40 protein-coding genes and 1 pseudogene are annotated in these 42,436 nt (G+C 38.7%); 14 read left to right on the top strand and 27 right to left on the bottom strand.

The annotated features are described in order from the left end of the window. The first annotated feature begins 433 nt into the window (after positions 1–433). From HT701_RS05150 to HT701_RS05130, 5 genes are all read left to right on the top strand, one after another. Positions 434–1,705 (top strand): extracellular solute-binding protein, encoded by a 1,272-nt coding sequence (locus tag HT701_RS05150; protein WP_172931279.1) that lies wholly within the window; start codon positions 434–436, stop codon positions 1,703–1,705. Positions 1,706–1,816: 111 nt separating this feature from the next. Continuing rightward, on the top strand, positions 1,817–3,109 hold the full coding sequence (locus tag HT701_RS05145) for a sugar ABC transporter permease (RefSeq protein ID WP_172931278.1): 1,293 nt from the start codon (positions 1,817–1,819) through the stop codon (positions 3,107–3,109). A 1-nt stretch (position 3,110) separates the two neighbouring features. Beyond that, complete coding sequence (locus HT701_RS05140; protein ID WP_001065638.1) at positions 3,111–3,953, top strand: sugar ABC transporter permease; 843 nt, start codon at positions 3,111–3,113, stop codon at positions 3,951–3,953. A gap of 261 nt (positions 3,954–4,214) precedes the next feature. Then, positions 4,215–5,015, top strand: coding sequence for a DUF1189 domain-containing protein (locus HT701_RS05135; RefSeq protein WP_000938251.1), 801 nt, complete (start codon positions 4,215–4,217; stop codon positions 5,013–5,015). Positions 5,016–5,024: 9 nt separating this feature from the next. Further along, a complete protein-coding gene (locus HT701_RS05130) occupies positions 5,025–6,011 on the top strand; it encodes a LacI family DNA-binding transcriptional regulator (RefSeq protein WP_001145442.1) in 987 nt (328 codons plus the stop codon). 29 nt (positions 6,012–6,040) lie between these two features. On the opposite strand, the gene HT701_RS05125 is transcribed toward HT701_RS05130, so the two are convergent. The 14 genes from HT701_RS05125 to rgg all read right to left on the bottom strand — a co-directional run bounded on the left by HT701_RS05125 (position 6,041) and on the right by rgg (position 16,746). Further along, positions 6,041–6,982 (bottom strand): YitT family protein, encoded by a 942-nt coding sequence (locus HT701_RS05125; RefSeq protein ID WP_000806293.1) that lies wholly within the window; start codon positions 6,980–6,982, stop codon positions 6,041–6,043. Beyond that, a complete protein-coding gene (gene aspS, locus HT701_RS05120; protein ID WP_000830878.1) occupies positions 6,960–8,723 on the bottom strand; it encodes an aspartate--tRNA ligase in 1,764 nt (587 codons plus the stop codon). Before aspS ends, HT701_RS05125 begins: the two co-directional genes overlap by 23 nt. Before the next feature lie 154 nt (positions 8,724–8,877). Next, positions 8,878–9,108: a hypothetical protein gene (locus HT701_RS05115; protein WP_119919430.1), complete on the bottom strand. Its 231-nt coding sequence runs from the start codon at positions 9,106–9,108 to the stop codon at positions 8,878–8,880. A gap of 17 nt (positions 9,109–9,125) precedes the next feature. Beyond that, positions 9,126–9,767 carry a type II CAAX endopeptidase family protein gene (locus HT701_RS05110; RefSeq protein ID WP_119919429.1) on the bottom strand — a complete coding sequence of 214 codons (642 nt, stop codon included), beginning with the start codon at positions 9,765–9,767 and terminating at the stop codon, positions 9,126–9,128. Positions 9,768–9,776: 9 nt separating this feature from the next. Then, a complete protein-coding gene (locus HT701_RS05105; protein WP_119919428.1) occupies positions 9,777–10,475 on the bottom strand; it encodes an ABC transporter permease in 699 nt (232 codons plus the stop codon). Then, positions 10,468–11,292, bottom strand: coding sequence for an ABC transporter ATP-binding protein (locus tag HT701_RS05100; protein ID WP_119919427.1), 825 nt, complete (start codon positions 11,290–11,292; stop codon positions 10,468–10,470). The genes HT701_RS05105 and HT701_RS05100 overlap by 8 nt, the downstream gene beginning before the upstream one ends. Positions 11,293–11,302: 10 nt before the next feature. Continuing rightward, complete coding sequence (locus HT701_RS05095) at positions 11,303–12,043, bottom strand: DUF3169 family protein (protein ID WP_119919426.1); 741 nt, start codon at positions 12,041–12,043, stop codon at positions 11,303–11,305. Positions 12,044–12,054: 11 nt separating this feature from the next. After that, on the bottom strand, positions 12,055–12,243 hold the full coding sequence (locus HT701_RS05090; protein ID WP_119919425.1) for a hypothetical protein: 189 nt from the start codon (positions 12,241–12,243) through the stop codon (positions 12,055–12,057). Then, positions 12,230–12,418: a hypothetical protein gene (locus HT701_RS05085; RefSeq protein WP_119919424.1), complete on the bottom strand. Its 189-nt coding sequence runs from the start codon at positions 12,416–12,418 to the stop codon at positions 12,230–12,232. Before HT701_RS05085 ends, HT701_RS05090 begins: the two co-directional genes overlap by 14 nt. Beyond that, positions 12,418–12,624, bottom strand: coding sequence for a helix-turn-helix transcriptional regulator (locus HT701_RS05080; RefSeq protein ID WP_001176227.1), 207 nt, complete (start codon positions 12,622–12,624; stop codon positions 12,418–12,420). The genes HT701_RS05085 and HT701_RS05080 overlap by 1 nt, the downstream gene beginning before the upstream one ends. A gap of 9 nt (positions 12,625–12,633) precedes the next feature. Beyond that, on the bottom strand, positions 12,634–12,948 hold the full coding sequence (locus tag HT701_RS05075; protein ID WP_172931277.1) for a hypothetical protein: 315 nt from the start codon (positions 12,946–12,948) through the stop codon (positions 12,634–12,636). A gap of 144 nt (positions 12,949–13,092) precedes the next feature. Next, positions 13,093–14,373, bottom strand: coding sequence for a histidine--tRNA ligase (gene hisS, locus HT701_RS05070; RefSeq protein WP_172931276.1), 1,281 nt, complete (start codon positions 14,371–14,373; stop codon positions 13,093–13,095). Positions 14,374–14,449: 76 nt separating this feature from the next. Next, entirely contained in the window at positions 14,450–15,697 is a 1,248-nt protein-coding gene (locus HT701_RS05065; protein WP_172931275.1) for a transporter, read from the bottom strand. Positions 15,698–15,894: 197 nt separating this feature from the next. Beyond that, complete coding sequence (gene rgg, locus HT701_RS05060) at positions 15,895–16,746, bottom strand: quorum-sensing system transcriptional regulator Rgg (protein ID WP_172931274.1); 852 nt, start codon at positions 16,744–16,746, stop codon at positions 15,895–15,897. Between the two features lie 123 nt (positions 16,747–16,869). Between rgg and HT701_RS05055 the strand changes: the two genes are divergently transcribed. Next, positions 16,870–17,211 carry a metal-sulfur cluster assembly factor gene (locus HT701_RS05055; protein ID WP_001206380.1) on the top strand — a complete coding sequence of 114 codons (342 nt, stop codon included), beginning with the start codon at positions 16,870–16,872 and terminating at the stop codon, positions 17,209–17,211. 169 nt (positions 17,212–17,380) lie between these two features. Here the strand turns inward: HT701_RS05055 and ilvD are convergent, their stop codons facing one another. The 6 genes from ilvD to HT701_RS05025 form a co-directional block, all read right to left on the bottom strand. Continuing rightward, complete coding sequence (gene ilvD, locus HT701_RS05050) at positions 17,381–19,084, bottom strand: dihydroxy-acid dehydratase (RefSeq protein WP_000137354.1); 1,704 nt, start codon at positions 19,082–19,084, stop codon at positions 17,381–17,383. 232 nt (positions 19,085–19,316) lie between these two features. Next, complete coding sequence (locus HT701_RS05045) at positions 19,317–20,249, bottom strand: transketolase family protein (RefSeq protein WP_023935387.1); 933 nt, start codon at positions 20,247–20,249, stop codon at positions 19,317–19,319. Beyond that, positions 20,246–21,103 carry a transketolase gene (locus HT701_RS05040; RefSeq protein ID WP_084357989.1) on the bottom strand — a complete coding sequence of 286 codons (858 nt, stop codon included), beginning with the start codon at positions 21,101–21,103 and terminating at the stop codon, positions 20,246–20,248. The genes HT701_RS05045 and HT701_RS05040 overlap by 4 nt, the downstream gene beginning before the upstream one ends. A 3-nt stretch (positions 21,104–21,106) precedes the next feature. Next, a complete protein-coding gene (locus tag HT701_RS05035; RefSeq protein ID WP_000975300.1) occupies positions 21,107–22,453 on the bottom strand; it encodes a PTS ascorbate transporter subunit IIC in 1,347 nt (448 codons plus the stop codon). 12 nt (positions 22,454–22,465) lie between these two features. Then, a complete protein-coding gene (locus HT701_RS05030) occupies positions 22,466–22,750 on the bottom strand; it encodes a PTS sugar transporter subunit IIB (RefSeq protein WP_000912476.1) in 285 nt (94 codons plus the stop codon). A gap of 3 nt (positions 22,751–22,753) precedes the next feature. After that, on the bottom strand, positions 22,754–24,784 hold the full coding sequence (locus tag HT701_RS05025; RefSeq protein WP_050209628.1) for a BglG family transcription antiterminator: 2,031 nt from the start codon (positions 24,782–24,784) through the stop codon (positions 22,754–22,756). Between the two features lie 190 nt (positions 24,785–24,974). On the opposite strand from HT701_RS05025, the gene HT701_RS05020 reads away from it, so the two are divergent. From HT701_RS05020 to HT701_RS05000, 5 genes are all read left to right on the top strand, one after another. After that, the gene (locus HT701_RS05020) at positions 24,975–25,115 is read left to right on the top strand and encodes a hypothetical protein (RefSeq protein ID WP_165852382.1); all 141 of its coding nucleotides are present in this window, start codon (positions 24,975–24,977) and stop codon (positions 25,113–25,115) included. Between the two features lie 6 nt (positions 25,116–25,121). Further along, positions 25,122–25,316 (top strand): PTS ascorbate transporter subunit IIC, encoded by a 195-nt coding sequence (locus HT701_RS05015; protein ID WP_119919559.1) that lies wholly within the window; start codon positions 25,122–25,124, stop codon positions 25,314–25,316. Positions 25,317–25,467: 151 nt separating this feature from the next. Further along, complete coding sequence (gene rpmF / locus HT701_RS05010) at positions 25,468–25,650, top strand: 50S ribosomal protein L32 (RefSeq protein ID WP_000290417.1); 183 nt, start codon at positions 25,468–25,470, stop codon at positions 25,648–25,650. Positions 25,651–25,665: 15 nt separating this feature from the next. Continuing rightward, positions 25,666–25,815 (top strand): 50S ribosomal protein L33, encoded by a 150-nt coding sequence (gene rpmG / locus HT701_RS05005; protein ID WP_001265622.1) that lies wholly within the window; start codon positions 25,666–25,668, stop codon positions 25,813–25,815. A 521-nt stretch (positions 25,816–26,336) separates the two neighbouring features. After that, positions 26,337–27,458 carry a Fic family protein gene (locus HT701_RS05000; RefSeq protein WP_001066336.1) on the top strand — a complete coding sequence of 374 codons (1,122 nt, stop codon included), beginning with the start codon at positions 26,337–26,339 and terminating at the stop codon, positions 27,456–27,458. A gap of 345 nt (positions 27,459–27,803) precedes the next feature. On the opposite strand, the gene HT701_RS04995 is transcribed toward HT701_RS05000, so the two are convergent. The 3 genes from HT701_RS04995 to HT701_RS04985 all read right to left on the bottom strand — a co-directional run bounded on the left by HT701_RS04995 (position 27,804) and on the right by HT701_RS04985 (position 31,929). Continuing rightward, the gene (locus tag HT701_RS04995) at positions 27,804–29,405 is read right to left on the bottom strand and encodes a type I restriction-modification system subunit M (RefSeq protein ID WP_172931273.1); all 1,602 of its coding nucleotides are present in this window, start codon (positions 29,403–29,405) and stop codon (positions 27,804–27,806) included. A gap of 284 nt (positions 29,406–29,689) precedes the next feature. Then, positions 29,690–30,877 carry a restriction endonuclease subunit S gene (locus HT701_RS04990; protein ID WP_023935414.1) on the bottom strand — a complete coding sequence of 396 codons (1,188 nt, stop codon included), beginning with the start codon at positions 30,875–30,877 and terminating at the stop codon, positions 29,690–29,692. Further along, positions 30,874–31,929, bottom strand: coding sequence for an AbiH family protein (locus HT701_RS04985; protein ID WP_172931272.1), 1,056 nt, complete (start codon positions 31,927–31,929; stop codon positions 30,874–30,876). The genes HT701_RS04990 and HT701_RS04985 overlap by 4 nt, the downstream gene beginning before the upstream one ends. A gap of 260 nt (positions 31,930–32,189) precedes the next feature. Here HT701_RS04985 and HT701_RS04980 point away from each other — a divergent pair, with 260 nt between their 5' ends. After that, positions 32,190–33,431 (top strand): Fic family protein, encoded by a 1,242-nt coding sequence (locus HT701_RS04980; protein WP_023939106.1) that lies wholly within the window; start codon positions 32,190–32,192, stop codon positions 33,429–33,431. A 118-nt stretch (positions 33,432–33,549) separates the two neighbouring features. Here the strand turns inward: HT701_RS04980 and HT701_RS04975 are convergent, their stop codons facing one another. After that, complete coding sequence (locus HT701_RS04975; RefSeq protein ID WP_240152362.1) at positions 33,550–36,918, bottom strand: type I restriction endonuclease subunit R; 3,369 nt, start codon at positions 36,916–36,918, stop codon at positions 33,550–33,552. Between the two features lie 403 nt (positions 36,919–37,321). Between HT701_RS04975 and HT701_RS04970 the strand changes: the two genes are divergently transcribed. Both HT701_RS04970 and HT701_RS04965 read left to right on the top strand, forming a co-directional pair. Continuing rightward, positions 37,322–37,870: an ImmA/IrrE family metallo-endopeptidase gene (locus HT701_RS04970; protein ID WP_000335401.1), complete on the top strand. Its 549-nt coding sequence runs from the start codon at positions 37,322–37,324 to the stop codon at positions 37,868–37,870. A 10-nt stretch (positions 37,871–37,880) separates the two neighbouring features. Continuing rightward, positions 37,881–39,158 carry an FRG domain-containing protein gene (locus HT701_RS04965; protein ID WP_023941419.1) on the top strand — a complete coding sequence of 426 codons (1,278 nt, stop codon included), beginning with the start codon at positions 37,881–37,883 and terminating at the stop codon, positions 39,156–39,158. A gap of 115 nt (positions 39,159–39,273) precedes the next feature. Here HT701_RS04965 and HT701_RS04960 read toward each other — a convergent pair whose 3' ends face one another. The 3 genes and pseudogenes from HT701_RS04960 to HT701_RS04950 form a co-directional block, all read right to left on the bottom strand. Next, positions 39,274–40,521: a toxic anion resistance protein gene (locus tag HT701_RS04960; RefSeq protein WP_023933400.1), complete on the bottom strand. Its 1,248-nt coding sequence runs from the start codon at positions 40,519–40,521 to the stop codon at positions 39,274–39,276. A gap of 21 nt (positions 40,522–40,542) precedes the next feature. After that, positions 40,543–41,349 carry a hypothetical protein gene (locus HT701_RS04955; RefSeq protein ID WP_172931271.1) on the bottom strand — a complete coding sequence of 269 codons (807 nt, stop codon included), beginning with the start codon at positions 41,347–41,349 and terminating at the stop codon, positions 40,543–40,545. Between the two features lie 661 nt (positions 41,350–42,010). Beyond that, positions 42,011–42,424, bottom strand: a pseudogene (locus HT701_RS04950) (IS3 family transposase); the annotation flags it as partial. Positions 42,425–42,436 lie beyond the last annotated feature (12 nt).

The raw sequence follows: 42,436 nt of genomic DNA, 5'->3' as shown, positions 1-42,436 counted from the left end.
GGCAAGGCGACGTTGACGCGGTTTGAATTTGATTTTCGAAGAGTATTAAAACTATCTAATCCTAAAGTTTAACTCTCATGGGACAGTCTACAAAGTGCAAATCCTCCTCTAGAAAACTTGAATTTAGATGCAAGGGGCACAAAGGTCCATAGAAAATAGATAGGAATTAGAAACAGGGAGGTAGCCCCTCCTGATTTCCTTCTTTAGATAGATTACATCTATTTTTTATTAAAAATACTGTATTCTTATCTATTTCACACTTTTCTTCTATTAAAAAGCAAAATCATGCTATCAAATCAAGCTTAAAAATTTTTTAAAATTTTTGTCAAAAACACTTGCAACCGTTTTCTATTTGTGCTATACTAAGGTCATAAAGGAAAACGTTTGCGTTTCCTTATCAATAAAACTTGTTATTCTTTAGGAGGAATACACTATGTCATCTAAATTCATGAAGAGCGCTGCGGTGCTTGGAACTGCTACACTTGCTAGCTTGCTCTTGGTAGCTTGCGGAAGCAAAACTGCTGATAAGCCTGCTGAGTCTGGTTCATCTGAAGCGAAAGAAATCACTCTTTACGTTGAGGACCAATACAAAGCTTATGCTGAAACAGTTGCTAAAACTTATAAAGAGCAATCAGGCACAACAGTTAACATCAAATCTGGTGACCAACTTGGTGGGCTTGACAAACTTTCTCTTGACAACCAATCTGGTCAAGCTGCTGACGTTATGATGGCTCCATACGACCGTGTGGGTAGCCTTGGTTCTGACGGACAACTTTCAGAAGTGAAATTGAGCGATGGTGCTAAAACAGAAGATACAACTAAATCTCTTGTAACCGCTGCTGACGGTAAAGTTTACGGTGCTCCTGCCGTTATCGAGTCACTTGTTATGTACTACAACAAAGACTTGGTAAAAGACGCTCCCAAAACATTTGCTGACTTGGAAAACCTTGCTAAAGATAGCAAATATGCCTTCGCTGGAGAAGATGGAAAAACTTCTGCCTTCCTAGCTGACTGGACAAACTTCTACTATGCATACGGACTTCTTGCTGGTAACGGCGCTTACGTATTCGGACAAAACGGTAAAGACCCTAAAGACATCGGTCTTGCAAACGACGGTTCTATCGCAGGTATCAACTACGCTAAATCTTGGTACGAAAAATGGCCTAAAGGTATGCAAGATGGTACAGCTGCTGGAAACCTAATCCAAACTCAATTCCAAGAAGGTAAAACAGCTGCTATCATTGATGGGCCTTGGAAAGCTCAAGCCCTCAAAGATGCTAAAGTAAACTACGGTGTTGCGACTATCCCAACTCTTCCAAATGGAAAAGAATATGCTGCATTCGGTGGTGGTAAAGCTTGGATCATTCCTTCAAGTACTAAGAACCTTGAAGGCGCACAGAAATTTGTAGACTTCCTTGTTTCAACTGAACAACAAAAAGCTTTCTACGATGCAACTAACGAAATCCCAGCTAATACTGAAGCTCGTTCATACGCTGAAGGTAAAAACGATGAGTTGACAACAGCTGTTATCAAACAATTCAAGAACGCTCAACCAATTCCAAACATCTCTCAAATGTCTGCAGTTTGGGAACCAGCTGCTAACATGCTCTTTGATACTGTAAGTGGTCAAAAAGATGCTAAAACAGCTGCTAACGACGCTGTAACATTGATCAAAGAAACAATCAAACAAAAATTTGGTGAATAAAAAATTTGTTCAAGGGGGGTGGAATTCAAATCCCCCTTTGAATTTATCAATAGAGACACAAATAATTTAGCTTTCTTATAAAAAAAGTAGTATCCTATGAAAGGAGTTATTATGGAAAAGCAACAACCTAGTAAAGCAGCCCTGCTGTCTATCATTCCTGGGTTAGGACAGATTTACAATAAACAAAAAGCCAAAGGTTTTATCTTCCTTGGTGTAACCATCGTATTTGTCCTTTATTTCCTAGCACTTGCAGCACCTGAATTGAGCAATCTCATCACTCTTGGTGACAATCCCGGTCGTGATAATTCCCTCTTTATGCTGATTCGTGGTGCCTTCCATTTAATCTTTGTAGTCGTTTATGTACTCTTTTATTTCTCAAATATCAAAGATGCATATACGATTGCAAAACGCATTAACAATGGAATTCCAGTTCCACGTACCCTCAAAGACATGATCAAAGGGATTTATGAAAATGGTTTCCCTTATCTCTTGATTATTCCATCTTATGTTGCCATGACCTTCGCGATTATCTTCCCAGTTATCGTAACCTTGATGATCGCCTTTACCAACTATGACTTCCAACACTTACCACCAAACAAATTGTTGGACTGGGTTGGTTTGACAAACTTTAGTAATATCTGGAGTTTGAGTACCTTCCGTTCTGCCTTTGGTTCTGTTCTTTCTTGGACCATCATCTGGGCTTTGGCAGCCTCAACTTTACAGATTGTGATTGGTATCTTCACAGCTATCATTGCTAACCAACCATTTATCAAAGGAAAACGTATCTTTGGTGTTATTTTCCTTCTTCCTTGGGCTGTCCCAGCCTTCATCACTATCTTGACATTCTCAAACATGTTTAACGATAGTGTCGGAGCTATCAACACCCAAGTATTGCCAATCTTGGCTAAATTCCTTCCTTTCCTTGATGGCGCTCTTATTCCCTGGAAAACAGACCCAACTTGGACTAAGATTGCCTTGATTATGATGCAAGGTTGGCTTGGATTCCCATACATCTACGTTCTGACCTTGGGTATCTTGCAATCTATTCCTAACGACCTTTACGAAGCAGCTTATATTGACGGTGCCAATGCTTGGCAAAAATTCCGCAACATCACTTTCCCAATGATCTTAGCTGTTGCGGCACCTACTTTGATTAGCCAATACACCTTCAACTTTAACAACTTCTCTATCATGTACCTCTTCAACGCTGGAGGACCTGGTAGTGTCGGTGGTGGAGCTGGTTCAACCGATATCTTGATTTCATGGATTTACCGTTTGACAACAGGTACATCTCCTCAATACTCAATGGCGGCAGCTGTCACCTTGATTATCTCTATCATTGTCATCTCAATCTCTATGATCGCATTCAAGAAACTACACGCATTTGATATGGAGGACGTCTAAGATGAATAACTCAATTAAACTCAAACGTAGACTGACTCAAAGCCTTACATACCTTTACCTGATTGGTCTATCAATTGTCATTATCTATCCACTTTTGATTACCATTATGTCAGCCTTCAAGACTGGTAACGTAGTAGCCTTTAAACTAGACAGCAACGTCGACTTTAGTTTTGCTAACTTCCAAGGCCTCTTCACTGAAACCTTGTACGGTACTTGGTACCTCAACACCTTGATCATTGCCTTGATTACCATGGCTGTTCAAACAAGTATCATCGTACTTGCTGGTTATGCCTACAGCCGTTACAACTTCTTGGCTCGTAAACAAAGTTTGGTCTTCTTCTTGATCATCCAAATGGTGCCAACTATGGCCGCTTTGACAGCCTTCTTCGTTATGGCGCTTATGTTGAACGCCCTTAACCACAGCTGGTTCCTCATCTTCCTCTACGTTGGTGGTGGTATCCCGATGAATACTTGGCTCATGAAAGGCTACTTCGATACAGTGCCAATGTCTTTAGACGAATCTGCAAAACTAGACGGTGCAGGACACTTCCGCCGCTTCTGGCAAATTGTTCTTCCACTTGTTCGCCCAATGGTTGCCGTACAAGCTCTCTGGGCCTTCATGGGACCTTTCGGGGACTACATCCTCTCTAGTTTCTTGCTTCGTGAGAAAGAATACTTTACTGTTGCCGTGGGTCTCCAAACCTTCGTTAACAATGCGAAAAACATGAAGATTGCCTACTTCTCAGCAGGTGCTATCCTCATCGCCCTTCCAATCTGTATTCTCTTCTTCTTCCTACAAAAGAACTTTGTTTCAGGACTTACAAGTGGTGGCGACAAGGGATAATTTATCCCCGCCACCCTTTTTCATTTTATACTCTTCGAAAATCTCTTCAAACCACGTCAGCTTCCATCTGCAACCTCAAAACACTGTTTTGAGCAACCTGCGACTAGCTTCCTAGTTTGTACTTTGATTTTCATTGACTATTAGCGATTGTCACTGTAAGTAATGTCCTTACAACAAGCAATTTTTCTCCTAGACTTGAAATAAAGCGAATTTAACTATATAATAATACTCATATAGAAAACACCTTTTAGAAAGATACCTATGCTTCCATATCCATTTTCTTATTTTTCAAGTATTTGGGGATTTCGTAAGCCCCTGTCCAAACGTTTCGGGCTCAACTGGTTTCAACTACTCTTTACCAGTATCTTCCTTATCAGCTTGTCTATGGTACCCATTGCCATCCAAAACAGCTCCCAGGAGACTTATCCGCTAGAAACCTTTATCGATAATGTCTATGAACCATTGACAGATGAGGTTGTCCAGGATCTCTCTGAACATGCTAGAATTGTTGATGGTAAGCTAACTTATACAGGAACTGCCAATCAAACGCCTTCTCTTGTGATTAGCCCCAGTCAAAGCAAGGAATTACCTAAGGACTTGCAACTGCATTTCGACACAAAAGAACTGGTCATCAGCAAGGAAAGTAAAGAGTTGACACGCATCTATTACCGAGCTATTCAGACTGAGAGTTTCAAAAGCAAAGACAGCTTGACCCAAGCAATTTCTAAAGACTGGTACCAGCAGAATCGTGTCTATATCAGTCTCTTCCTAGTTCTCGGTGCGAGCTTCCTCTTTGGTTTGAATTTCTTTATCGTCTCTCTAGGGGCGAGTCTTCTCCTTTATATCACTAAGAAATCCCGACTCTTTTCATTTAGAACCTTTAAAGAGTGCTATCATTTTATCTTGAACTGTTTAGGATTGCCGACTCTGATTACGCTTATTTTGGGATTATTTGGCCAAAATATGTCAACCCTGATTACTGTACAAAACATTCTTTTTGTTCTGTATCTGGTCACTATCTTTTATAAAACACATTTCCGTGATCCAGATTACCATAAATAGGAGATTTTTATGCCCGTTACGATTAAAGACGTGGCCAAGGCTGCTGGTGTTTCACCTTCAACCGTAACCCGTGTTATTCAAAATAAATCAACCATTAGCGACGAAACAAAAAAACGCGTTCGCAAGGCTATGAAGGAGCTCAATTACCATCCCAACCTCAATGCTCGCAGCTTGGTAAGTAGCTATACTCAGGTGATTGGTTTGGTTCTTCCTGATGACTCAGACGCCTTCTACCAGAATCCTTTCTTTCCATCGGTTCTACGTGGCATCTCTCAAGTCGCATCTGAAAACCACTATGCCATTCAGATAGCAACAGGGAAAGATGAGAAGGAGCGCCTCAACGCTATTTCACAAATGGTCTACGGCAAGCGTGTAGATGGGCTAATCTTTCTCTATGCCCAAGAAGAAGACCCTCTCGTAAAACTCGTAGCAGAAGAACAGTTCCCCTTCCTTATCTTAGGTAAATCTCTATCTCCTTTCATCCCACTTGTAGACAACGACAATGTTCAAGCTGGTTTTGATGCAACCGAATATTTCATCAAAAAAGGCTGCAATCGTATTGCTTTTATCGGAGGAAGCAAAAAGCTCTTCGTGACCAAAGACCGTTTAACAGGCTATGAACAGGCGCTTAAGCATTACAAACTTACCACTGACAACAATCGCATCTACTTTGCCGACGAGTTTCTGGAAGAAAAGGGCTATAAATTTAGCAAGCGATTATTCAAGCACGATCCACAAATTGATGCTATCATCACAACCGATAGCCTCCTAGCTGAAGGTGTTTGTAACTATATTGCCAAACACCAGCTGGATGTCCCTGTTCTCAGCTTTGACTCGGTTAATCCCAAGCTCAACTTGGCAGCCTATGTCGATATCAATAGCCTAGAACTTGGTCAAACATCATTTGAAACGATTCTTCAGATTATCAACGATGCTAAAAGCAATAAACAAATTTGTTACCGCCAGTTGATTGCCCATAAAATTATAGAAAAATAAAAACCAGCTCACGCTGGTTTTTTTGGTCACTAATTATCTATCTCAACAAACCTTCCTAGAATATGAACATTTTCCGAGACAGAGACAAAGGCGCTTGGATCCACTTGTGTCATAATCTGTTTAAATTCATTAAACTCTGCACGTGTAATGACAGTGATTAGAACTGCCTTTCTCTCGTGATTATAGGTTCCTTCTGCATCGTGGATCATGGTTGCTCCGCGGTGCAATTTTTTATGGATTTTCTCAATTACTTTATCTGGATGATTGGTCACAATCATAGCCTGCATGCGTTTTTGCTTGGTAAAAACAGCGTCTGTTACACGGCTAGAGACAAAGATGGTAATCATAGAGTAGAGAGCGTATTTCCAACCAAAGGTCAAACCTGCTATCAGCATGATGGTCCCATTTACCAAGAGAGAAATACTACCGACATTCTTACCTGTTTTCTTGCGAATAGTCAGGCTGACGATATCCGTCCCACCACTGGAGATATTGTTTCGAAGAGCAAAACCAATCCCCAAACCCATAACAACACCCCCAAAAAGGGCATTGATAATGGGATCCTCCGTCAAGGTTGCCACAGGGACAAACTGGATAAAGAAGGAACTCATAGACACCGTGATAAAGGTAAAGACAGTAAACTTATGGCCAATCTGATACCAAGCTAAGACCATCAAAGGGAAGTTAATGGCGTAGAAGGTTAGCGAAATCGGAATATGAAAACCAAACCAGTGATTACTCAAGGCAGAGATAATCTGTGCCATACCTGTCGCACCACTCGAATACACATGCCCTGGTTGAAAAAAGAAATTAACTGCTACTGCTGATAAAAAACCATAGACCAGAGAGGCCGAAATCTTCTCATCATACTTTTCTCGAGAGATACTTTGTAAGACACGTAAAATTTTTATCTGATAAGCAAAGCGGCGCAGATAATAGCGCCACCGCTTAATTCGTTTTGCTTGTTTCATCTTCTTCTACTTGTAAGCTGAGTTCCTCTAGTTGTTTGAGTGCTACTGTTGATGGAGCTTGTGTCATTGGGTCACTTGCCTTGTTGTTCTTAGGAAAGGCAATGACTTCACGGATATTTTCTTCTCCTGCTAAGAGCATGACAAAGCGGTCAAGCCCGATAGCCAAGCCACCGTGTGGTGGGAAACCATAGTCCATGGCTTCAAGAAGGAAGCCAAACTGGTCATTTGCTTCTTCGGCTGAGAAACCAAGAGCCTTGAACATGCGTTCTTGAAGGTCTTTTTGGTTGATACGAAGACTACCACCACCAAGTTCGTAACCGTTCAAGACGATATCGTAAGCAATGGCACGAACCTTAGCCAAATCACCTTCTAATTCGTGAGCTGTTTCTTCCTGTGGAAGAGTAAACGGATGGTGGGCACTCATGTAACGGTCTTCTTCTTCAGACCATTCAAACATTGGCCAGTCAACCACCCAAAGGAAGTTGAATTTATCATTATCAATCAAGCCAAGCTCTTTGGCAATACGTCCACGAAGGGCACCAAGAGTTGCATTCGCCACTTCAAGCGTATCTGCCACAAAGAGAACCAAATCCTTATCCTCAAGCGCAAGCGCTGCTGTCAATTCTGCTTGGATGCCAGTCAAGAACTTGGCAACTGGTCCATTTAATTCTCCATCAACAACCTTAACCCAAGCAAGACCTTTGGCACCGTACTGTTTGGCTACTTCCGTCATCTTGTCGATGTCTTTACGTGAATAGTCGTCCGCAGCTCCTTTGACCACAATGGCTTTTACAGCAGGTGCTTCTGAAAAGACTTTAAAATCAACACCCTTGACCACTTCTGTCAAGTCCTGAAGCAACATGTCAAAACGGGTATCTGGCTTGTCAGAACCGTAAAGAGCCATCGCATCATCGTATTTCATACGAGGGAATGGTAGCGTTACTTCGATGCCTTTTGTTTCTTTCATCACGCGCGCAATCAAGCCTTCTGTAATATCTTGGATTTCTTGCTCCGTAAGGAAAGACGTTTCCAAGTCGACCTGAGTGAACTCAGGCTGGCGGTCTCCACGCAAGTCCTCATCACGGAAACATTTAACGATTTGGTAATAACGGTCAAAACCAGCATTCATCAAGAGCTGTTTCGTGATTTGTGGACTTTGAGGAAGGGCGTAAAAATGCCCTTTATTGACGCGAGACGGTACCAAATAGTCACGCGCCCCTTCTGGTGTTGACTTAGAAAGGAATGGTGTTTCCACGTCGATAAACTCCAACTCATCCAAGTAGTTGCGGATAGAGTGGGTCACCTTAGCACGAAGTTTAAGATTTTCCAACATCTCTGGACGACGAAGGTCAAGGTAACGGTAACGCAAACGTGTATCGTCATTTGCCTCAATGCCATCCTTAATCTCAAATGGTGTTGTCTTAGCTGTGTTAAGCACAATAAGAGCTGTCACGTTTAACTCAACTGCACCAGTTGGCAACTTATCATTGGCTTGCTCACGCGCAGCGACCTGTCCAGTCACCTCGATAACAAATTCGCTACGAAGGCTTTCAGCTGTTGCCATAACCTCTGCAGATACTTTTTCAGGGTTGATAACCAACTGCATGATTCCTTCACGGTCACGAAGGTCGATAAAGATCAAACCACCGAGGTCACGACGACGGCCAACCCATCCTTTCAAGGTTATTTCTTGTCCGATGTGTTCCTCACGAACACGACCAGCATACATACTACGTTTCATGTTTTCTCTCCTCTTTTATTCTGTTACTATTTTACCATAAAAGCGCAGGCTCTTCATGAAAATCAGCAGAAAAGTTTGCCAGTCTTAAAAAATCAGGTAAAGTCCCTAAAAATTAGCGCCCATACAAAAATCCGATGAAGTTCATCGGACTCTTTTATTTTGAATTTTTGCCTGCTTTACGCTTTTCAGCCATTTCGGCTGCCTTTCGAGGCAAGACAATTTCCGTTGTGTAAGCTGTCCCAAAGCGCAAGACACCTGCAATAGGGGCAAAGACAACTGCCAGATAGTTGTAGAAGAAATCGCCCTTAAAGGCATAAGCTAGCGCTCCAATGATGAAAAATAGAACAACTGCTTGAATCACTGCTAATAAAATTACTCGTTTCATGTGACCTCCTGACTCTATTATAGCATGAGAATCATCAAAAAGCCGACTAAATTATTCAAAGCGTGGAGAGAAATACTGTAGACCAGACCTTTTCTGCTAATATAAGCCAAGCCCAAGCTAAAACCAAGGCTAAAATAGACAAAAAATTGTTGCACATCACCTGGGAAATGAATCAAGGCAAACAAAACACTCGATACCAGAAGAAAAATCAGAGTTTGTTTACTATTGTCCTGCTTAGGAAAGAGGTAGCGTGCTAACATCCCTCTAAAGATAAGTTCTTCCGTCAAAGGAGCAAAAATAACGACCGCAAAGAATGAGAAAAGTGGTTGAGACAAGGTCAAGTCTATCGCTATTTGCTGATTTACTGAAGGATCATTTGGCAAGAAGAATTGAACGACCAGAGATAAGAACCAAACCAAGGCAGGAAGCCAAATAAATCGGTTGAAGCCACTCTTCTCAATACGAACAGGACCTTTCTGATACCATTTGTAAATGCCGTACACATAAACTCCAGCCAATGCCACATAGAGCAAGGTCACAGCATAGGGTGAACCGCCTAAGGCAAGCGACGTAGTCGCGAGCCCCTGAATGAAGCCATAGATGAATAAAAAGGATAGAAAGGCTAGAAGAAACCAGCCAAGGTTTTTAAGTAATTTCATATAAATCTCCTATCTTGCTTTATAGCTATTTTTCAATACAAAGAGGTTTGCTATTCCTAACACAAGTACCCAGGCAAGTAACATACCAATATTAGAAAAAGATATTTCCCCACCTTTTTTATTTAAAAGATTTACAATTGGACCAACAAAAGAGTAATCCAACACTTTCTGAGCCGTATCATTTTGAAGAGCAATCATAGGTAAAAAAGAGACAATTAACATAGGGAAGATACTATAAACTTGCGCTTTAGATTGAGTATCTGATACCGCACCGATTAGAAGGTTGAGAAAAATAACACTAATAGTTGCTAAGACCAAATAGATAACGTAGGCAAATAAATAACCAGATACATCTACTTTGAGATAGATGGGAAGTACAATCATAGCAAGTAACATTATAAGAATAGGGAGAACAAGCATACTGAAAGTATATTCTGTTGCTGTCACACCACTTAGGATGAGTGATTTAAGATTTCGTTTTTCCTTATCTTCTGCCATCATAATCGATACCATATAACCACTTCCCATGCTCAAGACCATCGTCAAGCTAGCAGATAGTAAAAATAGGCTCAATTGTCCATTCTTATTTAAAAATTCATTATATAAAACAGCAATACCAAAAGGCATCAATAAAGTCGCCAACAAAGTTGAATTGCTGATAAGAACTTGTAATCTTAACCATAGTAGGGCATTTAATTTTCTAAACATCTAACTTTTCTCCTGTCAATCTGATAAAGATTTCTTCTAGAGTTGGCTCACAAGAGTGAACCACCATCAAATCTGTCGTGTCTAAATGTGGTAATTCTTCAAATGGAACTATCTGTTCTCGTCCATCATTATAAACCACACGTACTTTCTTATCCACATGGTACTTCTGGATAATGTCTTGCGGACTTCCATACTCTATTAAGTTCCCCTTATTCAAAAGAGATAAGCGATCACAAAGCAGAGTTGCCTCATTCATATCATGCGTGGTCAGAAAGATAGTTGTCCCCGCCTGCTTTAATTCTTGAAGTAGGGTATGAATCATCTTAGATGTTGTAGGATCTAAGCCACTGGTTGGCTCATCTAGAAAGAGAATCTTAGGAGCATTCAGAAGAGCACGAGCCAAGAACATTCGTTGTTTCATTCCTGTAGATAGTTTTTCTGCGATAATATCTTTAGCATCTGCCAATCCAACCTGTTGGAGCACCTGATTTACTCTATCTGACTTGAGACCATATAACTTAGCATAGATGAGAAGATTTTTGTAAAGACTCATCTTTTCATAAAAACCACTTCCATCACTAACAATACCAATTTGTTCCAAATCATTTGAGGTTAAATCTTGAGAATTCTTGACTAACAAAACTGTTTTACCGTGATCTGCAGCCAACTGACCTGTCAAGACGTTGATCATGGTTGTTTTACCTGAGCCAGAAGGGCCAAGAAAACCAAAGATTTCGCCCTCCTTAATCTCAAAAGAAATCTGATGAAGAGCTTTTTTGCTCCCAAAACTTTTGCTTACATTTTCAACACAAATCATAGAAACTCCTTTATTTGAAATAACGTTTCACCATAGGTAACTGCATCACATTGATATAAATATGGATAGCTCCGACAAGCAAAAAGGCTAGTAACTGAATCTCTCCTGTCAAGAAAGAAATGATAAAAAGAAAAATATATAAGACTGGTAAGACATACTGATTTAATTGGAATAAAATTCGAAAACTCTGTTCCAAATTAGCCTGACGCTCCCCTTCATCATAAGAATTTACATACTCTAAGACATCCTTTGGTGTTGAGAAAAATGCCAAATCAAACTGACGAACAATCGCAATGGTCTTAAAAAGATATTTTTGAACACTGAAAATCAGCACTAATGCCAAAAAAGAAAGAGATAAGGTTAGATGGCTTCCATTTAGTACAATTGCTTCACTACCTGAGATGAAAAGAGCCAATAAAATCGCTACACTTGCAATATTAAAAGCAATGGTTCCAAACTCGAGATTCCGATACATTTGCACATAATAGGTTTCATTCAGATCATCATCCATTTCCTCTTGATACAAGGAATGAAATTTTCTGCTTTTCTTTAAGAAATTGAAAGTCAAAAGAATGCTAATGAAACCTAACACTAAACAAATAGCTGATATCCATGGTATCAAGGGTTTTACATCTAACATAATTCCGTGGGATTCGGCAACAGCCTTAAACATCCCTACAAAACTGCCCAAGAAAAATCCCAAGACAACAACCATTAAAAACAACAATCCACGTTTCTTTTTCTTTTCCATATTCATTCTCCTTATTCACTTGCTAGATTTTTGGATTTCTTTTCAATCCAGTCAACGACTGGGATGAGGGCAAAATAGACCCAGATAAATTGGTCGCTGTAATAGAGATCAAACCATCCTAGATTTGTTCCAATTAGTAGACACACGCTGACTAATAGAGCTATGGCAACTACATAATAGATCACTTTATACTTGTTCATCATTGTTCTCCTTTTTCTTCAACCGATTGAAAATGGACAAGAGGGCTAAATTAAGCCAAAACAAATACTTACTTTCAACAAAATAGAACCACCCCAGTAATGTTCCAATCATAACGAAAGCATTCACAATGAGGGCAAGAACACTCATGTAATAAATCACTTTATACTTGTTCATCACTCGTCCTCCTCCAAGCGAAATACTGATTCGACTGTTTCGTTGAAAATCTGAGATATTTTCAGGGCAATGATAATGGACGGGGTGTATTCGTCCCGTTCTAGTAGGCTAATGGTCTGTCTGGAAACCCCAGCTAGCTTGGCTAGGTCGGTTTGATTGAGGCCATCGCGAGCACGAAGCTCTTTTAGACGATTTTTTAGTTGCATGTTACACACCTACTCTCCGTCAAATTCAACGGTTTGGATATCCTCAATACGTTGTAGTTTGAATTTTTCTTTTCCCGTATTATCTACACGTCGTAGCTTTACCCATTCCTCATCAACATCCACAACTTCCCAAAAATTTGTTCCAAATAGTTCTCCAATGATTGTTGGTTTCTTTCCAATCATTTCTTGCAATAATCTTGACATTTCTATATTTCCTTTCTCTTTTCTTTCGATTACCTTTAACCTCTTCTCTATCCGCTTGATTTTCTTAGATTGACTCATATAAATCAAGACGAGAAAAGGAAACAAAATCCATACCCACATGTGGCTCCCTCCTATTTCTTAACTTGCTTATATTGTAACACATCTTTTTCTTTTTGACAAGCATATTTGTCAAAAAGTTTATGATTTTTGTCATTTTGCAAAAGAAAAAGGTCAGGGGTAAAGTCCTGACCAGTTTTTCTACTATTAAAAGCCTAATTTTTCAAAGATTTCTGAGAAGTTTTGGCTGATTGTCTCAAGTGACACTTGCACTTCTTCTCGGGTTTGGTTGTTCTTGACCGTCACTTGTCCGCTTTCGACTTCACTCTCTCCTAGGGTGATAAGGGTCTTAGCCACAAAGACATCGGCTGACTTGAACTGAGCTTTTAGTTTACGATTGAGGTAATCACGCTCTGCTTTGAAACCTTGTTGGCGAAGAGCTTGTACCAACTCCAAGGCCTTGATATTTGCCCCTTCGCCCAAGACTGCTATATAGACATCTAGGGCGTTTTCGATAGGGAGGGCCACACCTTGCTTTTCAAGAATGAGAAGCAGACGCTCTACACCAAGTCCAAAACCAAAGCCAGCAGTTTCAGGGCCTCCAAAGTAAGAAACCAAACCATCGTAACGACCACCCGCACAGACTGTCAGGTCATTGCCCTCAATCTCTGTGATAAACTCGAAAATGGTGTGGTTGTAGTAGTCCAGACCACGCACCATATTGGTATCGATGATGTAGTCTACACCAAGATTCTCCAACATCTGACGCACAGCATCAAAGTGGGCTTGGCTTTCTTCATCAAGGAAGTCCAAGATAGACGGTGCATTCTCTACTGCTACCTTGTCTTCTTTTTCCTTAGAGTCCAAGACACGGAGAGGATTTTCCTCCAAACGACGTTGGCTATCCTTAGACAAGGTCTCCTTGAGCGGTGTCAAATAGTCAATCAAGGCTTGACGGTAGGACGCACGGCTCTCAGGATTTCCAAGAGTGTTAAGATGTAATTTGACACCTTGGATACCGATTTCTTTCAAGAAGTGGGCTGCCATCGCAATCGTTTCCACATCGGTAGCTGGATTGCTAGAGCCAAAACACTCAACACCAATCTGATGGAACTGGCGCAAACGCCCTGCCTGTGGACGCTCATAGCGGAACATAGGGCCCATGTAGTAGAACTTACTTGGCTTTTGCACTTCTGGGGCAAAGAGTTTATTTTCCACATAGGAACGGACAACGGGCGCTGTTCCTTCTGGACGGAGGGTAATATGGCGGTCACCCTTGTCATAGAAATCGTACATTTCCTTAGTTACGATATCCGTTGTATCTCCGACAGAGCGACTGATAACCTCGTAATGCTCAAAAATAGGCGTGCGCACTTCTGCATAGTTATAGCGCTTGAAAATCTCACGGGCAAAGCCCTCAACGTACTGCCACTTGGCAGACTCAGCAGGTAAAATATCCTGCGTTCCTTTTGGTTTTTGTAATTTCATAGGGAATCCTCTTTAAACTTAATAGTCTTATTTTACCATAAATAGAGTGATTAAAACAGTGAGAAAAAATTAGGATTCAAATATCATTTTTGAGATTAAGCCCTGTCAAAAAAATAGCTATCAAGGAAAGACCAACAAATAGCATCCAAGTCAACTGTATATTCCATACGGCTACAAGTGAAAAACAGGCTGTTCCCACAGGTATGGATAAGGTAAACAATAAACCTAAAAAATTACTGGTACGAGCTAAAACCTCTGGAGCTAGATTTTTCATGAGCATGGCACTAATCTTTGGTTGAACTTTACCAGACACATACAGAGTTAAAAAGAGAAATAGCAAACCAAGCACGACTTGATTGAATACGTTAGCCAGAGCAATTAGAGTGAGTCCTACGGTCGCCCACATCATCAATCTAGGCAGGGACTGCTTCCCAAAATAATCATTGCCCGTAAGGCTACTGATGATGACTGCTAACAAAGCACAGAATTGACTGATAAATAATGCCTCTGTGTAAGAAAAGTCCAAAAGAGAATGACTCAAAAAGAAGATATTATAAATTCCACCCAAAGCGCCACCCAAGGCATTGATAAGCAAGACAGCACAGAGCATAAAACCAAAGTTTTTCTGTCCACCTTTAAGAAAAACGAGACGTAAATTCCGATAAATCGTTAGGAACTGGTCTTTGATAGAAAGCTTCTCATTTTTTAGTGATTCACCATCAGGAGATGAAATTGACAGGCTCAATTTGCTTTTTCCTAAAAAGAGGATGACGGCTGATACGAGGAAGAAACAGGCATTGATTCCCGCAACGAGGGAAAAATTGTTAACCGATAGTCCTAAGAGCCAGACTCCAAAAGCTTGACCACCAATAGCTGAAATATAGGTGATGAACTGTGAAAAAGAATAAGCCTCCATCAAATCATTTTCAGCTACTTTTTCCTTAATAAGAGGCATGCGCAGGCCACCTGCAAAATCACTGATGACATCACTAATGACATTGATTAAACACAGGCTAGAAAATGCAAAGAGACTAGATTGCTGAACAACTAGGGCTGCTAGAAAAAATAAAACCGCCTGAAACAAACCGCTATAGACCATCCATTTGACCTTGTCTCTCGTGTAATCTGCCCGAATCCCTACAAAAACTGTAAAGAGAGTCGGAAGAATCATGACAATATTCGCCATAGCAACAGCAAAAGAGGCTTGTGGCAAAGTCGATGCATAGACGATAAAGACCAGGTTGAAAATCGAAGCACCAAAAGCATTGAAGAAGCGTGACAAAGTCAAGAGTCGATAAGCTTGATTTCTAAACAATAATTTCATAGATAATCTCCCTTCTTGTTCAAAGTTTTATGTGAAGTATGACTATAGTATAGCACTTAGAAATTTTAGAGGAAAAACTTTGAATATATGCAACACACAAAATAAGCAAAAAAACGATAGAACTTTCTCGATGACCTGAGAGCAGTCAAAAGTTCTATCGCTTAAAATTTCAAATCATTCTCTTAGTTTGCAGATATTCAATAATCGGTCGTTTTTCTATAGTATTCGGCAGATTTATTACAGCCAAGCATCTCAAAAATACGGACAGCATCTTCCATCTTTTTCTGACCTTCCTTGACTCTGCCTTGCTTGCTATCAAGGAGACCTTCCGCCCATAAATAGACAATTCGGAAATAGGTTTCATTTTCCTTGTAGAAATGCTCTTCTATGACACGTTTAAAATAAGAGGCATTGGTAAATTCTTCACACTCAATACTAGCTAAAAAGCCATTCAATAGTATAGTATGAAAAAGGTTTCGATTGCCAGACATTTCCATTAGAAAATCAGATTTACGTACCATTTCTCGTACATATCTAGTGAAAAGAGAAACAGATAGAAATGCTGAACTGACTGAAAATAAATTGAGTTCATAGATTCCCCAGATTTCGGTAGAAAACAAATAGTCATGAAGGACTTTCCCTTCCTCTGCCGTTAACTCTACCCTTTCATCCATACTCTTCATATAGGACTTAATCATAATGGCATTTAGAACATGTTTCTGTTTGTTTTGAGAATGGGCATGCTTTTGATACTCCTTGCGATACAAGTCCTCAAGCGGAGCTATATTCTTTGGATCCAAGACATCTATGATTTCTTTTCTCAACTCAGAATCTGTATCATACTGAAAACCTCTCGCCAGAAAGAGGATTTCCTCCACACTGGCAGATATGTTTTCTAGGGCAAATAAAAACTTTTCCACCGAAAGCTCACTCTGACCAGTTTCAAAGCGAGATAACATAGACGGCGAAAATTGTCCCCCAGTTGCTTGTCTCAGCGAGATATTTCTTGACTCTCGTAATTGTCTAAAGACTTTTCCAATCTGCTCCATAGGCTTCCCCTTGATTCAGTATTTTCTTCATTTTATCATATTTTTCAGAAAATTCATCAAAAACTTGCCAAATTGTCAGAATTATGAGAAAATAGAGGATATTTATCACGTGGAGGGACTGTAATGAGAGAGGATATCAAAATCAATGACCGTGCTTTGGCCTTGCAAGACCAAATTATCGAAAAACTAGAGAAGGTTTTTGATACAGATGTGGAATTGGATGTTTACAATCTAGGACTGATTTATGAAATCAATCTGGACGAAACGGGTCTCTGTAAGATTGTCATGACCTTCACCGACACTGCCTGCGATTGTGCCGAAAGCCTGCCTATCGAAATCGTCGCAGGTCTGAAACAAATCGAGGGTATCGAAGATGTCAAGGTTGAAGTTACCTGGTCGCCTGCTTGGAAAATCACACGAATCAGTCGCTACGGCCGTATTGCCCTTGGACTGCCACCTCGTTAAGCAGGCAAATCACTTTTGAAGATGAAAAAGAGCAAGCCGAAGTTGGCTTGCTTTTTGATACTCAATGAAAATCAAAGAGCAAACTAGGAAACTAGCCGCAGGTTGCTCAANNATACCTACGGCAAGGCGACATTGACGTGGTTTGAAGAGATTTTCGAAGAGTATGAGTTTATTTTTTACCTGACTTGTCCATATTCCAGAAGTCTGTCACAGCTCCGCGTGAAGCAGATGATACGATATGGGCATATTTACCGAGGACACCACGACTGTAAAGCGGTGGCAAGGTTGTTTCTGCCTTGCGTTTTTCAAGTTCTTCTTCAGATACGGCCATGGAAATTTCTTTAGTATCTTGATCAACCGTAACGATATCGCCTGTACGAAGGTAGGCAATCGGGCCACCATCCTGAGCTTCAGGAGCGATATGTCCAACAACCAGACCATAAGTACCACCAGAGAAACGGCCGTCTGTCAAGAGGGCAACCTTGTCTCCTTGACCTTTACCAACGATCATTGAAGAAAGGGACAGCATCTCAGGCATACCAGGACCACCCTTAGGTCCAACGAAACGAACAACGACTACATCGCCATCAACGATTTCATCTGTCAAAACAGCCTGAATGGCATCTTCTTCTGAGTCAAAGACCTTAGCTGGCCCAACGTGACGACGCACTTTAACACCTGATACCTTGGCAACTGCACCGTCAGGAGCAAGGTTTCCGTTCAAGATGATAAGCGGACCGTCCGCACGTTTTGGATTTTCAAGTGGCATGATAACTTTTTGACCTGGTGTGAGGTCTGCAAAGTCAGCCAAGTTCTCAGCAACTGTCTTACCAGTACATGTGATGCGATCTCCATGAAGGAATCCATTTGCCAACAAGTACTTCATAACCGCAGGGACACCACCGACTTCGTAGAGGTCTTGGAAGACATACTGACCAGATGGTTTCAAGTCGGCCAAGTGAGGCACACGCTCTTGGATCGTATTGAAGTCCTCAAGTGACAAGTCAACATTGGCAGCATGGGCAATGGCAAGCAAGTGAAGAGTGGCGTTTGTAGAACCACCGAGAGCCATCGTCACAGTGATGGCATCTTCAAAGGCTTCACGAGTCAAGATATCTGATGGTTTGAGACCAAGCTCCAACATCTTAACAACAGCACGTCCTGCTGCTTCGATATCTTCTTTCTTATCAGCTGATTCAGCTGGGTGAGATGAAGAACCTGGCAAACTCATACCCAAAACTTCGATAGCAGTCGCCATGGTATTAGCAGTATACATACCACCACAGCCACCAGGGCCAGGGCAGGCATTACATTCAAGACGTTTCACGTCCTCAGCTGTCATGTCACCGTGGTTCCATTTTCCGATACCTTCAAAGACAGAAACCAAGTCAATGTCTTTGCCATCAAGATTTCCCGGTGCAATCGTTCCACCATAGGCAAAGACTGCAGGGATATCCATATTGGCAATGGCAATCATAGATCCAGGCATGTTCTTGTCACAGCCACCGATAGCGACGAAGGCATCCACGTTGTGACCACTCATAGCCGCCTCGATGGAGTCCGCGATGATGTCACGAGATGTTAGAGAGAAACGCATACCAGGCGTTCCCATAGCAATCCCGTCTGCTACGGTAATAGTTCCAAACTGTACAGGCCAAGCGCCTGCAGATTTGACACCTTCTTTAGCCAGTTTCCCGAAATCATGCAAGTGAATGTTACATGGTGTATTTTCCGCCCAAGTCGAAATCACTCCCACAATCGGTGTTTCAAAGTCCTTATCTGTCATACCAGTCGCACGAAGCATAGCACGGTTAGGTGATTTCACCATACTGTCATAAATGCTACTGCGGTGACGTTTATCTAATTCAGTCATTTGTTCCCTCCCATTTCAGTTTTTACTATTATAGCACATTTTAAAGGCAATGAACAGAAGAAAATTCTTGAATTTTCAGAAAATTCTATATACATATGAAATATTTAAAACTAAAAACAACAAAGCGGATTAGGGCACTTTCTGATGACCAGAATATGCTTTTTAATCCGCTTTCTTTAAATAACGTACTGTAATTGTTACAAAAATTCTTTCAGAACAGTGTATTTAACATCTATCTTGCATTATAAAACTCTAGAACTTTCTCTTTTATATTCGATTCACTCAAACCATACTCATTAAGAAGATAATCCACTTTCCCTACTTGACCGAATCTTTCTTGAACACCCATCCGATGAATTTTTGTTATTCCATCATCAGAGAATAATTCACATAAAGCACTGCCAATTCCACCTATCTGATTGTGGTTTTCTACAGTAAATATAGTTTTTCCACTTAACATTGTTTTTATCTGTTCTGGTATCGGTTTGATTCTAAATAAATCTATCACACCTACTGAATAACCTAATTTAGACAGTTCATCTGCAACTCGAATACTTGGAGCAACCATTATGCCAGAAGCAACTATTACAAGATTTTCCCCGTGTCTTAACTCAATGTAGCCTTTAGAAAAATCTTCTCCACCTTGATAGACAGCCTCTGGAGCTTTTCTAATTGTTCGAATATATTTTAGTCCTTTTAATTCTAATGTCTGGTTCAAGATTTCACGAAATTGGATATCATCAGTTGCTTCGAAAATGATCGATTTAGGAATTAAACGTAACAATCCAATTTCTTCAAATGGCATATGTGTCCCACCATTCATTTCCGCAGTTACTCCTGCATCTGATCCAATAACAGTGGCATCCAATTGTGCGTATCCAAGAGAAATAAATAATTGATCAAATACTCTTCGTGAAGCAAAAGGGCCAAATGTATGAAGATAAGGTCTAAACCCCTGAATAGACAAGCCTGCTGCAAGGCCGACCATTTCTGCTTCCATAATCCCAACATTCACATAACGGTCTCCAAAGTCCTTTTCAAGATTATGAGTAGCCATCGAACTTGACAAATCGGCTTCTAAGACTACTATATCAGAATCACTTTGATTAGCCTCTAAAAGGAAGTCTCTATATACATGCCGTAATTCTTTCGTACTTCTCATCATTCTGTTTCCTCCAATTCCTGACTTAATCTTTCTACAACTGAAGTTAACATTTGTTTCTCCTCTACAGTAGGGCGAAGATGATGATTGGATTTCATTTCTTCCAGCTCTTGAACCCCTTGACCTTTAATAGTATCTAATACAATGCACTTAGGTGATGAATTATTTGACTGTTTTAATTGGACAATCCCTTCATAAATTTCTCTAATATCTGAACCCTTGACCCTAATGGATTCAAATCCAAATGCTGAAAATTTTTCTACGAAGTCACCTGGATTACAAATATCCTTTGTAAAACCATCTAATTGTTTTTTGTTATCATCAACAAATACAATTAAGTTGGATAACTGTTGATGAGAAGCAAACTGTATAGCCTCCCAACATTGTCCCTCATTTAACTCACCATCTCCAACAATAGCATAGGTATAAAAGGGACTTTTTCTTATTCTCTGACCATATGCAAGTCCGGTTGCAACACTAATTCCCTGTCCTAAAGAGCCAGTTGTCATATCTATGCCCGGCGTTAGATTTCTATCAGGATGAGACGGTAATTTGGTTCCATTTGTATTTAAAGAATATAAGAATTCTTTGTCAAAGAAACCATTCAAATAGAGTGTACTGTATAGAGCTGGTCCTCCGTGACCTTTTGATAATATGAAATAATCTCTATCTCGTGCTGCAAATATTTCTGGAGTCATTGGCATTATTTCACCATAAAGCACTGCTAGAACTTCTACGATAGACAGACTTCCTCCGTAATGTCCGAATCCAAGATGATTCAAGGTTTCAAGAGTATTTAATCGGATGTTAGTCGCAAATTTTCTTAACTCATCTTCTCTATTTTCACTTAAAATCATCCCTTATTCCTCCTTTACAGATGGCTTTTTAATAAAGGATACTCCAAACATAACTGCTAAAATAAGAACAAGACCAATCACAATGCCTGCTTGTGAACCAAATTGATTTAACATTCCTAAAATAATTCCTGATAGACCAAAATCTGCATCTGAGAAAGTTGATCCTTGGAAACCAAGTCCTCCCAAAACTGGCATTAAAAAGACTGGAAGAAAACTGATTAAAATACCTTGTAAAAATGCTCCAATAGTGGCTCCACGAACACCACCAGATGCATTCCCAATAACACCTGCAGTCGCTCCACAGAAGAAATGAGGCACAACGCCTGGTAATATAACAACCGTTCCTGAAGCAATCATAATTGCCATACTTACTAAACCACCAACAAAACTAGAGATAAATCCAATTAGAACTGCATTGGGTGCATAAGTATAAACAATCGGACAATCCAAAGCAGGTTTTGAATTAGGTACAAGACGCTCTGAAATACCTTTAAAGGCTGGAACAATTTCGCCCAAAATAAGGCGAACACCTGCTAAAATAACAAATACCCCTGCTGCAAATTGACCTGCTAATTGTAAAGCATAAACTAGACCACTTGTACCACTACTGATTTCTTTTTCTATATATTCTGACCCTGCAAAGATAGCTACAATAATGTAAATAACTGCCATAGATAAAGTGATACTAACAGTACTATCACGTAAAAAAGCTAAACTCTTTGGAAATTTAATGTCCTCTGTTGATTTTGATTTGTCACCGATAAGGCTACCAGTAAAACCACTCAACCAATATCCCAAAGAACTGAAATGACCTAAAGCCACCTTGTCATTTCCAGTTAATTGAACCATATATTTTTGCACAAATGCTGGGGAAATACTCATAATAATACCGAGTGCTAATCCTCCTAGTAAGATGAGAGGCAAGCTAGTAAAGCCAGCAACTGATAAAATGACCGCAATCATACATGCCATATATAGAGTGTGGTGCCCTGTTAAAAAAATATATTTAAATCGAGTAAAACGAGCGATTAAGATATTGAATACCATGCCTGCAAACATAATCATTGCAGTAGCTGAGCCATATGTTGTTAAAGCTACAGCTACAATTGCTTCATTATTCGGCACAACGCCAGATAAATGAAAAGCATGCTCAAACATGGTACCAAATGGATTTAAAGAATTTTGTACAATTCCTGCACCACCAGATACAACTAAGAAACCAACAAAGGTCTTAATTCCACCTTTAATAATATCTGGTAATTTCTTCTTCTGAAGAACTAATCCTAAGATTGCAATTAAAGCTACTAAAATAGCTGGTGTACTAACAATATCCAATATGAACTTCATCATGACGCTAGCCTCCTATATAAGTCCTTTTTCTTCACAAAGTTTAGTAATTAATTCTCGTAGTTCATCCATATCAATAATACTATTTAAGATACGAACATCTCCAAGATGACTAGCTGAATCAGCTAGATCACGACCAACAATCCAAATATCAGCTGCATTTGGATCTGCTCCACCTAAATCATAATGTTCAACTTCTACATCCGAAACATTCAAATCACTCAATACAGATTCAATATTCATCTGTACCATAAAACTTGAACCTAATCCTGAACCACAAGCTGTACCAATTTTTAACATTATCTAATCCTCCTGTTTAATTATCATTTTAATGTCATCATAGTTTTTTGATGATATTAAAGTTTGAACATGATTTTTATCTCTTAAAATTGTTGTTAAATGTGACAAAGCCTTTAAATGACTCTCATTATCAATGGCTGCAATACAAATCAACAATCTTACCTCTTGTTCTGGATTATCCAATAAATAAATCGGTTCTTCCAAAACTAACATTGACATTCCTATTTCATTCACACCTTCATCTGGCCGAGCGTGAGGAATTGCTACTCCCTTCCCTAAATTAATAAAAGGCCCAAACTCTTCTACTTTTTGAATCATTGCCTCAGGGTAGTTCTCAGTTATCTTATCTTGATCCAAAAGCGGTTTAGCTGCTAAACGAATCGCCTCCTTCCATCCTAATTTTTGCGAACTAACCTGATAGGTTTCTTTGGTAATGAGTTGTTCTAGCACTGGTACAATTTCCTTTCTATCATTTTTTTGGTAAAGATAATTCTTTAACGCCAATCTTAATTCCAATTCTTGTGTAATAATTCCATATCTTTTGACAATATTCAGGATTTGTTCAATCTCAAAATCCCCATACTCTAAATTCGGAAAATCTTTTAACACTAGTTCTACTAGTTGTATTGCTTGCTCTTCAGTCATCATAACCGAAACTAGATAATTTGGCTTTTCTGTCTCCACCTTTATGGTAGAAAAAACCATATCATAGTCACTACTAGCTTTCACCTGTAAATCATCAATCTTTGAGGTTCCTATAAACTCAATTTGAGGAAATAATGCTAATAGATTCTCTTTTAACATCAATGAAGAACTAACACCATTAGGACAAATGATTGCTGCTTTATAGCATTTTTGAGGCAAAGTATCTGCTTTCTTTAAATAACCTCCGAAATGGATAACAAAATATGCTGTTTCACTATCAGGTATGGGATTGTCAATAGCGTCCATCAAGGGCATCAAAGAATCTTTGACTAATTCAAATAAATCAGGATAATGTTCTTTAACATGCAATACATATTCATTTGAACTAGGTAGGCCGAACTTTAATCTATAGTAAGCCGGTATAAGGTGGCGGCGAAGATTTTCTCTCAATCCTTCCCTTTGTTTAAAATGTAACAAAGAAATATCTTCCATTCTACTTATAATAGCCTCTGTTAATTGATTAAAGTAAACCGGAGCAACATCTACTTCACCTTCAAAGCAACTTGATAATAAAACGGTGATATAGCGATAATCATCCTCAGAAAACACCGTATCTATAATTCCCAAATCAACCACTGTATCCAATAAAATAGTCGTTATATCTTGAATAACAGGAGATACTAATGTCTCTGAAAGACATACTCTTTCAACATCCCTTTGATACCTACACAGAATGAATACTAAACCGAAAAGGTAAACTTTTAATTGATTAACAATAGGTACTAGCTGTAGCTTCTCATAATAATCTTTAACTACCTGATTTATCAAATCATAAGTTAATGAATACCCCCAACTGGATAAAACATAATCCAAACCCCAAATCCCTATGGAGGATTCCAGCAACTCACTAACCATTTGAAAAGCTAAGCGGTGCTTATTCCACTCTGAACCGTGTAAAGTATAACCTTTTGCTCTACTGTACCCTAGCTCCAAATCATTATCTAACATAATCTTTCTTAATGATTGAATATCAGATAAGGTTGTATTCTTACTTACTTTCAAAAAGTCTTGGTAATGATTATTCGATATAAAATCTAATCGGCAAAAAGTGTAAAGATAGATTAAAGCTAAGCGAGTCGACTTTGGTAAAACCAATTCATCCGACTTAATAATATCTGTCAAAGACTGCTTCGTACGATTTGATAAACTATAGCGACCTTGTTTTTTATCCAGCACTATCCCTTTATTAGCTAGATAAGGCACTAAATAATCTATTCCTTCTTTGACTTCCTTTATAGGTAAGCTCACCTTAACAGATAACTCATATAATGATAGCTCACAATGATCCATCAAAGTCATCAAAATAACTAGTGCTCTATAATCAAACATTTCTCTTCCTTTCTAACTACAATTATAGTGTAAAAGTTATAAGAATAAAAGAGTATTTGAGCACAATATAATCTCACCTTTTAAAAGAAATTATTGGGCTGAAAGTTTTTAGTAATTATTTTTCTACTTTTTCTTGAATTTATAAATTAAAGCGATATCATTTAGATAACAATTAATAGGAATGGTTGAAATGGCACTAGAACGGCTCAATGAAGGGGAATTGGTAGAGCTTGACAAAGAGCGAAAAGCTGCCATGGTTTCAAATCTCCTTGTCATTCTTTGTGGCAATCATGATGCACAACCAATTGTCAACACAGGAAGTCTTTACTAAAGATGGCTGAAGCTAAAAAAACAGATCCCCCTTCGACTCTCAACAAAGTTATACGCTGCACTCGCATCATGGGCAGAAGATGACTTTCGTTCAGTCAATGGGCAAATCGAATATCTCCTCACAGAATGTGTCAAACAACGGAAGAAAGACGGAAAATACGTCTCAGAAACTATTGATGAACCATTTGAGATTGATATTTAACACCTTCTCCTGTCTGCTAGGTCTGACAGGAGAATTTTTTCATCTTTTTTTGTCAAGTAACTTTACTTTACAAAAAAAATGTGTTATCCTAGTATGGTTGATGAAAATCAGTAGATTGAATCGAATATAAATACCTAAAGGAGAAATCAAAATGGCAGTACCTGCACGTCGCACTTCAAAAGCGAAGAAAAACAAACGTCGTACACACTACAAAGTAACAGCTCCATCTGTAAACTTTGACGAAACTACTGGAGATTACTCACGTTCTCACCGTGTATCACTTAAAGGATACTACAAAGGACGTAAAATCGCTAAAGCTGCATCAGCTGAATAATAGAAGGGAGATACCATGCGCGTAAATATTACACTTGAACACAAAGAATCTGGTGAACGCTTGTACCTTACTTCTAAAAACAAACGTAACACTCCAGACCGTCTTCAATTGAAGAAATACTCACCAAAACTTCGCAAACACGTTGTGTTTACAGAAGTTAAGTAAGCATTCAATACGAATCAATACAGAAGAAAAACGCTTAATCAGCGTTTTTTCTTTTTGTTAATTTCACTATATTGCAAGGGAAATCATTCGAATGACTACATTATTGATAATATTTGTTAAGCCATCAAAAGTAATTAACATTTCATAGCGAGTAATCCTATTTAAACTCATCTCACTATCTATTTTTTCTTATCTATGTGCTATAATGAAATAAAACAAACATTTACATTCCGTTTTTAGCATCTCATTAAAATTGTTCAACATTAATCCTTTCAATCTATACTTAATGAAGATACACACTTTTAATCAAACTTAAACTCTAAAAATATTTACATTACTATTTTAAAAAATATCATAAAATCAAAGATTTAAATTGACAATCCAGTTTACTTTTTTACTTGATTTTCATATACTTGTCAATATACCTTAGAAATATAATTCAAGTACAGGTTATAGTCACTCACTACATTGACTTTCTATAATAAAAATATTGAGAAAAAATTTTAATAGGAATTATAAACATGAATAATACATTTAAAAACATACCTAAACCCTATTTACCAGAAAAACTTCCATTTGACTATACTTCAATATATACAGATCCACAAATAATTAGATTAGTTTCTAAAGCAGGTATAGCTATTGGAACCTATGAAGGATTTTTAGCATCTATTATCAATCCAATGCTACTAATTTCACCATTGCTCAGCCAAGAAGCCGTCCTTTCCTCAAAACTTGAAGGTACTCATGCAACTCTAGAAGACCTACTAAATTACGAAGCAGGTAATAAGGTTGATATAGAACGTGATGAACTACATGAAATTATTAATTATCGAAAAGCACTTTTTTATGCTCTCGAAAATATTACTACAATTAATGACAATAACTCTAGAGGGTTACCATTATCTAATAGAATAATAAAAGAGATGCATAAAATTCTATTGGATAACGTTAGAGGAAGCAGCAAGAATCCAGGAAATTTTAAAAGAACTCAAAATTACATTGGAAGTAGAGCAACTATCTCTTACACACCAGTTCCGCCAGAACAAACTACGGAGTATATGTCCAATTTAGAACAATATATGCATCATGATGATTTAGACTTATTAGTTCAATCAGCTATTGTACATGCTCAATTTGAAATGATTCATCCATTCGAAGATGGTAATGGTCGAATAGGAAGATTGTTAATCCCACTGTTTCTTTACTACCAAGAATTGCTATCTTATCCTACATTTTATATGAGTTCATATTTTGAAAGTGATCGATCACTATATATCTCTCATTTATCAAACATCTCTAAAAATAATAACTGGAAAGATTGGTTTAAATACTATTTGGAAGGAGTAATTTTCTCAGCAGAAGAGAGTACAAAAAAGGCACAGGATATCTTAAACCTTTATAATAAGATGAAAGAAGAAATAATACCAAAATTGAATTCTGTCTCTGGTATTCAACTTCTTGATTTCATTTTCTCTTCTCCAATTTTTAAAGCAAAACAAGTCAGCAAACACCTCAGTATCTCTGAACGTACTGTATATACATTATTAAATAAATTAATTGATGAAGAATTTCTTTCAACAGACTCTGCTCAAAGAAATCGTACTTACTTTTGTCCACACCTGCTAAGAATAGTTCAATAATTTTATATTGAAGCTCATCTTCGTTTTGCTTCACTTCTACTTTCTTTCGTGAAGTAAAAATGGGATTTACTTCATTAAAAAAAGATTAGGTGAAGCAAATCCCGTTTTTACTTCACGAAAATAATACACACTTTACTTATTTTGTTTTAGAAAAATAACATCACTTCTCAAAAAGTTAGTCATTATCTTTATGTTAAGGATTAAATTCTGTATTTGATAGGACTGAATCCTTTTAGTTTAGTTCTAATTCGATTTTTACTTAAATAATCAATAACAAAAATGACAATAGATTTTCTACTGTCATTTTATTTTTCTAAATTTTTAGCAGAGTATTCTCACAAGTCTCTAAATCTCTTTCAACTTTTCGAGATAGGCGGTTAATTCTGCTTGGGCTTCTGGTGTTGTGCCTACTAGCTGGCTGCGCATGTGTGCGAGTCTAGCTTCTACCTCTCCAATCTCTCTATCAATCTCTGCGAGCTGGTCGGCGAGGTCGGTTAGGGGAACAACGGGTTCTTCCTCAAAGGTATCGACATAGCGTGGAATGTTGAGGTTATAGTCATTTTCGACAATTTCTTCAAAGCTGGCTAGATGAGCAAACTTCTCGACATTCCCGCGTTTTTGATAGGTCTCCAAAATCTTGGCAATATGGTCTTCGGTCATATTGTTTTGATTTTTCCCTTTTTCAAACTCTTTTGAGGCATCGATAAAGAAGACATCCTTATTGGTGCGATTCTTTTTAAGGATGATAATAGTTGTCGGAATAGAGGTATTGTAGAAGATATTTGCTGGCAAGCCGATAACTGTATCAATAGCGCCTTCTTCTAGCAGGTGTTGGCGAATCTTTTGCTCGGCTGCTCCTCGGAAGAGGACTCCGTGGGGAAGGACAATGGCCATGACCCCATTATGCTTGAGGTGGTAAAAGCCGTGAAGAAGGAAGGCAAAATCTGCTTTTGACTTAGGTGCAAGAACTCCATAACTTGAAAAGCGAGGATCTTGCAGGAAGCCACTATCTGCTGACCACTTCAGTGAATAGGGTGGGTTCATCAAAACCCCATCAAAGTCTGTTGGCTCGGTAGTCGGCCAATCTTCATCTAGGGTATCGTGGTTACTGAGGTGATAGTTCTCAATCGCGACCCCATGAAGCATCATATTCATGCGAGCAAGGTTGAAGGTCGAAGTAATCAACTCCTGACCGTAGTAAGAAATCGTCGAAGCTTCCTTACTATAGCGCTTGGCATTGAGCAAGAGAGATCCAGAACCCATGGTCGGGTCGTAAACCGACATGCCCTTTTGATGCTCCCGCCCTGCAAAGACAATCTGAGTCATGAGGTGAGAGACTGCTTGAGGTGTATAGAACTCACCAGCTTTTTTCCCAGAATCACTGGCAAACTGGCCAATCAAGTACTCATAAGCATCACCCAAAATATCACCAGCATGACCAGAGACATTGAGGTCGTTGAGCTGTTTCATAACCTCAGAGATAGTCTTGTTTTGCTTTTGTGGGGTGTTTCCTAGCTTTTTCGCATAGAGGTCGATATCTTCAAAAAGATTTTCAAATTTTTCATTGGCCTGCTCGATATCACGGAAACTTTGGGCTAGGGACTCTAGCTGGAAGATTCCTTCATGGATAGACTGAACCAGCTTGGTAAAGGTTAGAGAAGGCTCAATCACATAACCCAGATCGTCATTTAAGACCTCGATGAGGTCTTCACGGACATCTGCATCCGCAAAGTTTTCCTCGTAGAGAAGCTGGGCTTGTTGGAAGGACTCAAAGGTCTCGTCCAAGTTATCACAGACGGCTTGGAGGATGTTGTCGGATAGGTACTTGTAGAAAATCAAGCCCAAGAGGTAGGACTTGTATTCATTGGCTTCCATCTGGCCCCGCAGGATATCTGCCGCATTCCAGAGGGATTGGTAGAGTTCTCTTGATAAATCTGTTTGTGACATAGGGTCTCCTATCAATTTCTACTTTCATTCGTTTAGTGTAGCTTTTTATGGTCTCGGTATCGTATGGAATTGAACACGACCTAAAAGCTGGGTAAAAAGATAAACTGTCTAGTCTTCATCGAAGACTGTCCCAGTTTCCTATTTTTATTAGGCTTTTGACGGTCTTTGTATCTTATATAATTGAACACGACCTAAAAGCTGGGTAAAAAAGATAAACTGTCTGGTTTTCATCGAAGACTGCGCCAGTTCCCTATTTTTACTGGGCTTTTGACGGTCTTTGTATCTTATATAAACATTTTTCTGAGTAGGGTTTGTTTGCTTTCTTTGAGCTGGTTAACTTTTTCCTCTTGCTTGGCAATGGCCTTGTCTAGGTCTTGGAAGAAAGAACCGATGACTTCTTGTTCAGGGAGAGTGGGTACCATAGTCTTAATATTTGAAAAGTCACTTTTATTAATAATTTGCATTGTTCCTGCACCTGCTACACTGAGCATGTATCTTGACCAAATTTCAGATTGTGTTAATAAAAAATACGATGAATATTTTTCACTAGGCGTCAATGAATTAATTTGTTGATTAAAAGCCGAATCAGTTCTAACTAATGTATTTTTCCCAATACTCGCAATACATGTTACCAATATTGAACCAGACTTAGCAATTCTAGCTTTGGATTTACCTACTTCTGATAATTGTTTTGAGGTCGTTTGAAGCACCAATGAATTAATATCAGTAGGTGTGACCCATGGAAATCCATTTTTTTCGTAATTATCTTCTTCATTAGTAGGCGGAGTATTACCCGTTTGAATTTCACCAATTCCCCCCAACTTCACTTCCTTCCACTCATCTTCAAATCCTGCGAAGCGAAGGGCTGGTTTGGTTTGTCCTTTGGCTGAGAAGAGGAGCTTGAGGTAAGTTTTCTTCTGCTCTTTGAGCACCTCTAACTTACGCTGTTGAAGGCTAATAAGCTGGTCAATATCTTGGAAGAAAGAACCAATGGCAGTTTGCTCGGAGAGGGAGGGGAGGGAAATATCTGTCTCTAAAATATTCTTATTGTATAATCTTTTTATTGTAGTTCCTTCAATTCCTGACCAAGATACAATCTTATAAAAAGCTTTAAGAAACTTGTTGTTAATTTTACCATGGTGATTCAACCAAACAATATTTGAATCTTGGTAGTAAGCTTCATCTCCATCGTACTCAACAACGCGGCCAATACTTCCTGAAGCAGATAACAGTAAATCTCCTCTTTGAGGATAAGCAAATTTTGTTTTATATTCTTCAAATTTTTCTCTAGTTATATAAGTATCAGCTTCCCCTCCAAAAGTACCAATTTTGAAAAAAGGAATTTCAAACTCCGCAGAAGTTTCCTCTTTGAAAATCCTCCTACACATTTCAACTGACCCAAGATTTCCCAACTTCTTCTCTTCCCAAACTTCAGTATACCCCGTAAAGCGATAACTTGGTTTTTTTGTCATATTACTCCTCCAACTATTTCATCTTTATTTGTATCTATAAATTGCAATTGATAAGCTTTACGAGCCCCCCATGCCTTAAGTGTTTTCTTAATAGTATATTCATTCTGCTTATCGAACTGGTCTACATAAATGCTCACATTCGGTGCCTGTTTAAAAATTTCTTTAAAATAAGGAGCATCCACCCCATCCTCATCCCGAATACCAAAACCAATGAAGTAAATTTCTTTGATAGAACTTAAACTTTTGAAAAGGGATTCGTGCTTTCTAAGTTGCTGATGGACAGGCTTTTTATTAGCAGCAGATAGTCTGTACATAGCCCGAGATAAAATATCTGCTCCTTCTGGTATGACTATCGAATCTTCTCCATGACCAAATATGAGAACTCCATCATCCAAATCACCATGAATATGAATGATGTTAGAAGAAGAAATGCCGTAAAAATCCTCTAAAGTACGAGTATAATTGAAATTCAAAAATCTTGCATTTCTATTAGTTAAAATCGTTTCTTTCACAATCGGGAAATGAGAGGTAAATTTTCTCATGCTTAATTGACTTTCCCATTGTTCATAGGTTTCTTTAATCCATTGTTTAAATAACTTGTTCAATTGATGATGAACATATTGACTGAGTTTATCCGCTACCTTTTCGGCAAATCCTTTTCTAGACTCAGTATCCTCTTTACTATCGTTTGTCACATAGTAAGAAGTGCTAGTATTCATAAAAGGGAAGCAGACTAGTTTTTCTTCAAAATCTCCCCAAAGCCTTTCTGTAGCTGTAATATGTAAAAAAATTTGATAAAGTAATTTCAACTTTTCCTGACTATCAGTACCATTCAATATTTCCATCACTTCTTCAGCATATATTTCACTCTTATATATTCTGTTATCACTGTCTTTTAGAAAATCTTTGATAGAATCAAAATTTTGCAACGACTCTAACAAATCATCTTTCCCATAAGCCTGCTGATAAACAAACTTCTTGAAATATAAATAATCCGTCTTTAAATCATGTGCTATATCAAAACCATTTCCGATAATAAATAATTTCTCCACTATATCCCCCCTTTCTATTACTCAATTTTCTTATTTCTACACTTTAGGTTTTCTCTTTTTGATTTCTATTCTTCAATTTTACCTATTTTTACACTTTAGGATTGCCATCTATCATTTCTATTGTTCAATTTTGGCCATTTTTGCACTTTAGATAGGAAACTATGCTATTCTATTCTTCAATTTTGCCTATTTTAAAACAATAGATAGGCTTATTTTGTGATATAATGTTAAAAAACGTTGAAATGCGAGGATGACTACATATGAACTATAGAGAACTTAGAAAAATCTACTACAGTCATCGTGACCAGTATGAGGAAGAGTATCAACTACGCTTACAAGGATACAGTTCCATTAGAACATCTCTTTATCCTCATTTAATGCAACGCGATACTGTCAAAACAAGTCAATACCCTTTATTTGTAACCCTACATCTAGGGATTTCCCAACTGATGGAAACTATCTCACAGCAGTCTCAACGAATTAGTGAAATAGTTGATACCCTCCCTAAGATTGCCCACGATCAGTTTTATAAAGAACAGCTCTACCAATCGATTATTTCCACAAATGAAATCGAAGGTATCCATACAACTCGTAAAGAGTTGGTCGATGTGGAGAAACTCCTAGAGGAAGACCCCTATAAGACCGAACAAATCAAACATCTTTCCACCTTGCGAATGTACCAACAAATCTTGAAGGATGAATTTCTCCAAATCCAATCGCTTGAAGATATCAGAGGGATTTATGACCAATTAACACAGGGAGAAATATCGCCAGAGGATGAACTCGATGGAGAGTTTTTTAGACAGAAATCGGTCTTTATCCAAGACGACAAGACTGGCAAAGTCATCTATATCCCACCTCAAAAGGAGGAACAGATTCAGGTCATGCTGACAGAGTGGATTCGTTTTATCAACGACCATTCTATCCCAAACCTTGTCAAGGCTTGTGCTGGACACTATTTTTTTGAAAATATTCATCCATTCTACGATGGGAACGGTCGGACAGGACGCTACATCCTCGCCAAGTACTTGTCTAGAAAGCTCGATAAATTCTCAGGTCTGGTTTTGTCCCAACAAATCAATCACCATAAGCAAGACTATTATAAGGCTTTTAGGAATACTGGTGATCATCTCAACCGTGCCGATGCTACCTTCTTCGTTGAAACCTTGTTGACTTTTATCAAGGAAGGACAGGAAAATATTATCCAAACCCTCCTTGAAAAACAAGAGCAACTGAATCGCTATAAAGTTAAGATAGAGCAGACAGAAGGGCTGGAGGAAGTCGAGAAATACATCTTGTTTCTACTCGCTCAGTCCAAGCTCTTTGTTGATGATAAGAGAGATGGTATAGAAGATAGAAGCATCATCCAACTGGCCAATCAGTCCAACCATCATTACTCTAAGAAAAAGGTCAAGGATGCTTTCTTGCATCTTGAAGATAGGGGAATTTTGACCCTAATTGGTCGAAAACCTTCCCAACATTATCTTTCTGACTATTTTTAATACTCAATGAAAATCAAAGAGCAAACTAGGAAACTAGCCGCAGGTTGCTCAAAACACTGTTTTGAGGTTGGCAAGGCGACGTTGACGTAGTTTGAAGAGATTTTCGAAGAATATAAACCTATCTCCCCCTTAGCGGTAGGATATCCTCTGAAATCATGCGCATATAGTCCTCTTTGAGGGCTTTTTTGTATTTGAGTTTTGGTAGTGCCTTGTCTCCGTGGACTTCCTTATAGGCCAGATAGTCCTGAGACTCGGTGATGGCTTTTTCACCATTTTGCTTGTCTCGTCCGATGCGGTAGTTGTCCACTACGAACTGGAGTTCATCCTCTCCTATCTGCCAATAATCTGCCGTTTCACGAATCTTTTTCTGGGTTGTTAGTTCAATCATCTCTTCCAACTTATGGGTTACAGACTGACCCTGATAGCTCTTGGCATCAGCTTGAACATCCTGCCAGAGTTTCGAGATGATGCTGGATAACTTAGGATTGGATTTGTTCAAATCTTCTATATAGTTATCTACCAGACTCTTTTCCTTTTTACCGATGAGGTTTTCCCGATTTTCGATCAAGGCTTGGATGAGAGAGAGGATATAGTGATAGTTTATCTCGTCGGTGCGGATGGATTCGAGCTCATACTCGATATCCAGCAGCACACCTTCATCTTCTTGGTCTTCTTTTCTGCGTCTGCGGAGCTCTTCAATAACATTTTGATATTGGCCAGCAAAGTTCTCGATGTCTTCTAGGCTGAGGCCAATTTCTCTGAGAATGACTTTCTCATCATAGTCAGAATAGACTTGTATAGAAGATAGGAGCTTGTCAAATTCTTGGAAGGCCTTGGCAAAGCGTTTTAATTCTGCATCTGTCGCTGTATCCAAATCAGGCACCTGCTCTGGACTTGGAGCGATGGCTAATAGTTGATGAACCTTCTCAAGAAACTTGGCCTTCTCCTCCTGCCATTCTGGGGCTAGGACACTGGTTTCGCCACCATTTGAGTAGAGGCTCAGAGCTTCATCCACCTTTTCTTTAAAACGGTCAGGAGTTTGGAAGGTGACGATTTGACCGAATTTCTTGCCTTCATCAAAGAGGCGATTGGTTCGTGAAAAGGCCTGAATGATGTGCTGGGGTTTCATGGGCTGACGGTCCATGAATAGGGTCGATAGGCAAGGGGCATCAAAGCCTGTCAACAAGCGATCCACCACGATAACCAAGTCCAACTGTTCCTCACGGAAGGCAAAGCGTTCTTTCTTACGGGCCAGACGGTCGTTGAGGTCACTATTGTAGGAGGCAATGGTCGCTAGGCTAAAGTGGGTACCAAACATGGCATTGTAGTCTTCTAGGCTCTCCTCCATGTAGGCTTGGTTGACATAGGAGTTTGCTTCATTTTCTGTCACAGAGTAAGTAATGGCAGCCTTAGGGAAGTCTGGCAAAACCTTTTTAACATTTTCTGATATGCTTAGAGACTTTTCTCCATTTTTGACTTGCTTAATCAGGTTATAATAGGCCTGCGCACGGGCAATGCTTTTGACAGTCAAAATGGCTTCATAGGTTTTTCCTACCCCATTTTGGAAACCGAGTTTGCGTCTTGAGCGATTGAGAATAGCATCTAAAACGGCAAGCATATGGCCTTCGTCATCATAACGCTCCTCGTCAATCTCATCTTCTACCCAACCAGGCATGGTCGTCTGATACTCCACATTAAAACCAAGAACCGCCTTGTCATGGATGGCTTCTTTGACGGTATATTGATGGAGGCAGTCACCGTACTGCTCTTCGGTCGTCTGAGCAAGGTCTCCTTTTTGTTCACGTTTATTTTCTGTAAAGATTGGAGTCCCTGTAAACCCATACCAGAGAGAATTTGTAAAGAAGTGCTCTAGGTGGCGTTGGCGTTCAGGAGTCACTGCGCGATGGCATTCATCGACGACAAAGGCTAGTTTAAGTTGTTTGATACGATTGTAGACCTTTTGGTGACGGCCTTCATCAAACTGACGAATCATGGCGTTGATTTTCTGGATGGTCGTCACAACGACACGGCGGTCATCAGAAGCCAGATTTTTAACCAATTCCTGTGTATCATCGGTCTCGCCGATATCGATTATATCGTTCTCTGCGTAAGATTGAAAAGAACTAGTCGTCTGCTGGTCAAGGTCTGTCCTATCAATCACGAAGATTGTCTTCTCAATGGATGGTATCTGGAGCAGATTGCGCGAAACCTTATAGGAGGTCAGGGTTTTTCCTGAACCAGTCGTATGCCAAATATAGCCTGACTGGCGCTTGCGACTGGCTTCACGGATAGCCTCAATGGCATGTACCTGATAGGGGCGTAATAAAATCAAGGCCTTCTTGTCATCATCAATGACAGAATACTGCATGACCATCTCGTGGGCTCTCGGTATCGACAAGACAGACTCTGCAAAGTCAAATAGCTGGGGTTGGGGGCTATTTTCACTATCCACCCACTTGGTCAAGAAGCGTTCATTTAGCTTGTTGGCTTTGGCAGCTGCGATGTAGCGAGTATCTGTAACGTTTGAGACGACAAACATCTGAAGACTTGAAAAAATACCTCTGAACTGTCCTTCTTGGTCGTATTTCTTAATCTGACGGAAGGCATCCATATACGGATGAGAACGGCTTTTCAGTTCGATTTGAATCATAGGCAGACCATTGATCAGCAAAGTCACATCCCCACGGCGCTGGCGAATCCCTTCTCCGCCTGTGATGACTTGGTTGACAACCTCATAGCTGGATTTGCCACCAGCGACATTGTTTCTCCACAAGACTTCCAAGCGAATGGTGCCTAAACTAGCATCTTCACGTTGAACCTGCACCTTGGCAATGCCATTTTCCCCTGCTATCCACTTGGCTGCTTCGTAGAAGTTGACGAAATTGAGCTGGTTTTTAATTTGATTTTTCTCTGAATTTGTAAGGGGATGGTCTTGCAAAATGCGGACATTATTGGCTTCCAGCTTGGCAAAAAAGTTTCCCCATAGGAGGTCTTCTGTATTTAACTCAGGTCGATACACCCATTGACTTTCTCCCTTTGTCAACTGGTTGATCAAATCTCGTTCGATAGCCAATTCCTGTTTGGTTTTGGCTTTACCTGCTACAGGGATAGCAGTCTCATCTTTGGGAGAGAGTCTCTGGCTGATATGGAAATCCTGCAAGGCGGCTTGATTGAGATATTGCAATTTTTTGAGAAGATCTTGCTCCGTCCCTTTAATGGCTTGATAGGCTGCCGTCAAGTCTTTATCTGCATCTAGGTAGTGATGGGGATTCTTCTTTATTTGAATATAACCCTGCACTAAATCTTCTAAACGTCTCAGCTGAATAGCAAGCTGGTTCTGGAGTTCCTGAGAATTGCTTCCAGATGCTCCTTTCTGGTTGATAGCTTCTAGGTATTCTACGATGGCAGTATAACTAGGCTGTAACTCAGGTGCTGAAACGATGAGTTCTTGCTCTAATTCTTTTGATAAGGTGTAAGCCATGTTCATACCCCATTTCTACAACGCAAAAAGCCTACCAAAAAGATTGGCAGGTTTTGAAAATGGGTATGAAAACGCAAGTTTATATATATATGCAAGCTAGTTATTTGCTTAAATCTGAAAACCATAGGGACTCTTCCTTTTCATTCATCCAAGGCGTTGCGACATCGAAAAAACAGCGCCTTTACTTCCTTCTATTGTATCATAAAAGACTAGTAGTGAAAAGGTTTCCCATGGTTTTATCTCTTATTTCAGAGTAAAGGTAGTTTCTTTCTTAAATTTTCAATCTATCTATAGACTAAAAGATCTTTTTAGTTTAGAATAGTAATATAAACTATTTTTGTATCATGATAACTTAGAATAATTCATAATTTTTTAATAAAAATAAAAAATATAAATAGGAGAATTTATAATGTGTAAAGTCTATAAATATAGCGAACTATACTCAACAGATTTTATGTCTTATTTTGACAATAAAAAAGAAGTAATATCAGACATTGAACTTCAATCAGATGAATATAGTATAGATATTGATAAAATTATTGCTGAATTAGGAATTGAGGTTATAGAAACATACTTCGATTCGCATTCTGGAAAATATGATGCTGACACTAAAAAAATGTATGTTAATATTTTGGAACCGCTACAGCGTCAACGATTTACTAAGTCTCATGAATTAGGCCATTTTGTGTTAAAACATGAAGGAATTTCTGAACGTGAACAAACACCAGTAGCGAATGCTAAAGAAAGAGCTGCTAACCAGTTTGCAGCAGAACTACTAATGCCGCAAAAGTTAATCATAAAAGCAATCGATAGAATGGCAATAGATTATTCTATGACCTGGGAGGAATTAGATACTTTAAATGATGAAATTATTATTACTTATCTTGCTGAAAAATTAAATGTGTCCAATCCGGCTATGAAATATAGACTTATTAATTTGGGTGTATTGTCCATTTAAGGAGAATTTTATGTTACTTAGGGATAAATTCTATGAAAATTTAGGGACCTATTATTCATCCCCTGAAGAAATAAAAAATCAACTGAATTCAAAAATCTTTAATGATTTTAAAATAGTAATAAATATAATTGGAATAAACCAACCTCAGGAAGATTTAACACCAATTTACAAAATTCAAAATCTAGAACTCTCATCAACAAATAAAAACTCTAAATTGCAAGATGAAATCGATGATATCAATAAATATTTATTAAGTGCAGGTACGGGATTAGGATATAAAGATGAAAAAAATTCATGGAGTTTATTTTACTTAATAAAAGAAATGATTACATCGTTTCAAAGACAAGGCTATAATTACTATAGGGGACAAAGAGAAGATTGGGAAACAGTACCAGGGATATTTAGAAATTTACAAAATAGTGAAGGAAATAAATACTGTAACACTTTTGAATCTCTTTATCTAAATATCTCTAGAGAATTTCCTGATGAAGTTAAATATGTCCCTTTAAATCAAGAAATGTTAGATATCCGAGCTGATGAATTAGCTATCTTACAACATTATGGTTTGCCAACAAGTCTACTAGATATTTCCGAAAATCCATTCATAGCCATGTTGTTTATGTTAGGTTTTGGGAAAATAAAAAATCCTCAGTTAGAGTTCTATAAAATTGACTCCAGCAATGATAGTGAGAATGGAATAATTTCTTTAGTTCATAAGAAAATTACAAATAAGAGAATACGGGCACAAAAAGGTGCTTTTATAAATTTTGATAAACTTATTAAATTTATAAATTTTAAAAAAAATGAAATAGAATTAGAAAATTATAAACCTATCGATAGAATTATTCTAAATATCAAATTTAATATAGAGGCCTCTATTAAGTCTTTAAAAAATCAGCAAAGCTCTAATCATACTAAGCCAGAAGATGATCTATCTTCTAAAAATTTAGACGGAGTAATTAAATTTTTAGAAGGAAAGTCTGTCAAATCAGGTTCTGATAAAAATAATCAAGAGGAAAGAATTTCTGGCGACTACTATGAATTAATTCAAAGAGAACTTTTACGAAAGTTAAAAGAGTACAATTATGAAACAAATGCCTTATTTCCAGATTTTTCAGACTATTTGATTTATAAATCTAAAGAATTCGAATTAAAAGATGATAAAAAATCTAATAGAGCGGTACTTAATGAATTAAAAAAAAATTCAAATAACCTGCCTTATCATAAAAGCAAAAAGAATAGAAAAGGTAAATATAGAATCACAAGAGTCTGGAGAAAAAGTCTTTGAAATCAAAAAAACGCATAATATCAAGAATTATACAACCTTGATATTATGTGTTTTATTGTAGAAAGATTTACTTCATTTTCTCCTGAAATTGAGTTTTTCCCAGCATCCTTGTGTATTATTCTTGTACTTCTTTCTGAGCAGCCTTGCCTTGGTCGAGAAGGGCTTGGACGATTTTCTCATCGCGTAGTTTGACAGAATCGTTGATCATTTCTGCGGACTTGACGATGGTTGTTTCTAGTTGGGCACGTTTCTGGCGTCCCAATTCAATAGCTGCGACGATACCTTGGTTTTGAGCGACCAGACTTTCAGCCAATTTGGTAACAGACTCAACAGCGACTGTCGGGCTTTGGGCAATTCTTTCCATCTGCGGAATCACTTCCTTGCTGGTCTCAGCTAGCATCTGAAGGGCAGCATTATTGGCATTGACAATGGCATCTGCCACGACACCTGATTTCATGGATTGTTGCAAAATACCCAGTTGGGCAATGGAAAGTTTCATTGTCGGAATCGTATTACGACGAAGCATTCCCAATTTTTGGCGCATATCAGATGACACCTTCACAAGATTGCGCATCTGAGGTGTTGTTGCCCAGGCAACATAGAGACGGCTGACATACTCAGTGTGCTGTTGTTCTAGGGTATTGACCACTTCTGCCATGCGGGCCAATTCTTGTGATTTGGTCTGGTATTCTACCGTACTTGTATCGAGTTGATCAGCTTGAGCTTTCAGTTCGGCAGCGCGTTTGCCAGCTTCTGTCTGGCTGGCTTCGATAAAGGAAATCACTCCCACTAGATTTTCAATGGATTTGGTATTGTCCTCAATCAACATCTCAGCAGAGACGATATTTCGAGCTAAGACATCTTCTTGCTTGACCACTGCGGCAGCCATACCATCGAGCTTTTGCTCCACTGTTTTTGAGTCAAAGTAAAATTCCTGTAGGGTATTCTTGCTCTTGTTAAACAATCGTTGCAAAAAGTTTGGCTTTTCTTCTAACTCAGCAATTTCAGCGTTCTTGTATTTGACTACAAAGCCTTGCAACTCACGGTTGGTATTCTTGAGAAGATCATCCACTTGGGGAATCTGCAGTTTCTTTTGTTCTGACAAGATACGGTTGACCGTATTGTTCACACCTTCTACAGCAGATTGTCCAAAATCCAAAAGAGCATTTTGATTGGTGACAAACTGGTCTACCAACTGGGGCACGTGCGCCTTGATCCCTTCTTGTTGCTCAGGGCTCAGCTTCTCAAGGAAGGTCAAGGTCTTGTCTGAGCCAGTATTGGTCTCGATGATTTGGGTTGTCTTATCCTCCTTAGCTACCGTATTATTGGCAATCTGGTCAATATCAAAATTAAATTCTGTCATGGTTACTCCTTTGTTTCTAACCTATTCTTTACGATCTTTTTCTAGGATACGCAAACTAATATCAAAATCACGCATATCTGTTTCATTGAGTTCTCTCAACACCTGGTCCAGCTCAAGGTCAAATTGTTCGATAGCTGCTTTAGCTTGCTGTAAACGTTCTTCTGCTCGATTATAGTTTTTAGGATTGGCCTTAATCTTTAAATAGCCTTCTAAAATCGTTTTGAATTTCTCCATCTTCAAACTATGAATGGCCGTCAATTCTTCCTTATCCCCCTCAGCCGAGGTAGCAATCTTGTCTAAAATGGCCTGATGGTCAATGGCAATATTGGCCAAGGTCTGGGACAATTCTGGAGCTAATTCCTCTGGCTCCGCATTTTCAAGATCTACCTGACTTTCCCTATCCAAACGTTCTAGCTGAACATCGATGTCTGCCCTTACTGTACGAACCTTTTTGTCAATACGGTTGTAGACATCAGCATTGATATAGGACTTTAGACGATCCGCCTCCTGATGGATTTCCCTCAGTTCGATCAATACTTGATTGGCCAGACTCTTATAGGAATCTGAACCTTTTTCTACTAAAGTTCCCTCCAATTGCTGAATATCCTTGTCCGCCTGACGAATACGAGCTTTTAAAAGCTCAATCCGATCGTCGAGAGAACGATCCTGCAAAAGAGGATAGCGCCAACGTTTATAGAGACGATAACCACCATAGCCTAGCAGTACACAAGCCGCAAGCGGAAGAGCATATTGGACCAACAGGCCTAATAAGAACAAGAAGCCCCAAAAATAGAGACAACCTTTCCAAAAACCATTACCTAATTTCATAAACATTCCTTATTTTCAATTTATAAGTCTATTTTAGCACAAAAGACAAAAATGAGGGCGGAAATCCCCTATAAAAGAGTTGATTTCTTTGCTGTAGAATGGAGGCTAGTAGCGCGTGTGCTAATTTCAGTGGAGCGGACTCAAACCACAGGATTCAGTGTTATAAGATTGCGGAATGACCTCTGAGGAATATCAAAACAAAAGCTTGAAATATTGGGTGTTATATGTTAGAATGAACTTACAATGTGAGTAAAGTTACAGCATATGTAACTAAAAAGCCCCACCGTGCCACCGATGGTTTTTTTTTGCTACCCTCTTAAAGGGTTAACCATTACTTCTTACGTTTCTTAAGCCATAACTTGAAAAGCTCAGATAACACGTTAATAAGTAACAGAGCTAGAAACACTGTGAGTAAAGTTTCTAACATCGGCAACACCTCCCTTCATTAAATTGAGGGGGCTAAAATATAGTAGATTGAAACTAGAATAGTACATCTGGATTTCTAAAATATTACTAGAAATTGATTTGATTGTCCTGATTGATTTGTCCTATTTTTATTTTATTTCTCTATATTATATCATCAAGATCACGTAATTCCCAAACAAAAACGCCTTTATGTGTATGTACTGATGTACTGATCCCAAAAAGTTAGACAATTAATTTAAGCAAAGGATTTAGTTCTGTATTGCACAGGGCTAAGTCCTTTTAGTTTTACCTTAATTCGTTTATTGTTGCAGTAATCAATATAGTCTACAATAGCTTGTTCCAATTGATTAAGCGATTGAAACGACTTCTCATAACCGTAAAACATTTCCGATTTCAGAATCCCAAAGAAGGACTCCATCATACCATTGTCTGGGCTGTTACCCTTACGTGACATAGATGGTTAGATTCCCTTATTCTTTAAAAAATGACGATAGAAATCGTGTTAGTATTGCCATCCTTGGTCACTATGGAGAATTGTATTTTCGTAATGGTTCTCTGTAAAGGCTTGTTCTAGCATAGCTTTCATTTGTACTAAGTTCGGCAAATAGGAGATAATTTCACTGTTAAAGCCATCTAAAACTGGTGATATAGTTGCTTAGTT

It is taken from the genome of Streptococcus sp. 10824 (assembly GCF_013276595.1).
Taxonomy (GTDB): domain Bacteria; phylum Bacillota; class Bacilli; order Lactobacillales; family Streptococcaceae; genus Streptococcus; species Streptococcus pseudopneumoniae.
The sequence above is the reverse complement of the archived record's forward strand: the minus strand, read 5'-3'. Positions and strand labels throughout refer to the sequence as shown.

Excerpts from the sequence above, each read along its gene's own strand:
- HT701_RS05150 (WP_172931279.1), top strand. The coding sequence starts at position 434 with ATGTCATCTAAATTCATGAAGAGCGCTGCGGTGCTTGGAACTGCTACA.
- HT701_RS05145 (WP_172931278.1), top strand. The coding sequence starts at position 1,817 with ATGGAAAAGCAACAACCTAGTAAAGCAGCCCTGCTGTCTATCATTCCT.
- HT701_RS05140 (WP_001065638.1), top strand. The coding sequence starts at position 3,111 with ATGAATAACTCAATTAAACTCAAACGTAGACTGACTCAAAGCCTTACA.
- HT701_RS05135 (WP_000938251.1), top strand. The coding sequence starts at position 4,215 with ATGCTTCCATATCCATTTTCTTATTTTTCAAGTATTTGGGGATTTCGT.
- HT701_RS05130 (WP_001145442.1), top strand. The coding sequence starts at position 5,025 with ATGCCCGTTACGATTAAAGACGTGGCCAAGGCTGCTGGTGTTTCACCT.
- HT701_RS05125 (WP_000806293.1), bottom strand. The coding sequence starts at position 6,982 with ATGAAACAAGCAAAACGAATTAAGCGGTGGCGCTATTATCTGCGCCGC.
- aspS (WP_000830878.1), bottom strand. The coding sequence starts at position 8,723 with ATGAAACGTAGTATGTATGCTGGTCGTGTTCGTGAGGAACACATCGGA.
- HT701_RS05115 (WP_119919430.1), bottom strand. The coding sequence starts at position 9,108 with ATGAAACGAGTAATTTTATTAGCAGTGATTCAAGCAGTTGTTCTATTT.
- HT701_RS05110 (WP_119919429.1), bottom strand. The coding sequence starts at position 9,767 with ATGAAATTACTTAAAAACCTTGGCTGGTTTCTTCTAGCCTTTCTATCC.
- HT701_RS05105 (WP_119919428.1), bottom strand. The coding sequence starts at position 10,475 with ATGTTTAGAAAATTAAATGCCCTACTATGGTTAAGATTACAAGTTCTT.
- HT701_RS05100 (WP_119919427.1), bottom strand. The coding sequence starts at position 11,292 with ATGATTTGTGTTGAAAATGTAAGCAAAAGTTTTGGGAGCAAAAAAGCT.
- HT701_RS05095 (WP_119919426.1), bottom strand. The coding sequence starts at position 12,043 with ATGGAAAAGAAAAAGAAACGTGGATTGTTGTTTTTAATGGTTGTTGTC.
- HT701_RS05090 (WP_119919425.1), bottom strand. The coding sequence starts at position 12,243 with ATGAACAAGTATAAAGTGATCTATTATGTAGTTGCCATAGCTCTATTA.
- HT701_RS05085 (WP_119919424.1), bottom strand. The coding sequence starts at position 12,418 with ATGAACAAGTATAAAGTGATTTATTACATGAGTGTTCTTGCCCTCATT.
- HT701_RS05080 (WP_001176227.1), bottom strand. The coding sequence starts at position 12,624 with ATGCAACTAAAAAATCGTCTAAAAGAGCTTCGTGCTCGCGATGGCCTC.
- HT701_RS05075 (WP_172931277.1), bottom strand. The coding sequence starts at position 12,948 with ATGTGGGTATGGATTTTGTTTCCTTTTCTCGTCTTGATTTATATGAGT.
- hisS (WP_172931276.1), bottom strand. The coding sequence starts at position 14,373 with ATGAAATTACAAAAACCAAAAGGAACGCAGGATATTTTACCTGCTGAG.
- HT701_RS05065 (WP_172931275.1), bottom strand. The coding sequence starts at position 15,697 with ATGAAATTATTGTTTAGAAATCAAGCTTATCGACTCTTGACTTTGTCA.
- rgg (WP_172931274.1), bottom strand. The coding sequence starts at position 16,746 with ATGGAGCAGATTGGAAAAGTCTTTAGACAATTACGAGAGTCAAGAAAT.
- HT701_RS05055 (WP_001206380.1), top strand. The coding sequence starts at position 16,870 with ATGAGAGAGGATATCAAAATCAATGACCGTGCTTTGGCCTTGCAAGAC.
- ilvD (WP_000137354.1), bottom strand. The coding sequence starts at position 19,084 with ATGACTGAATTAGATAAACGTCACCGCAGTAGCATTTATGACAGTATG.
- HT701_RS05045 (WP_023935387.1), bottom strand. The coding sequence starts at position 20,249 with ATGATGAGAAGTACGAAAGAATTACGGCATGTATATAGAGACTTCCTT.
- HT701_RS05040 (WP_084357989.1), bottom strand. The coding sequence starts at position 21,103 with ATGATTTTAAGTGAAAATAGAGAAGATGAGTTAAGAAAATTTGCGACT.
- HT701_RS05035 (WP_000975300.1), bottom strand. The coding sequence starts at position 22,453 with ATGATGAAGTTCATATTGGATATTGTTAGTACACCAGCTATTTTAGTA.
- HT701_RS05030 (WP_000912476.1), bottom strand. The coding sequence starts at position 22,750 with ATGTTAAAAATTGGTACAGCTTGTGGTTCAGGATTAGGTTCAAGTTTT.
- HT701_RS05025 (WP_050209628.1), bottom strand. The coding sequence starts at position 24,784 with ATGTTTGATTATAGAGCACTAGTTATTTTGATGACTTTGATGGATCAT.
- HT701_RS05020 (WP_165852382.1), top strand. The coding sequence starts at position 24,975 with ATGGCACTAGAACGGCTCAATGAAGGGGAATTGGTAGAGCTTGACAAA.
- rpmF (WP_000290417.1), top strand. The coding sequence starts at position 25,468 with ATGGCAGTACCTGCACGTCGCACTTCAAAAGCGAAGAAAAACAAACGT.
- rpmG (WP_001265622.1), top strand. The coding sequence starts at position 25,666 with ATGCGCGTAAATATTACACTTGAACACAAAGAATCTGGTGAACGCTTG.
- HT701_RS05000 (WP_001066336.1), top strand. The coding sequence starts at position 26,337 with ATGAATAATACATTTAAAAACATACCTAAACCCTATTTACCAGAAAAA.
- HT701_RS04995 (WP_172931273.1), bottom strand. The coding sequence starts at position 29,405 with ATGTCACAAACAGATTTATCAAGAGAACTCTACCAATCCCTCTGGAAT.
- HT701_RS04990 (WP_023935414.1), bottom strand. The coding sequence starts at position 30,877 with ATGACAAAAAAACCAAGTTATCGCTTTACGGGGTATACTGAAGTTTGG.
- HT701_RS04980 (WP_023939106.1), top strand. The coding sequence starts at position 32,190 with ATGAACTATAGAGAACTTAGAAAAATCTACTACAGTCATCGTGACCAG.
- HT701_RS04975 (WP_240152362.1), bottom strand. The coding sequence starts at position 36,918 with ATGAACATGGCTTACACCTTATCAAAAGAATTAGAGCAAGAACTCATC.
- HT701_RS04970 (WP_000335401.1), top strand. The coding sequence starts at position 37,322 with ATGTGTAAAGTCTATAAATATAGCGAACTATACTCAACAGATTTTATG.
- HT701_RS04965 (WP_023941419.1), top strand. The coding sequence starts at position 37,881 with ATGTTACTTAGGGATAAATTCTATGAAAATTTAGGGACCTATTATTCA.
- HT701_RS04960 (WP_023933400.1), bottom strand. The coding sequence starts at position 40,521 with ATGACAGAATTTAATTTTGATATTGACCAGATTGCCAATAATACGGTA.
- HT701_RS04955 (WP_172931271.1), bottom strand. The coding sequence starts at position 41,349 with ATGAAATTAGGTAATGGTTTTTGGAAAGGTTGTCTCTATTTTTGGGGC.